The 47820-nt window shown below is 44.8% G+C and carries 37 protein-coding genes and 2 tRNA genes; 27 read left to right on the forward strand and 12 right to left on the reverse strand.

Annotated elements, in window-relative coordinates:
- The 8 genes from ACTQ16_RS13335 to ACTQ16_RS13370 all read left to right on the forward strand — a co-directional run.
- Positions 1 to 484 (forward strand): group II intron maturase-specific domain-containing protein (locus tag ACTQ16_RS13335; protein WP_441937832.1); only part of this gene is annotated, 484 nt, incomplete at its 5' end.
- Between the two features lie 113 nt (positions 485 to 597).
- Positions 598 to 1764, forward strand: coding sequence for a sensor histidine kinase (locus ACTQ16_RS13340; protein ID WP_294971565.1), 1167 nt, complete (start codon positions 598 to 600; stop codon positions 1762 to 1764).
- Positions 1765 to 1915: 151 nt separating this feature from the next.
- Positions 1916 to 2434, forward strand: a complete 519-nt coding sequence (locus ACTQ16_RS13345; protein ID WP_218417416.1) for a YceD family protein — start codon at positions 1916 to 1918, stop codon at positions 2432 to 2434.
- 29 nt (positions 2435 to 2463) lie between these two features.
- A complete protein-coding gene (rpmF, locus tag ACTQ16_RS13350) occupies positions 2464 to 2649 on the forward strand; it encodes a 50S ribosomal protein L32 (protein ID WP_006848356.1) in 186 nt (61 codons plus the stop codon).
- Positions 2649 to 3662 (forward strand): beta-ketoacyl-ACP synthase III, encoded by a 1014-nt coding sequence (locus ACTQ16_RS13355; RefSeq protein ID WP_295346822.1) that lies wholly within the window; start codon positions 2649 to 2651, stop codon positions 3660 to 3662. Before rpmF ends, ACTQ16_RS13355 begins: the two co-directional genes overlap by 1 nt.
- 160 nt (positions 3663 to 3822) lie before the next feature.
- A complete protein-coding gene (era, locus tag ACTQ16_RS13360) occupies positions 3823 to 4704 on the forward strand; it encodes a GTPase Era (RefSeq protein WP_153123606.1) in 882 nt (293 codons plus the stop codon).
- Between the two features lie 206 nt (positions 4705 to 4910).
- Positions 4911 to 6224: a ribosome biogenesis GTPase Der gene (gene der / locus ACTQ16_RS13365; RefSeq protein WP_295346823.1), complete on the forward strand. Its 1314-nt coding sequence runs from the start codon at positions 4911 to 4913 to the stop codon at positions 6222 to 6224.
- A 67-nt stretch (positions 6225 to 6291) separates the two neighbouring features.
- Positions 6292 to 6657: a hypothetical protein gene (locus ACTQ16_RS13370; protein WP_441937833.1), complete on the forward strand. Its 366-nt coding sequence runs from the start codon at positions 6292 to 6294 to the stop codon at positions 6655 to 6657.
- Positions 6658 to 6931: 274 nt separating this feature from the next.
- Here ACTQ16_RS13370 and ACTQ16_RS13375 read toward each other — a convergent pair whose 3' ends face one another.
- Together ACTQ16_RS13375 and ACTQ16_RS13380 are read right to left on the reverse strand one after the other, a co-directional pair.
- Positions 6932 to 7699: an ABC transporter ATP-binding protein gene (locus ACTQ16_RS13375; protein ID WP_441937834.1), complete on the reverse strand. Its 768-nt coding sequence runs from the start codon at positions 7697 to 7699 to the stop codon at positions 6932 to 6934.
- A gap of 2 nt (positions 7700 to 7701) precedes the next feature.
- Positions 7702 to 8448 (reverse strand): MlaE family ABC transporter permease, encoded by a 747-nt coding sequence (locus tag ACTQ16_RS13380; RefSeq protein WP_153123598.1) that lies wholly within the window; start codon positions 8446 to 8448, stop codon positions 7702 to 7704.
- A 176-nt stretch (positions 8449 to 8624) separates the two neighbouring features.
- On the opposite strand from ACTQ16_RS13380, the gene lptB reads away from it, so the two are divergent.
- From lptB to asnS, 16 genes are all read left to right on the forward strand, one after another.
- Positions 8625 to 9446, forward strand: a complete 822-nt coding sequence (lptB, locus tag ACTQ16_RS13385; RefSeq protein ID WP_153123596.1) for an LPS export ABC transporter ATP-binding protein — start codon at positions 8625 to 8627, stop codon at positions 9444 to 9446.
- 161 nt (positions 9447 to 9607) lie between these two features.
- Positions 9608 to 10966 (forward strand): trigger factor, encoded by a 1359-nt coding sequence (tig, locus tag ACTQ16_RS13390; protein WP_294971388.1) that lies wholly within the window; start codon positions 9608 to 9610, stop codon positions 10964 to 10966.
- A gap of 135 nt (positions 10967 to 11101) precedes the next feature.
- Complete coding sequence (gene clpP, locus ACTQ16_RS13395) at positions 11102 to 11764, forward strand: ATP-dependent Clp endopeptidase proteolytic subunit ClpP (protein WP_153123592.1); 663 nt, start codon at positions 11102 to 11104, stop codon at positions 11762 to 11764.
- An 8-nt stretch (positions 11765 to 11772) separates the two neighbouring features.
- On the forward strand, positions 11773 to 13005 hold the full coding sequence (clpX, locus tag ACTQ16_RS13400) for an ATP-dependent Clp protease ATP-binding subunit ClpX (RefSeq protein WP_294971384.1): 1233 nt from the start codon (positions 11773 to 11775) through the stop codon (positions 13003 to 13005).
- A 77-nt stretch (positions 13006 to 13082) separates the two neighbouring features.
- Complete coding sequence (gene recQ / locus ACTQ16_RS13405) at positions 13083 to 15260, forward strand: DNA helicase RecQ (RefSeq protein ID WP_441937836.1); 2178 nt, start codon at positions 13083 to 13085, stop codon at positions 15258 to 15260.
- 103 nt (positions 15261 to 15363) lie between these two features.
- Positions 15364 to 16848, forward strand: coding sequence for an IMP dehydrogenase (guaB, locus tag ACTQ16_RS13410; protein WP_217761741.1), 1485 nt, complete (start codon positions 15364 to 15366; stop codon positions 16846 to 16848).
- Between the two features lie 19 nt (positions 16849 to 16867).
- Positions 16868 to 18295, forward strand: coding sequence for a peptidylprolyl isomerase (locus tag ACTQ16_RS13415; protein ID WP_441937838.1), 1428 nt, complete (start codon positions 16868 to 16870; stop codon positions 18293 to 18295).
- A gap of 17 nt (positions 18296 to 18312) precedes the next feature.
- Positions 18313 to 19767 (forward strand): peptidylprolyl isomerase, encoded by a 1455-nt coding sequence (locus ACTQ16_RS13420; RefSeq protein ID WP_153123582.1) that lies wholly within the window; start codon positions 18313 to 18315, stop codon positions 19765 to 19767.
- Positions 19764 to 21488 (forward strand): OstA-like protein, encoded by a 1725-nt coding sequence (locus ACTQ16_RS13425; protein WP_294971374.1) that lies wholly within the window; start codon positions 19764 to 19766, stop codon positions 21486 to 21488. The genes ACTQ16_RS13420 and ACTQ16_RS13425 overlap by 4 nt, the downstream gene beginning before the upstream one ends.
- 43 nt (positions 21489 to 21531) lie before the next feature.
- A complete protein-coding gene (gene mutL / locus ACTQ16_RS13430; protein ID WP_441937839.1) occupies positions 21532 to 23451 on the forward strand; it encodes a DNA mismatch repair endonuclease MutL in 1920 nt (639 codons plus the stop codon).
- Positions 23452 to 23533: 82 nt separating this feature from the next.
- Positions 23534 to 24685 carry an OmpA family protein gene (locus tag ACTQ16_RS13435; RefSeq protein WP_441937841.1) on the forward strand — a complete coding sequence of 384 codons (1152 nt, stop codon included), beginning with the start codon at positions 23534 to 23536 and terminating at the stop codon, positions 24683 to 24685.
- 237 nt (positions 24686 to 24922) lie between these two features.
- Positions 24923 to 24997, forward strand: a tRNA-Val gene (locus ACTQ16_RS13440).
- A 54-nt stretch (positions 24998 to 25051) separates the two neighbouring features.
- Positions 25052 to 25126: transfer RNA gene (locus ACTQ16_RS13445), tRNA-Val, on the forward strand.
- A gap of 127 nt (positions 25127 to 25253) precedes the next feature.
- Positions 25254 to 26600, forward strand: coding sequence for an adenylosuccinate lyase (gene purB / locus ACTQ16_RS13450; protein ID WP_295346830.1), 1347 nt, complete (start codon positions 25254 to 25256; stop codon positions 26598 to 26600).
- 112 nt (positions 26601 to 26712) lie between these two features.
- Positions 26713 to 28143 carry a pseudouridine synthase gene (locus ACTQ16_RS13455; protein ID WP_441937843.1) on the forward strand — a complete coding sequence of 477 codons (1431 nt, stop codon included), beginning with the start codon at positions 26713 to 26715 and terminating at the stop codon, positions 28141 to 28143.
- 16 nt (positions 28144 to 28159) lie between these two features.
- The gene (asnS, locus tag ACTQ16_RS13460; RefSeq protein WP_295346832.1) at positions 28160 to 29587 is read left to right on the forward strand and encodes an asparagine--tRNA ligase; all 1428 of its coding nucleotides are present in this window, start codon (positions 28160 to 28162) and stop codon (positions 29585 to 29587) included.
- A gap of 708 nt (positions 29588 to 30295) precedes the next feature.
- On the opposite strand, the gene ACTQ16_RS13465 is transcribed toward asnS, so the two are convergent.
- The 5 genes from ACTQ16_RS13465 to ACTQ16_RS13485 form a co-directional block, all read right to left on the reverse strand.
- Positions 30296 to 31159, reverse strand: a complete 864-nt coding sequence (locus ACTQ16_RS13465) for an Rpn family recombination-promoting nuclease/putative transposase (RefSeq protein ID WP_153123567.1) — start codon at positions 31157 to 31159, stop codon at positions 30296 to 30298.
- Between the two features lie 289 nt (positions 31160 to 31448).
- Positions 31449 to 32015: a GNAT family N-acetyltransferase gene (locus tag ACTQ16_RS13470; RefSeq protein WP_441937845.1), complete on the reverse strand. Its 567-nt coding sequence runs from the start codon at positions 32013 to 32015 to the stop codon at positions 31449 to 31451.
- A 2-nt stretch (positions 32016 to 32017) separates the two neighbouring features.
- Complete coding sequence (locus ACTQ16_RS13475; RefSeq protein ID WP_264951540.1) at positions 32018 to 32218, reverse strand: hypothetical protein; 201 nt, start codon at positions 32216 to 32218, stop codon at positions 32018 to 32020.
- 635 nt (positions 32219 to 32853) lie between these two features.
- Entirely contained in the window at positions 32854 to 33357 is a 504-nt protein-coding gene (locus ACTQ16_RS13480) for a hypothetical protein (RefSeq protein WP_441937846.1), read from the reverse strand.
- Positions 33357 to 34445, reverse strand: a complete 1089-nt coding sequence (locus tag ACTQ16_RS13485) for an AAA family ATPase (RefSeq protein WP_441937847.1) — start codon at positions 34443 to 34445, stop codon at positions 33357 to 33359. Before ACTQ16_RS13485 ends, ACTQ16_RS13480 begins: the two co-directional genes overlap by 1 nt.
- A gap of 1559 nt (positions 34446 to 36004) precedes the next feature.
- On the opposite strand from ACTQ16_RS13485, the gene ACTQ16_RS13490 reads away from it, so the two are divergent.
- The 3 genes from ACTQ16_RS13490 (at position 36005) to ACTQ16_RS13500 (ending at position 40947) form a co-directional block, all read left to right on the forward strand.
- Complete coding sequence (locus ACTQ16_RS13490; RefSeq protein WP_441937848.1) at positions 36005 to 36856, forward strand: Rpn family recombination-promoting nuclease/putative transposase; 852 nt, start codon at positions 36005 to 36007, stop codon at positions 36854 to 36856.
- A gap of 84 nt (positions 36857 to 36940) precedes the next feature.
- Positions 36941 to 38506, forward strand: a complete 1566-nt coding sequence (locus tag ACTQ16_RS13495) for an AAA family ATPase (protein WP_441937849.1) — start codon at positions 36941 to 36943, stop codon at positions 38504 to 38506.
- 1064 nt (positions 38507 to 39570) lie between these two features.
- Entirely contained in the window at positions 39571 to 40947 is a 1377-nt protein-coding gene (locus tag ACTQ16_RS13500; RefSeq protein ID WP_441937850.1) for an ATP-binding protein, read from the forward strand.
- Between the two features lie 432 nt (positions 40948 to 41379).
- Here the strand turns inward: ACTQ16_RS13500 and ACTQ16_RS13505 are convergent, their stop codons facing one another.
- From ACTQ16_RS13505 to ACTQ16_RS13525, 5 genes are all read right to left on the reverse strand, one after another.
- A complete protein-coding gene (locus ACTQ16_RS13505; RefSeq protein ID WP_441937851.1) occupies positions 41380 to 41655 on the reverse strand; it encodes a type II toxin-antitoxin system YafQ family toxin in 276 nt (91 codons plus the stop codon).
- On the reverse strand, positions 41652 to 41852 hold the full coding sequence (locus ACTQ16_RS13510; protein ID WP_441934514.1) for a hypothetical protein: 201 nt from the start codon (positions 41850 to 41852) through the stop codon (positions 41652 to 41654). The genes ACTQ16_RS13505 and ACTQ16_RS13510 overlap by 4 nt, the downstream gene beginning before the upstream one ends.
- Before the next feature lie 857 nt (positions 41853 to 42709).
- A complete protein-coding gene (locus ACTQ16_RS13515; protein WP_441937853.1) occupies positions 42710 to 43849 on the reverse strand; it encodes an OmpA family protein in 1140 nt (379 codons plus the stop codon).
- Positions 43850 to 43883: 34 nt separating this feature from the next.
- Positions 43884 to 44234, reverse strand: a complete 351-nt coding sequence (locus ACTQ16_RS13520) for a hypothetical protein (protein ID WP_441937855.1) — start codon at positions 44232 to 44234, stop codon at positions 43884 to 43886.
- A gap of 102 nt (positions 44235 to 44336) precedes the next feature.
- Positions 44337 to 47774 (reverse strand): FlxA-like family protein, encoded by a 3438-nt coding sequence (locus ACTQ16_RS13525; RefSeq protein WP_441937856.1) that lies wholly within the window; start codon positions 47772 to 47774, stop codon positions 44337 to 44339.
- Between the last annotated feature and the right edge of the window lie 46 nt (positions 47775 to 47820).

Consider the following 47820-nt stretch of genomic DNA (forward strand, 5'->3'; position numbering starts at 1 on the left):
GTCCTATGTGCAAGGTGTGAAATACCTTGGTTACTCCTTTTATGTAATGAAAGGCAAATGCCAACTCACGGTACACCCAAAAGCTAAAGCCAAGATGAAAGCCCGACTCAAGGAGTTGACTTCCCGAAGCAATGGCTGGGGATATGCCAAGAGGAAGCAAAAACTAGAAGAGTACATAAGGGGGTGGGTAGGTTACTATCACCTCGCCAACATGAAACGTTTCCTCATGAAAACGGACGAGTGGCTAAGGCGACGGCTACGTATGTATATATGGAAGTCGTGGAAGAGGGTAAAAACGAGAATTGCCAACTTGATAAAGTGCGGTATTGACAAATACCAAGCTTACATGTGGGGCAATAGTCGTTTGGGGGATTGGCGCATAGCTGGCAGTTACATACTAAGTCGTGCGATAACCAATGAAAAGTTGAGCATGGCAGGCTATGCTACATTGACGGGTTCATACCTCGAATGGTATCCAAAATAGGAACCGCCGTATGCGGAACCGCATGTACGGTGGTGTGAGAGGTCGGAAAACGAAAGTAGGAGAAAAACTACTTCGTTTTCCTCCTACTCGATTTTTTTTTGTATCTTTGCAGCATGATTTGGACGGATAGGATAAGACAGGTGAAGATTTATCTGGTGATAGCAGCGGTATTGATTGCTGTCGCCTCGCTCGTTGTATCCCATTTCCTAGTCCGTGACCTGGCTCTGGAGGAGCGAAACCGGATGGAGGTTTGGGCGGAAGCCATGCGCTCCCTCAATACGGCAGATGATAATACCGACTTGAATCTCGTCCTTAAAGTTATCAATGAGAACAATTCGATTCCTGTCATCGTTATGGATTCTCAAAATCGGGCACAGACCTTCCGTAATATCAAGGTCACAGGCAAGGATTATGAGGATAGTTTAAGAAATGCTGCCATACTGGGGAAATCACTCTTGTCAAAAGGGAAGAATATAAAGATAGAATTGGATGACTCTACTCATGACTATATTCAAGTATGCTACGATGAATCATTGATGATTCGTCGCCTTTCTGCTTATCCTTATATTCAGCTTGGAGTGGTGATGATATTTGTGGTCATCGCCATCTTTGCGTTGCTTACTTCCAAGAAAGCAGAACAGAATAAGGTATGGGTGGGGTTATCGAAGGAAACGGCTCATCAGTTAGGTACGCCTATTTCCAGTCTGATGGCTTGGCTAGAAATCCTGAAAATGAATCATCCTGACGATAATCTGATACCCGAGATGGATAAGGATATCAGGAGACTCCAATTGATTGCTGATAGATTCTCAAAGATAGGTTCCCTTCCAGAACCGGTTCCGGCTAGTCTGAATGAGGTGATGGATCATGTCATCGATTATATGGACCGCCGTACTTCCAAGAAGGTGAAGATGGTGAAAATCTTTCCTGAACATGACATTATCGTCAAGATGAATGCTTCGCTCTTTGAATGGGTCATAGAGAACCTTTCCAAGAACGCAGTGGATGCCATGGGCGTTGATGGTGGTATGATTATCCTGAGAGTGGACGAGATGCTGGATAAAGCGATTATTGAAGTGGAAGATACAGGTAAGGGAATTCTGAAAAAAAATCTGAAGAATATATTTCGCCCGGGATTCACCACCAAGAAGCGAGGATGGGGCCTTGGACTTTCGCTTGCCAAGAGGATTGTAGAAGAATATCATCATGGAAAAATATGGGTGAAAAGTAGCGAGGTTGGTAAGGGAACTACCTTCAGAATAGAACTGAAGAAGGAATAATAGGGCGATATTTTACCTCAAAAAGGGTAATTATCGGACAATAATCGGTTAATAATGAGAGATTTTAGTGATTTTTACATAAAAAATTATTTTATCTCAAAAAATATTTGTAACTTTGCAGCCCGAAACCAATATGGTATATATTGAATTTATGTGTAATATAGAGTCTTATAAGATTGATTTGAAAGCTTTGCCCCAGGGAGTAACAAATCTGGAGTTCAAGCTAGACGATGAATACTTTCAGGCAATAGATGCTCCTGACATTCAGAGAGGCGAGCTGAAGAGTAGTCTGTCCATTAACAGGACGGACGATTTCTATGAGCTCAATTTTCATACAGAGGGAGTGGTACACATACCATGCGACATCTGTCTGGACGATATGGATCAAGATATTGAAACCGATGATAGACTCGTCGTTAAGTTCGGAGAAGAATACTCAGAAGAAGATGACCTCGTGATTGTGGCCGAGAACGAAGGAATACTCGATATCTCGTGGTTCATCTATGAATTTATAGACCTCAACATTCCCATCAAGCATGTGCATGCACCTGGAAAATGCAACCCTGCTATGATTGAAATGCTTCAACAGCATTCTGCCGCCCGAAGCGGTGAGGAAGAAGAGGAAACTGTAGATCCACGCTGGGCAGCTCTATTAAAATTAAAAAAGTAAAATTCAAAAATTAAAACATTTAAAAAATTATGGCACATCCTAAAAGAAGACAGTCAAAGACACGTACACTTAAGAGAAGAACTCATGATAAGGCAGTAGCTCCTACATTGGCAGTTTGCCCTAACTGTGGTGCATACTATGTATACCACACTGTTTGCCCTACTTGCGGTTACTATCGTGGTAAGGTTGCAATCGTTAAGGAAGCAGCTGAATAATGGGTAAAATCAATGCTGTAATCACTGGTGTTGGTGGATACGTTCCTGACTATATCCTCAATAACGAGGAGTTGTCACGCATGGTTGATACTACAGATGAGTGGATTACCACACGTGTAGGTATCAAGGAACGTCGCATTCTCACAGAAGAAGGTCTCGGAACCAGCTACTTGGCTCGTAAAGCTGCAAAGCAGTTGATTCAGAAGACTGGCGTAGATCCAGACACAATCGATGCACTGATTGTGACAACCACCACACCAGACTACAAGTTCCCTTCTACAGCATCTATCGTCCTCGGTAAGCTCGGACTGAAGAACGCTTTTGCATTCGACTTCTCTGCAGCTTGCTGTGGATTCTTGTACACCCTGGATGTTGCAGCTAGCATGATTCAGAGTGGTAGATACAAGAAAATCATCGTTATCGGTGCTGATAAGATGTCTTCACTTGTTGACTACACAGACCGCGCTACTTGCGTACTCTTCGGAGATGGTGCTGGTGCAGTTCTTGTAGAGGCAACAGAGGAAGAGAACATAGGTGTACAGAACTCATACCTTCGTACCGACGGACAAGGCTTGCCTTTCCTCCACATGAAGGCTGGTGGTTCTGTCTGCCCTCCTTCACACTTCACTGTAGATCATCGTTTGCATTATCTTTATCAGGAAGGTCGTACCGTGTTCCGTTACGCAGTAACCGACATGAGCAACGACGTGATGAAGATCATGGAGATGAACAATCTCAAGGCTGAAGATGTGAACTGGGTGATTCCACACGAGGCCAACCTCCGTATCATCGAGGCTGTGACCAAGCGTGCGGGAATTCCACTTGACAAGGTGGTAGTTAACATCGACCATTATGGAAATACCAGTGCGGCAACAATCCCATTGGCACTCTGGGATGCAGAGAGTCAGTTGAAGAAGGGCGACAACGTCATCTTCACAGCATTCGGTGCAGGATTCGTACACGGTGCATCATTCTATAAGTGGGCATACGATGGTGCTGCTTATGGCAAGTAAGACATATTAAAATAGGATAGAATAATTATCTATATAAGGAAACGCATCTTTCTTATTTCATCTCAACAAAAGTGAACTAAGCAAGGATGCGTTTCTTTAGCTTCATGCCAGGTTCTGGCAAACTCATTTAAACATTTCGTTTCAATCAATTTTTTATCGTATGCATAAAGCAGGTTTCGTTAATATCGTGGGTAATCCTAATGTGGGTAAGAGTACGCTGATGAATCAGTTGGTGGGCGAGCGTATCAGCATCGCTACCTTCAAGGCGCAGACCACTCGTCATCGTATCATGGGTATCGTGAATACCGATGATATGCAAATCGTGTTTTCGGATACCCCTGGCGTCTTGAAGCCAAACTACAAGATGCAGGAGATGATGCTCGCCTTCTCGGAGAGTGCGCTGGCTGATGCCGATGTTTTGCTTTATGTTACTGATGTGATAGAGAATCCTGAGAAGAACATCGACTTCCTGGAAAAGGTCAAGAAGATGAAGATTCCGGTGCTCCTGCTCATCAACAAAATTGACCAGAGCGACCCAAAGAAGCTGGGTGACATTGTAGAGAAGTGGCATTCGCTCTTGCCGAATGCTGAGATTCTTCCTATCTCTGCGAAAAACAAGTTTGGCGTGGATATGCTCTTGAAGCGCATCAAGGAGTTGTTACCTGAGTCACCTGCGTTCTTCGACAAGGACCAGTTGACCGATAAGCCAGCCCGCTTCTTCGTTTCGGAAATTATTCGAGAAAAGATACTTCTCTATTATGATAAGGAGATTCCTTATGCTGTAGAGGTTAGAGTGGAGCGGTTCAAGGAAGATGATACCCGTATCCACATCAATGCCGTCATCTACGTGGAGCGTGATTCCCAGAAGGGCATCATCATTGGTCACCAGGGAGTGGCGCTCAAGAAGGTGAATACTGAAAGCCGCAAGGCTTTGGAAAAATTCTTCGGCAAGAAGATTTTCCTGGAAACCTTTGTAAAGGTTGATAAAGACTGGCGCAGTTCGCAGCGAGAACTCGACGCCTTCGGATATAATCCGGAATAATAGATAGTGATTAGTGATTAATGATTAGCACAGTTCTAATAACTAATCACTAATATCGACTTCCCCTCCCTGAATGTAATCGAGGGAGTGACTCTCGCCAGAGGGGCGAGGGCCGGAGCAAGGTCAGCTTCGGCAAATTATTAACTTGGATGCAGAGACCACATCCTTGAATACCTCCTCAAAGGAAGGAGGCTGAATGACTTATTATGGCAAATTTAGTAGCAATCGTAGGTCGCCCTAACGTGGGTAAATCTACTTTATTCAATCGTTTGACTCAATCTCGCCGCGCTATCGTGAGCGATACGGCAGGTACTACACGCGACCGTCAGTATGGTAAGTGCAGCTGGAACGGCAGAGAATTCTCTGTGGTGGATACCGGTGGATGGGTCGTAAAATCAGATGACATTTTCGAGGATGCTATCCGCAAGCAGGTGTTGGTAGCTACCGAAGAGGCCGACCTGGTTCTCTTCCTGGTAGACGTGAACACCGGTTTGACCGACTGGGATGAGGACGTAGCCCTGATCTTGCGTCGTGCCAAACTGCCTGTAATCCTTGTGGCAAACAAGGTGGACAACAGTGCTGAATACTATCAGGCTGCCGAGTTCTATAAGTTGGGCTTGGGCGACCCTCAGTGTATCAGTGCCGCAACAGGTGGCGGTACGGGTGACTTGCTCGACATCATATTAGACAAGCTTCAGGATAATCCTGAGGAAGCCATCGAGGAAGACATCCCTCGTTTTGCTGTGGTAGGCCGTCCTAATGCCGGAAAGAGCAGTATTATCAATGCCTTCATCGGTGAAGATAGAAACATCGTTACCGAGATTGCAGGTACTACCCGTGACAGTATCTATACCCGTTACGACAAGTTCGGCTTCGATTTCTACCTGGTAGATACAGCTGGTATCCGCCGTAAGAACAAGGTGAGTGAGGACTTGGAGTTCTATTCTGTGATGCGTTCCATCCGTGCCATTGAGAACAGTGATGTCTGCATCCTTATGCTTGATGCAACCCGTGGTATCGAGACCCAGGATATGAATATCTTCCAGTTGATCCAGAAGAATAACAAGAGTCTGGTGGTAGTAGTGAACAAGTGGGACCTGGTAGAGGAGAAGAACCAGAAGGTGATTGATACCTTCGAGAATGCCATCCGCAATCGTATGGCTCCATTCGTGGATTTCCCTATCATCTTTGCTTCTGCATTGACCAAGCAGCGCATCTTCCGTGTATTGGAAACAGCCAAGGAGGTTTACCTGAACCGCAAGATTCATATCGGTACTTCCAAGCTTAATGAGGTGATGTTGCCTATCATCGAGGCTTATCCTCCTCAGAGCGTGAAGGGTAAGTACATCAAGATTAAGTACTGCACCCAGTTGCCTAACACCACGATTCCATCGTTCGTGTTCTATGCCAACTTGCCACAGTATGTAAAGGAAAACTATCGCCGCTTCCTGGAGAACAAGATTCGTGACAACTGGTCATTGCATGGTTGTCCAATCAATGTTTTCATTCGTCAGAAGTAGAATTGAAGTGAAGAATGAAGTGTGAAGAATCAAGATGAAGAAACTTTTGATTTTTATGATAATAAGTATGGGGTTAGGAATTTCTTCCTGCAAGGAGGAGCGTCCTGACCCTTCTTACTTTGCCGGCATCGCCGCAAAGGGGTATTATGACTTACTTTTAGAGGGTAAATATGAGGAGTATGTTGCAGGTTTCAATCAACCTTATCGTATTCCTAAAGGTTATCATGACCAGTTGTTACTGAATGCCCAAATGTATGTAGAGCAACAGCAGGATGAACACAAGGGCATGAGTAAGGTGGATATTCTGAGTGCCAAGGCTGATACCGCCCGTCATGTAGCCGATGTCTTTCTGCGGATATCTTACGGTGACAGTACCAAGGAACAGATTATTGTTCCGATGATTGAAGTAAAGGGCGAATGGAAAATGAGATAATTTGATTTTTAAATAAGCTCATAAAAAAAGAGGGTGTGTCATAAGTTTATGATTCACCCTCTTCTTGTTGTTGGAAAAGCTAGGATATATTGTTGGAAAAGCTAGGATATGTTGTTGAGATAGTCAGTATCTCCGGTCGCACAACAGCTGTTGTGCGCTTGCATAACAACTGATATGCGCATGCACACCAGCTGTTGTGCATGCGGTGGTCAACTGTTATGCGCCAACTATTATCCAGACTTATGCCACACCCCTTTTTTTATAAGGAATCTGCTTATTTGTTATTTTTCATTTCCACTTCCTTGACCTTGCGGAACAGATCAGAAGCAAAGACGAGATCATTTAGTTTTTCGTTGGTTGAGCTCATCACCTGGGTTTTGTTTCCTTGCCATTCTTTCTGACCTTGGTAGATGAAACAGATATTTTCACCAATGCCCATCACGGAATTCATGTCGTGTGTATTGATGATGGTAGTCATGTTAAACTCCTTGGTGATGCCAGAGAGTAACTCATCGATAACAAGCGAAGTCTTAGGGTCCAGACCAGAGTTCGGCTCATCACAGAAAAGATATTTAGGATTCATGACGATAGCACGTGCAATGGCCACACGTTTCTGCATACCGCCAGAAATTTCTCCAGGATATTTCTGTTGAGCTTCTATCAGGTTTACTCTGTCAAGACATTCCTGTGCTCGTTTAATGCGTTCTCTATAGGTCTTGTTTGAAAACATATCCAATGGAAACATCACGTTCTCTAATACGTTGAGCGAATCAAAGAGGGCTGCACTTTGGAAAATCATTCCCATCTCTCTGCGCATCAACACCTTTTCTTTCTTACTCATGTTTACAAAGTCACGACCATCGTAGAGCACCTGACCGCTGGTAGGTTCCAGGAGTCCGACGAGATTCTTCATCAAAACCGTCTTTCCCGAACCACTCTGACCGATGATCAGATTGGTCTTGCCGGTTTCGAATTGCACGCTGATATTATCGAGTACGGTCTTGTCGCCGAATGATTTCGTTAGATTTTTTACTTCTATCATGATTATGAAAGGATTTGAGTGAGAAATACGTCAGAGAACAGAATCAGTACGCTGGAACTGACAACGGCATCGGTTGAGGATTTACCTACTTCTACCGAACCACCCTCTACGGTGTATCCGAAGTAGGAGGAAACACTCGCTATGATGAATGCGAAGAAGAGACTCTTGATGATACTCATCCACACAAACCATTGGTTGAAGGAATGCTGGAGACCCAGCGTGAGGTCATCCGGTGGCAGGATATGCCCGATATACGCAGTTCCATACGCTCCGATGATACCCATTCCCGAGCTGAAGATAACCAGGAACGGCATGATGGTAACCAGACCGAGAATCTTTGGCAGAATCAGATAGCATGCCGAGTTGACACCCATGATGTCGAGTGCGTCAATCTGCTGGGTTACTCGCATGGTGCCCAACTCAGAAGCGATGTTGGACCCCACCTTTCCGGCGAGAATCAGACACATGATGCTGGAAGAGAACTCGAGGAGCATAATCTCGCGGGTGGTGTAGCCCGATACCCATCGGGGCATCCATGGACTCTGGATGTTGAGCTTCATCTGGATACAGATTACCGCACCGATGAAGAACGAGATGAGGAGGACGATACCGATGGAATCGACACCCAGTTGCTGCATTTCCTTGATATACTGTTTGAGGAACATGCGCATTCGCTCAGGTCGAGAGAATGAGCGTCCCATCAGTATCAGATATTTACCGAAGGTGGTAAGCCATTTTTCTATTATCATGTCAATCAATTATGCTTTTGATGGCTCAATTATCCAAGAAATGAGCCGTTTCTTATTAAATTATGGTGCAAAATTAACCAAAATCCTCTAAAAAACTGCAATATTGTGAATAGTTTTTGAATTTATAACCGTTATTTCCATGTTTTTTAGTATTTTTGCAACCAAATTAGCTAATTATGGACGAAAATATGAATATAGATCAGCCTGCAAACCAAGAAGGTTTGGTGCTGAGAACCGAAGGCTTGGTGAAACGTTATGGCAAGCGAACAGTTGCCAATGGAGTTTCCATCAATGTAAAGCAAGGTGAAATTGTGGGTTTGCTGGGACCGAATGGTGCTGGTAAGACCACGTCTTTCTATATGACAACCGGACTGGTGGTACCTAATGAGGGACATGTATATTTGGGTGATCAGGAGATAACCAGTTATCCTGTTTATAAGAGAGCCCGTGCGGGTATCGGCTATCTGCCTCAGGAAGCCAGCGTATTCCGTAAGATGAGTGTTGAAGACAATATTATGTCTGTACTCGAGATGACCGGCAAGCCACGCGATTACCAGAAGGCTAAGTTGGAGAGTCTCATCAAGGATTTTGACTTGCAGAAGGTGCGTAAGAACTTGGGTGACCAACTCTCTGGAGGTGAGCGCCGTCGTGTAGAGATAGCCCGCTGTCTGGCAAACGATCCTAAGTTTATCATGCTCGATGAGCCGTTTGCCGGTGTCGACCCTATTCAGGTAGAAGAGATCCAGCATATTGTGTGGAAATTGAAGTATCGCAATATCGGTATTCTCATTACCGACCACAATGTGGATGAGACGCTTACCATTACCGATCGCGCCTATCTTCTCTTTGAAGGTCGCATTCTTTTTCAGGGTACTCCAGAGGAGTTGGCAGAGAATAAAACGGTGAAGGAGAAGTATCTTACCACCAGCTTTGTACTCCGCAAGAAGGACTTCCAACTGCTTGATGAGCAGAAAAAAGTGCGTGAAGAGAGTGAATAAGGTTAAAAAAACAAATTTTTTCTATTATATATTAGGTATATCCATTAAAAATGCGTAATTTTGCAAGCCGATTGTGTGGAGGACTCACCCCAACAACTGCTTGGAATGCCTAAACCAATTGAAAGAGAAATAATTAATAATAATAAAAATAAAAAATCAAGATGAAAGTTTCATTTGAAAATCCTGACAAGATTAATGGTCTTTTGACTCTCGTAGTAGAGGAAGAGGACTACAAGAATGAGGTTGAGAAGACCTTGAAAGACTACCGTAAAAAGGCTAATGTTCCAGGTTTCCGTCCTGGTCAGGCTCCTATGGGTATGATTAAGCGCCAGTTTGGTCCTTCTGTAAAGATGGAGGCTATCAACAAGATCGTAGGCCAGGAGATTTACAAGTACGTACAGGAAAACAAGATTCAGATGCTCGGTGAGCCTCTCCCATCAGAGAAGCAGGAGCCAGCTGACTTGGAGAATGGTACTACATTCACATTTATGTTTGATATCGCTGTTGCACCTGAGTTCAAGGTAACTCTCAACGGTCGCGACAAGGTAGATTACTATAACATCAAGGTTGACGATAAGATCCTCGACCAGCAGGTAGAGATGTACGCTCAGCGTGCAGGTAGCTACGAGAAGGGTGAGAAGTATGAGGAGAACGACCTGTTGAAGGGTGATATCCGTGAGCTCGATGAGAATGGTAACACCAAGGAAGGTGGTATCACTGTAGAAGGCGCTATCCTGATGCCTAGCTACATCAAGGTAGAGGAGCAGAAGAATCTCTTCAATGATGCTAAGCTTGGTGATGTAATCACATTCAACCCTAAGAAGGCTTACCCAGAGAACGATACTGAGGTTTCTTCACTCTTGAAGATTGAGCGTGAGGCTGTAGCTGACTTGGAGTCTGAGTTCAGCTTCCAGATCACAGAGATCCAGCGTTTCAAGAAGCACGAGGTTAACGAGGAGCTCTTCAAGCAGGTTCTCGGTGAGGATACTGACGTGAAGGACGAGGCTGCTTTCCGTGCTAAGATTGCTGAGGGCTTGCAGGAGCAGTTGGTTAACGACTCTGACTACAAGTTCATCCTTGACGTTCGTGAGCACTGCGAGAAGAAGGTTGGTGAGTTGACATACCCAGACGCACTCTTGAAGCGTATCATGTTGGCTAACAACAAGGATAAGGGCGAGGAGTTTGTAGAGAAGAACTACGAGCAGAGCATCAAGGAGTTGACATGGCACCTCATCAAGGAGCAGCTCATCCAGGCTCAGGAGATTAAGGTGAACGACGAGGACATCAAGGAGACAGCTAAGGAAGCTGCTCGTGCTCAGTTCGCTCAGTATGGTATGACCAACATTCCTGAGGAGTATATCGAGAACTATGCAAACGAGATTCTCAAGAAGGGTGAGTCTGTTGAAGCATTGGTAGACCGTTCTATCGATCGCAAGTTGGCTGAGGCTCTTAAGAAGGCTGTAAAACTCAACGAAAAAGAGATTTCTGTAGAGGATTTCAACAAGATGATGCAGGAATAACATTTTTTAGAAAAAAAACTTCAAATAATTACGAGGTTATCGACTTTTTTTATTATCTTTGTTCCACCGAACGGGATAATGAGGTCGATAACCTCGTTTTTTGTTCTTAATTTTGAAGAAAAAAAGTAATTAGATATGAACGATTTTAGAAAATATGCTACCAAGCATCTTGGTATGAACGGTATGGTGCTTGATGACGTAATGAATGCTCAGGCAAAGTATTTGAATCCTTACATCCTGGAGGAGCGCCAGTTGAACGTTACCCAGATGGATGTGTTCTCACGTTTGATGATGGACCGTATCATCTTCCTTGGTACTGAGATTGATGATTATACAGCCAATACGCTTCAGGCACAGTTGCTTTATCTGGACTCTGTAGATAGTACTCAGGATATTTCTATCTATCTCAACAGTCCTGGAGGTAGTGTCACTGCAGGTCTGGGTATTTATGATACCATGCAGTTTATCACCAGCGATGTAGCTACCATCTGTACCGGTATGGCTGCATCTATGGCTGCTGTGCTGTTGGTGTCTGGTCAGGAGGGAAAGCGTTCTGCCTTGCCTCATAGCCGTGTGATGATTCATCAGCCATTGGGTGGTGTTCAGGGTCAGGCATCTGATATCGAAATCGAGGCTCGCGAAATTCTGAAGATGAAGAAAGAACTCTATACCATTATTTCTGAGCACTCTCATACTCCATACGACAAGGTTTATGCTGACAGCGACCGTAACTACTGGATGACTGCCGAGGAGGCTAAGGAGTATGGTATGATTGATAACGTGTTGATACGTAAGTAATAAATAATATGCCAAAGAAGAAAGTTTGTAGCTTCTGTGGAAGAGGCGAAAATGAAGTAAAATTGCTCATCACGGGTGTAGATGGCTACATTTGTGAGAATTGTGCTCAGCAGGCTTATGAAATTGTTGAGTCTACTGGAGTCATGCACCAGCAGAATGCGGGTGAAAAGTTCGCATTGAAAAAGGTTCCAAAGCCAATGGAAATCAAGGAGTATCTGGATGAATACATCATTGGTCAGGATCAGGCTAAGCGCAGTATGGCTGTGGCTGTTTACAATCATTATAAGAGATTGCAGCAGCCTGTCAGCGATGATGGTGTTGAGATTGAAAAGAGCAATATTATTATGGTGGGAAGTACAGGTACTGGTAAAACCCTGTTGGCTCGTACTATAGCCAAGTTGCTGGATGTGCCTTTTACCATCGTTGATGCTACTGTTTTTACAGAGGCTGGTTATGTTGGTGAGGATGTGGAAAGTATCTTGTCCCGCTTGCTCCAGGTTTCTGATTATAATGTAGAGGCTGCCCAGAGAGGCATCGTCTTTATTGATGAGATTGATAAGATTGCCCGTAAGAGCGATAACCCTTCCATCACCCGTGATGTAAGTGGCGAGGGTGTGCAGCAGGGCCTTCTTAAACTTTTGGAAGGTACCATGGTTAATGTGCCGCCAAAGGGTGGAAGAAAGCATCCTGACCAGGATTATATCCATGTAGATACCAAGAACATCCTGTTTATCTGCGGTGGTGCCTTCGATGGTATCGAGCGCAAGATAGCACAGCGTCTCAATACCCATGTGGTGGGATATAATTCTGTACAGAATGTGGCTAAGATTGACAAGGCTGACTTGATGAAGTATATCTTGCCTCAAGACTTGAAGTCTTTTGGCTTGATACCGGAAATTATCGGTCGTCTGCCTGTACTTACCTATCTCAATCCTCTGGATAGAGAGGCTTTGCGTAAGATATTGGTTGAGCCTAAGAATTCCATTGTCAAGCAGTATATCAAACTCTTCGAGATGGATGGCATCAAGCTGTCTTTCACGGAAGAGACTTTTGACTACTTGGTTGATAAGGCCGTAGAATATAAATTGGGTGCCAGAGGACTTCGCTCCATCGTGGAGGCAGTGATGATGGACGCCATGTTTGAGATTCCTTCTAAGAAAGTGAAGTCTTTCGAGGTTACCTTGGAGTATGCCAAGGCTCAGCTCGACAAGGCTCATCTCGGACAGATGGAATCTGCATAAGTTGGTTGGGGGATACTTCCCCCAGCTGATTTCTAATTACCATAAGACATAAAATGAGAAAATAATATTAGGTGGATATGACAGAACAGGTTAGTCTAACAGGACAGTTGAAGCACTACTTTGGTTTCGATTCGTTTAAAGGTGATCAGGAGGCAATCATCAGGAATCTGATGGAGGGCCATGACATTTTTGTATTGATGCCTACTGGTGGTGGCAAAAGCTTGTGTTACCAATTACCTTCCTTGATTATGGAAGGTACAGCTATCGTGATTTCTCCATTGATAGCCCTGATGAAGAATCAGGTGGATGTTATCAATGGCTTGAGCGAGAGTGATGGTGTGGCACATTATCTTAACTCTTCATTGAATAAGTCTGCAATAGAGAAGGTCAAGAGTGATATCTTGTCAGGTAAAACGAAATTGCTTTATGTGGCTCCGGAGTCCTTGACAAAGGAGGATAACGTGGAGTTCCTGAAGACCATCAAGATTTCTTTCTATGCTGTAGATGAGGCTCATTGTATTTCTGAGTGGGGACATGATTTCCGCCCTGAGTATCGTCGTATCCGTCCTATTGTTAACGAGATTGGGCAGGCTCCGGTCATTGCTCTTACTGCTACGGCTACCGACAAGGTGCGCACGGATATCAAGAAGAATCTGGGTATTCTGGATGCATTGGAGTATAAAAGCTCGTTCAACAGACCTAATCTGTATTATGAAGTGCGCCAGAAAACCAATGATGTTGACCGCCAGATCATCAAGTTTATCCGTCAGCATCCTGGTAAGAGCGGCATCATCTATTGTCTTTCCCGTAAGAAGGTTGAGGAGTTGGCAGAAGTTTTGAAGGCCAATGAAATCAAGGCTGCGCCTTATCATGCGGGCCTTGATTCTGCTACCCGTTCCCAGACTCAGGATGACTTCCTGATGGAGAAGATTGATGTCATCGTTGCCACCATTGCCTTCGGTATGGGTATTGACAAGCCGGATGTGCGTTTTGTCATCCACTATGATATACCTAAGAGTCTCGAGGGATATTATCAGGAGACTGGACGTGCCGGACGTGATGGCGGTGAAGGCATCTGTATTGCTTTCTATTGTAGAAAGGACTTGAGAAAGCTGGAGAAGTTTATGGAGAATAAGCCGGTGGCAGAACAGGATATCGGTAGACAGCTGTTACAGGAGACTGCTGCCTATGCCGAATCATCCGTTTGTCGCCGTAAGATGCTGCTCCATTATTTTGGTGAGGAATACGGTGAGGTAAATTGCCATAACTGCGACAACTGTCTCCATCCTACTGAAAAGGTGGAGGCTAAGGATAACCTGCTTGTTGTCCTGAAGGCTGTCAAGGCAGTGAAGGAGAATTTCCGACAGGAATATATTATTGATTTCGTGAAAGGTAGGGGTACTGACGATATCGTATCCCATAAGCATGACGAACTGGATGAGTTTGGCTCCGGCGAGGATATGGATGCCAAGTTGTGGAATCCGGTCATCCGCCAGGCTTTGATTGCAGGTTTTCTCAAGAAAGATGTCGAGAATTACGGACTTCTTAAATTGACAGCTGCCGGTAAGCGCTATATCAGCAATCCTCAGTCTTTCATGATCGTTGCCGACAAGGAGTTTAAGGATGATTATGTAGAGACCACTCATGAGGGTGGAACAGGTGCGCTTGATCCTGCATTGTACAACATGCTGAAGGATTTGCGCAAGACTGTTGCCAAGAAGCATCATCTGCCTCCATACGTCATCTTCCAGGATATTTCCCTGGAACAGATGGCTACCATGTATCCGGTAGATATTCAGGAATTGCAGAATATCCAGGGTGTGGGTGCCGGAAAGGCTAAGAGATACGGCAAGGAGTTCTATACCTTGATAAAGAAATATTGTGAGGAGCACGATATCGAACGGGCCGAGGAGCTGCGGGTGAGAACCGTTGCCAAGAAGTCCATGCTCAAGGTGTTTATCATCCAGTCCATTGACCGTCAGATAGCTCTTGACGACCTGGCTGAGGCTAAGGGTTTGGATTTCTCTGTACTCTTGGATGAGATAGAGGCTATCGTGTATAGCGGAACCAAGTTGAATATCGATTATTTCATAGAAGAAGTGATAGATGACGATCATGTAGACGACATTTACGACTACTTCATGGAGAGTGAAACAGACGACTTGGACACAGCTCAGGACGAGTTGGGTGAAGATTACACAGAAGATGAAATTCGACTCGTTAGAATCAAGTTTTTGTCCGAACAAGCCAATTAAACACGTTAAATAGCATTAATAAGGTAAGATTTTCGTAAAAAGCGATGTCTATCTGAGAAATTATTGCTAAATTTGCACGCAATAAATTTTTAAAGGTTACAATATGTCATCATTTGTTGCAGATAAAATTGTAATGGACGGTCTCACTTACGACGACGTCCTTCTTATCCCTGCTTATTCAGAGGTACTGCCTAAAGAGGTAGAGTTGAAAACCAAGTTCTCTCGTAATATCGAGTTGAACATTCCATTCGTTACCGCAGCGATGGATACCGTTACCGAGGCTTCTATGGCGATTGCCATCGCTCGTGAAGGAGGTATTGGTGTTATTCACAAGAACATGACCATTGAGGAGCAAGCTCGTCAGGTCGCTATTGTGAAGCGTGCTGAGAATGGTATGATTTATGACCCTGTCACCATCCGTCGTGGCAGTACAGTGAAGGATGCTCTTGATATGATGCACGATTATCATATCGGTGGTATTCCTGTGGTAGATGATGAAAATCATCTCGTGGGTATCGTGACCAACCGTGACCTTCGTTTCGAGCGTCACATGGACAAGAAGATTGATGAGGTAATGACCAGCGAGAACTTGGTTACTACTCATATCCAGACCGACTTGATCGCTGCTGCTGCTATCCTGCAGGAGAACAAGATCGAGAAGCTTCCTGTAGTTGACAATGAGAATCACCTGGTAGGTTTGATTACTTACAAGGACATCACCAAGGCTAAGGATAAACCAATGGCTTGCAAGGATGCCAAGGGTCGTCTTCGCGTGGCTGCCGGTGTAGGTGTTACCGTTGATACTTTGGATCGTGCAAAGGCTTTGGTTGAGGCTGGTGCTGATGCCATCGTCATTGATACTGCTCATGGTCATTCTAAGGGTGTGGTAGAAAAACTTCATCAGGTGAAGGCTGCCTTCCCTAACGTTGACGTAGTGGTAGGTAATGTGGCTACTGGTGCTGCTGCCAAGTATTTGGTAGAGAATGGCGCTGATGGTGTCAAGGTTGGTATCGGTCCAGGTTCTATCTGTACTACTCGTGTCGTTGCCGGTGTGGGTGTTCCTCAGTTGAGCGCTGTCTATGATGTATATTCTGCATTGCAGGGTACTGGTGTGCCTTTGATTGCTGATGGTGGTCTCCGCTATTCTGGTGATGTCGTGAAGGCTTTGGCTGCTGGTGGTAGCTGCGTGATGATCGGTTCTTTGGTTGCTGGTACTGAGGAGAGTCCTGGTGATACCATCATCTTCAACGGTCGTAAGTTCAAGAGCTATCGTGGTATGGGTTCTTTGGAGGCTATGGAGCAGAAAAACGGTTCTAAGGACCGTTACTTCCAGGGTGATACCAAGGATGCCAAGAAGTTGGTACCAGAGGGTATTGCTGGTCGTGTTCCTTACAAGGGAACCGTTCAGGAGGTTATCTATCAGCTGATGGGTGGCTTGCGTTCTGGTATGGGATACTGTGGTGCAGCTAATATCGAGAAGTTGCACGGTGCTAAGTTCACCCGCATTACCAATGCTGGTGTGTTGGAGAGTCACCCACATGATATTACTATCACCAGTGAGGCTCCAAACTATAGCCGTCCGGTATAAATTAATGTAAAATATTAATATGAAATTTTATGCGCTTTCTCTAGCTATGCTCCTTCAGGGGAGCATAGCTTTTGCTCAAAACGATCCTACTGTCATGACCATCAATGGTCAGCCCGTCAGCCGCTCTGAATTTGAGTATTCTTATAATAAGAACAATTCCGAAGGTGTCATTGACAAGAAATCTGTCAATGAGTATGTCGACTTGTTCGTCAATTATAAGTTAAAGGTGCAGGCTGCCCTGGATGCTCGTCTGGATACCTTGTCTTCTTTCAAGGCTGAGTTCCTGCAGTATCGTGACCAGCAGATTCGTCCTTTCGTCATTTCTGATAAGGACGTAGAAGCGGAAGCGCATAGGATTTATAATGATACGAAGCAGAGAGTGCTTGCTGCCGGCGGGATGGTAAGACCTGCCCATATCCTGATAAGATTGGGTCAGAAAGCTTCCGCTGCCGAACAGGACAAGGCTAAATATAGAGCCGATTCTTTGTATCAGGTGTTGAGAAAAGGGGGTAACTTTGCTGAATTGGCAAGGAAATATTCAGATGATAAAGGCTCTGCCGTCAAAGGCGGAGATATTTCATGGATTACCAGAGGACAGACGGTAAAGGCTTTCGAGGATGCCTGCTTCTCCATGAAGGTGGGAGAGATGTCCAAGCCGGTCTTGTCTGAATTTGGATATCATATCATCAAGTTGATGGGTAAGCAGGATTTCTTCCCATACGACTCGGTGAGGAATGATATCTGTCACTTCATTGATGCACGTGGCATCAGGGAGCATATCATTGATGTGAAGTTGGATTCCATCAGTAAGTCGTCAGCTCAGTTGAAGGATAAGGAAGCTGTGCTTGATGATATGACTGCGAAAATGACCGCAAAAGATGACCAGTTGAAGTATCTGGTTCAGGAATATCACGATGGACTGTTGCTGTATGAAATCAGCAACCGTCTGGTTTGGGAGAAGGCTGCCAGGGATGAAGAGGCTCTGGCTGCTTATTTCGCCAAGCACAAGAAGAATTATGCATGGGATGAGCCTCGGTTCAAGGGCATTGCTTACCATGTGAAGAATCAGGCGGATGTGAAGGCGGTGAAGAAGGCGCTCAAGGGGAAGCCTTTTGATGAATGGGCTGAGGTGCTGAGAAGTTCCTTCAATGCCGATTCCGTTATGCGCATTCGTGTTGAAAAGGGTATCTTCAAGATGGGGGATAACGCTTTGGTTGACAACAAGGTGTTCCGCAGGGACGTAAAGGTTGAACCTCTCAAGGAGTATCCGATAGATGCAACTTATGGAAAGGTCTTGAAAAAGGGACCTAAGGAGTATACGGATGTCAAGGCGCTGGTGATTGCCGACTATCAGGATGTGCTCGAAAAGGAATGGGTTGCTGAATTGAGAAAGAAATATAAGGTTGTAGTCAATCAGGAAGTATTGGCTACGGTGAATAAACATTAATATATATTGAAACATAGATGAAATTGGGATATAAGACAAGTTGGGCTCTCGTGGCTCTCTTGATGATTGTTGGAATCAGTGCCAATGCTACGAGAAGTGGCAAGAGTGCTTGGGCAAAGACTGCCGATTCTGACTCGGTGGCAGAGAAGACTGCTGCTGTTTCACAGCCTGTCAATGAGGGTAGCGTCGTAGATGAGGTTATCTGGGTTGTGGGAGATGAGGCTATTTTGAAGTCTGATGTTGAGGTAACTCGTTTGCAGGCTGAGGCTGAGGGTATCAGATATTCCGGCGATCCAGACTGTTCTATTCCTGAGCAGATTGCTGTTCAGAAGCTCTTCCTCCATCAGGCTGCCATTGATAGTATCGAGGTCTCTGAATCTGAAGTGATGCAGGGTATTGATGCGCAGATCAATGCCTGGGTTTCCATGATTGGCTCCCGCGAGAAGTTGGAGGAATATCGTAAGCAGACCATCACCCAGATGCGTGAGCAGATGCATGATGACTTCAAGAACCAGCAGCTCATCCAGAAGATGAAGCAGGAACTGGTCAAGAATATCAAGGTCTCGCCTGCTCAGGTACGCAAGTATTTCAACAACTTGCCTGCCGACAGTATTCCTTTCGTACCGACAGAGGTGGAAGTGGAAATCCTGACCATGCAGCCTCGTATTCCGATGGAGGAAATCAACCGTGTGAAGAACCAGCTGCGAGAATTCACTGACCGTGTGAACAAGGGCGAGACTACTTTCGCTACTTTGGCACGTATGTATTCTGAAGACCCTGGTTCTGCCCGCATGGGTGGTGAGATGGACTATGTAGGAAGAGGTATGTTGGATCCTGCCTTTGCCAATGTTGCATTCAACCTGACCGACCCAAAGAAGATTTCCAAGATTGTGGAGTCTGAGTTCGGCTTCCATATCATCCAGTTGATTGACAAGCGTGGTGATAAGCTGAAGTGCCGCCATATTCTGTTGAAGCCACGGGTTTCTCAGGAAGCTATCGATAAGTCTATCGGCCGTCTGGATTCCATTGCCAATGATATCCGTGCCGATAAGTTTACCTTCGAGGCTGCTGTTGGTGCTCTTTCTGACGATAAGGATACCCGCAACAACAAGGGTATGATGGTGAACGTGGTCGATGGTGATGTACGTACTTCTAAGTTCAAGATGAAGGACCTGCCTACTGAGGTGGCACGTATGGTGGATACCATGAAGGTGGGACAGATTTCAGCACCGTTTACCATGGTCAATACCAAGGGAAAAACTACCTGCGCCTTGGTGAAGCTGGTTAGTAGAGTAGAGGGTCACCGCGCTACCATTACCGAAGATTTCCAGGTGATGCAGGATGTGGTGCTGGCCAAGGAACGCCAGAAAACCATTCACGACTGGGTAGTGGATAAAATCAAGAAGACATACGTTCGAATGAACGATCGATACAAGGATTGTAAGTTTGAATATCAAGGTTGGATTAAATGATAAACAAGCATTCTGATAATATTAAGAACGGGCATAGAATCTCTATTATATTGATTCTATGCCTATTTGGGTTTTGTTTGGTACAGGCCATGCAAGCCCCTAAAAAGCGTAGTAAGAAGCGTCCTGACGGAGACCGCGTCTATTTGTTGCATGCTGATGAACTCCGTTATGATATGTTTGGTAGCAATCCTGATGCACAGATTGTGAAGGGCAAGGTGTCCTTCGCCCATCAGGGGGGCCACCTCACCTGTGATAGTGCCTATTTCTATCAGGCTTCCAATTCCGTCAAGGCCTTCGGGCATGTCCATTACCGTCAGGGTGATACCTTGTCGCTCACTTGTGAAAGGGCTGATTATGACGGACAGATGCAGATGATGCATGCCCGAAAGAACGTGGTCCTGCATCACCGCCGACAGACTTTGCGTACTGACAGTCTGGATTTCGACCGTTTGTATAATATGGCAAACTTCTTTGATGGTGGTACGCTCATCGACGGCAAGGACCGTCTGGTTTCCGACTGGGGTGAGTATCATACCCGGACCCGTGAGGCTAAGTTCGTCTACAATGTCAAGTTGCGTAGTGGCAAGGATGTGGTTACTACCGATACCTTGTATTATGATGTGCCAACGTCTACAGCCCACATGGTGGGGCCATCCAAGATTGTTTCCGGTAGTGGCGGTATCGTCCATACCGAGGATGGCTATTATGATACCAGGACAGATAAGGCAAAGCTCTTTGGCCGTTCTACCATCATCGATAAGGAGAAGAGTATCACCGGCGACAGTCTCTATTACAAGAAGGATGGCGAGAGTACCGGATATGGCAATGTCGTTTTTGTGGATAAGAAGAACAAAAATTCGCTTACCTGCAATTATCTGCGATATAATCAGAAGACCGGTACCGGATTTGCTACCCGCAATCCTGTTGCCATGGATTTCTCCAAGAAGGATACCTTGTGGATGCATTCAGATACCATGCGCATCTATACCTTCCATATCAATACCGACTCCGTTTACCGTAAGGTGCATGCCTATCCTAAGGTAAGGGCTTACCGTGCAGATGTGCAGGCAGTATGCGATTCCCTGGTCTTCAACTCCAAGGATTCCTGCATGACGATGTATAAGGATCCTATCACCTGGAACGGCAACCGTCAGCTGCTGGGTGAGGAAATCAGGGTATACATGAACGATTCTACCATTCGCATGGCACATGTCATCGGACAGGCTCTTTCCATCGAACAGATGCCGGATTCCGTCCATTACAATCAGATCACTTCCAAGGAGATGAAGTCATTCTTCGAAGCGGGAGAGGTCAAGATGACTGAGGCTATAGCCAATGTGCAGACCATTTATTATATGACCAATGACAGGGACAGCTCTCTGGTGGGCTTGAACTATCTGGAGACGGATACCATGAGAATGTATATGGGTGCCCAGCGGAAGCTGGACAAGATATGGACCAATAAGTTCACCAGCACCCTGTATCCTATCACGCAGATACCGCCGGCACAGTATAAGTTGCCTAACTTTGCCTGGTTCGAGGATATCCGTCCAAAGGACAAGAATGATATCTTTGTATGGAAAGGCAAGGGCAAGGGCTCGGAACTCAAGGCTATCAAGCGTCATGAGGCGCCGCTGCAGACCTTGAAGAAGTCTGATGCCGTAACGCAGCAACCTAAGGAACCGGCTGGTGGCGACAAGGAAAAACCTAAAGAGAAATAAAGAAAGGAATATATTTAAAGAGTATATATATTAAGGTGTAATCATGAGTGATGTAATTCAACTTTTACCCGATTCGGTAGCCAATCAGATTGCGGCAGGTGAGGTGATACAGCGCCCTGCCTCTGTTATCAAGGAGTTGGTTGAGAATGCCGTTGATGCCGGAGCGATGAACATTCAAGTCGTGGTGGTGGATGCTGGACGTACCTCTATTCAGGTGATAGATGATGGTAAGGGAATGTCGGAGACGGATGCCCGCTTGGCTTTCGAGCGCCATTCCACTTCCAAGATTCGCAAGGCTGATGATTTGTTCAATCTTCATACGATGGGTTTCCGTGGTGAGGCTTTGGCTTCCATCGCTGCCGTAGCTCAGGTAGAACTCAAGTCCCGTCAGGCTTCTGATGAAATAGGAACCCTGATTCGGATTTCCGGCTCACGTTTCGAGAAGCAGGAGCCATGCTCCTGTCCGGTGGGAAGTATCTTCGCCATCAATAATATATTCTATAATGTACCCGCACGAAGGAAGTTCCTGAAGTCGAATTCTACCGAGCTGAATAATATCCTTACAGCTTTCGAGCGTATCGCCTTGGTGAATCCGCAGATCAACTTCTCGCTGCGCAGCAATGAGACCGAGGTTTTCAATCTCCGTGCTGCCAATCTGCGCCAGCGCATCCTGGATGTCTTCGGCAAGCGATTCAATCATGAGTTGCTGCCGGTGAATGTCGAGACTACCATGTGCAAGATTTCCGGTTTCGTCGGTAAACCGGAGGCTGCCCGCAAGAAGGGTGTTCACCAGTTCTTCTTCGTCAATGGCAGATATATGAAGCATCCTTACTTCAATAAGGCGGTGATGTCTGCCTTCGACCGTTTGATTCCGCAGGGAGAACAGGTTCCTTATTTCCTCTACTTCGAAGTAGACCCTAAGGATATTGATGTCAACATCCATCCTACGAAGACCGAAATCAAGTTTGAGAACGAACAGGCCATCTGGCAGATCATCCTTGCCTCGGTCAAGGAGTCGATAGGTATGTTCAACGAGGTTCCTACCATCGATTTTGATACGGAGGACAAACCGGATATTCCGGTATATAATCCCGAAAAGGCGCCAACGGCTGCCGCTCCGAAGATTAGTCTGAATCCTGGTTACAATCCTTTTAAGACCAACTCTTCTTCCAGCCATTCATCATCAGCAGGCGACAGCTTCACTTCAGCCATCTCTTCGTCGGCAGTATCATCGGCTTCCTCTTACGGAACAATCCCTTCAAAGATCAAGCCTCAGGTAGATGAGAACTGGGAACAGCTCTATGAGGGGTTGAAAGACGAGTCGGAAGTTGAGGAGCATACGATGGAACTCTTTGATGAGCCGTTGGAGGAATGCACTTCTTCCAATATCCTTGCCGAGAAGTCGCCGGCTCATTATCAGTATAAGGGCAAGTATATCATGACAGCCGTCAAGTCGGGACTGATGATCATCGATCAGCATCGGGCTCATGTCCGCATTCTCTACGAGCGCTATCTGCAGCAGCTTAAGGACCGCACTTTCCATTCCCAGAAGGTACTCTTCCCGGAGGTCGTACAGTTTCCGGTTTCCGAAAAGGTCATCTTCGAGAAGATTCTTCCGGAGATGCAGAGCATGGGATTTGAACTGGAAGATCTGGGCGGTGGCAGTTACGCTGTGAACTGTGTGCCGGCAGGTCTGGAAGGCTTGAATCCCGTCCGCTTGGTACAGGACATGGTGACGAGTGCCATCGAAAAGGGAGTAGGAGCGATGGATGAAATCAACCGTACTCTGGCTTTGTCCCTTTCCCGTCAGGCTGCCATCCCATACGGTCAGGTGTTGAGCAATGTGGAAATGGAAAACCTGGTGAATGGTCTGTTCGCCTGCGAGAATGTCAACTACACCCCCGATGGCAAGTCGGTGCTGTGCATCCTTCAGCAGGATGAGATAGAACATCTCTTAGGGTAATGAATAATTAATAATGAATAATGTATAATGTATAATTAATAATTGTACATTATACATTAATAGTGGTTTAAAATAGAAAGTTATGAAGAAATTTTTCTCAATGCTAGCTTTGGCTAGTCTGTCTTTGAGCTCATTCGCTCAGGACGCAACTACTCAGGAGAAATACAGTGTTGCTACCAATTCTTTTTGGAGCAACTGGTTTTATGAGGTTGGCGCAGATTGGAATTCCTGGTATTCTGCCCAGGAAAAGGGCGCAGGATATTCCAAGAGCCCTTTCAAGAAGTTCCGTTCCAATCCTGGTGTTTCTCTGGCATTTGGCAAGTGGTATACTCCTGGTGTCGGTTTCCGTACCAAGATTCAGGGCATCTGGGGTAAGTTTGTTGATGCTGATGGCAATGATGCTACCAACGAGGGCAACGGTAATAAGTACTGGGTTGCCAATGAGCAGGTGATGTTCAATCTCAGCAATCTGCTTTATGGCTACAACGAGAACCGTGTATGGAATCTCATCCCGTTTGCCGGTGCCGGTATTGGACGTTCCATGACTCATAATGCCTATGCTTTGGTTTATAGTGCCGGCATCCAGTCTTCCTGGAAGATTGGAAAGAAGACCAACCTCTTTGCTGAGGTCGGTGTGAATTCCTTCGATGCTGATATTGATGGTTGCGCAGGCAACAGCCGCAATACCTTTACCCGCCGTTGCAATAATTTCTATGCTGAGGTAGGTCTTACCTTTAAGTTGGGTAGAGGTACATGGGATAAGACACCGGATGTCGATGCCATCACAGCCCTTCATCAGTCAGAACTCGATGCACTCAATGCCACATTGGAGGATGCCAATGCAGAAAACGAGCGTTTGAGAAACGAGTTGGAGAACCAGAAGACTGCCGAGACCCAGGTTGTCAAGCAGTTTGTAGGTACTCCGGTATCTGTTTTCTTCAATTTGGGTAAGTCAAAGATTGCTTCCAGGAAGGATCTGGTCAATGTGGAGACTCTTGCGAAGTATGCCAAGGAGAACAATTTGAAGTTGGTTGTGAATGGTTATGCTGATAGTGCTACCGGTTCTGCAGCCTTTAACGAGAAACTTTCTCAGGCTCGTGCCGAGCGAGTAGCCGGTTTGCTCGTCAAGATGGGAGTTGATAAGGACAATATCATCGTGAAATCAAACGGTGGTGTGAAGGATTTGGATCCAGTTTCATACAATCGTCGTGCCACTATTCAGATTTCTGAGTAATGATAAGGCACGGATTACACGGATTTTATGGTGCTAATATAAGTAAAGCGATAACCATCTCTCATAAAAAATCCGAGTAATCTGTGTAATCCGTGCCTAAAAACAGGTGAAAAGGGGGTAAAAACACCGAAAAATGGCTTTTTTTGAAGAAAAATGCAGAAAAATGAAAAAAAGTTGCTCAAAAATTTGGTGGAACCGGAAATTGTTTGTACCTTTGCAACCGCTTACGAAAAGTAAGGGCGCTTAGCTCAGCTGGTTTAGAGCATCTGCCTTACAAGCAGAGGGTCGGCGGTTCGAATCCGTCAGCGCCCACAGGGGTGTTTTTCCCTGTTAGTCATACTTATGATGAGCGGGGAAATTTTTAGAGGGCGTTTAGCTCAGCTGGTTTAGAGCATCTGCCTTACAAGCAGAGGGTCGGCGGTTCGAATCCGTCAACGCCCACTTCTAATGAAGGTCTTTCAACGAAAGTTGAGAGACCTTTTTTTAATTAAAGCTAAAAAATATCGTTTTTCGCTGTTTTCTCAGATTTATTCATTAACTTTGCACCCTATATATAATACGTATTAATATGAATTTAGATTTATTGACTGCCATATCGCCTATAGATGGTCGTTACAGGGGAAAAACAGAGCAGCTCGCTAACTATTTCTCAGAGTATGCTCTTATTCGTTATCGTGTTCGAGTAGAGATAGAGTATTTCATTACTTTATGTGAATTGCCTTTGCCACAGTTGGCTTCTTTCGACAAGTCGCTGTTTGAGCGCTTGCGTGATATCTACCGTAACTTTGACGAAAATGAGGCTCAACGTGTCAAGGACATTGAGAAGGTTACTAATCACGACGTAAAAGCCGTAGAGTATTTCATCAAGGAGGAGTTCGATAAGATTGGTGGATTGGACGACTATAAGGAGTTCATTCACTTCGGTCTCACTTCTCAGGACATCAACAACACCAGTGTACCGCTTTCTGTCAAGGAGGCTTTGGAGGAGTGCTTCTACCCACAGGTAGAGGAACTTATTGCACAGCTCCAGACTTATGCTGACGAGTGGAAGGATGTCCCTATGTTGGCTAAGACTCACGGACAGCCTGCGTCTCCTACACGTTTGGGTAAGGAAATCATGGTTTATGTTTATCGTCTTACCGAACAGCTTGAGTCTTTGAAGGCTTGCAAGTTTACTGCTAAGTTTGGTGGTGCTACTGGTAATTACAATGCCCACCATGTTGCTTATCCGGAGTATGACTGGAAGGCTTTCGGCAACAAGTTCGTCAGCGAGAAGCTCGGCTTGCAGCGTGAACAGTATACCACTCAGATCAGCAACTACGATCATCTCGGTGCTATCTTTGATGCCATCCGTCGCATCAATACCATCATCATCGACTTGGACCGTGACTTCTGGATGTATATCTCTATGGATTACTTCAAGCAGAAGATCAAGGCAGGAGAGGTTGGCTCAAGTGCTATGCCGCATAAGGTAAACCCTATCGATTACGAGAACAGTGAGGGTAACCTGGGTATTGCCAATGCCATCCTTCAGTTCCTGGCTCAGAAGCTTCCGGTAAGCCGCCTGCAGCGCGACCTTACTGACAGTACCGTGCTCCGTAACATCGGTGTGCCTCTCGGTCATAGCGTCATCGCTATCCAGAGTACCCTGAAGGGATTGCGCAAGCTCATCCTCCACGAGGAGAAGTTGCAGGAAGACCTGAATAATACCTGGGCTGTTGTAGCTGAGGCTATCCAGACCATCCTCCGTCGTGAGGCTTACCCACATCCATACGAGGCTTTGAAGGCATTGACTCGTACCAACAAGCACATGACTGAAGAGACCATCCATGAATTTATTCAGGGCTTGAACGTCAGCGAAAGCGTGAAGGCTGAACTGATGGCTATCACTCCAAGCAATTATACGGGCATCTAAATACTACCGGCTTCCTCCAGGGTAGCAATAGCATGAAGATATTCAACATAATATATTTATAATTATTTTTTCACTAACCCGGCCGTGAGGCTTAAATTAAGATTTAAAGAAAATGGATTCAGAATTCGGAAACAAACCTCAGGATCATGCATCTGAGAAAGAGAACACCCGAGAGGGCTACAACCCAGCAGGCGGTTATCAGAAGAGTTATCGCCCAGTAGGTCGCACTCAGCGTCCACGTATCAACACTCATCGCTCTTCATTCAGCAGCGATAGAAGTAGTAGTAATAGTGAAGGCGGCTTCCGTCCAGAAGGATTCGGAGCTGGCTTGCAGAGCTCTAATACCGAGCGCCCACAGCACAGCGGATACCAGAGCCGTGGCGGTTACAACAGCAACCGTGGTGGCGGTCACCGTCCTCAGCAGGGTGGTTACAACAATGGTGGCAGCTATGGCCGTCCTCAGCAGGGTGGCTACAACAGCACCCGTGGTGGCTATAATAGTAATAATGGTGGCGGTTACGGTCGTCCTCAACAGGGCGGTTACGGTCGTCCACAGCAGGGTGGTTACGGTCGTCCTCAGCAGGGTGGCTACGGTCGTCCACAGCAGGGCGGTTACGGTCGTCCACAGCAGGGTGGCTACGGTCGTCCACAGCAGGGTGGTTACGGTCGTCCACAGCAGGGTGGCTACAATAACAACCGTGGCGGTGGCTACAACAACAACCGTAGTGGTGGCGGTTTCCGTCAGCGCACACCAGGTTATGATCCTAATGCAAAATATAGTCTCAAGAAGAGAATTGAATACAAGGAGGAGAACTTCGACCCTACAGAGCCATTGCGCTTGAACAAGTTCCTCGCCAATGCTGGTGTATGCTCACGCCGTGAGGCTGATGAGTTCATCCAGGCTGGTGTTGTTACCGTTAATGGTGAGGTGGTAACTGAGTTGGGTACCAAGATTCTTCGCACCGATGAGGTGAAGTTCCACGATACTCCTGTTTCTTTGGAGAAGAAGGTTTATGTATTGCTCAACAAGCCTAAGGATTACGTTACCACTAGCGATGATCCTCAGCAGCGCAAGACCGTGATGGACCTCGTGAAGGACGTTTGCCCAGAGCGTATCTATCCTGTTGGTCGTCTCGACCGCAATACTACCGGTGTACTCCTTCTCACCAACGACGGTGACCTGGCTTCTAAGCTGACTCACCCTAAGTTCCTGAAGAAGAAGGTATATCACGTACACCTCGACAAGAACCTTACATCTCATGATATGGATCAGATTCGTGAGGGTATCACTTTGGAAGATGGTGAAATCAAGGCAGACGCTGTCGAGTATGCTGACCAGCACGACAAGTCACAGGTGGGCATCGAGATCCACAGTGGCAAGAACCGTATCGTTCGCCGTATCTTCGAGAGCCTTGGCTATCGTGTAACTAAGTTGGATCGTGTACAGTTCGCTGGATTGACCAAGAAGAACCTCCGTCGTGGCGACTGGCGCTTCCTTACAGAGAAAGAAGTAGACATGCTCCGCATGGGTGCTTTTGAATAAAACAGAGTAATAAACAATGGAAAAGATTAAAAGAACTAAGGTTGTAGACGTGCTTAAGAGCACTGCCTACAACTCAATCGTGAATGTAAAGGGATGGGTACGTACCCATCGTAGTAGCAAAGCAGTCGATTTTATCGCTCTTAACGATGGTTCTACTATTAATAATGTTCAGATAGTAGTCGACCCATCAAAGGTCGATGAAAATCAGCTTCGTCAGATCACCACTGGTGCCTGCATCAGCGTAGTGGGTACTCTGGTTGAAAGCCTGGGTGCCGGACAGAGTGTTGAAATCCAGTGTGACAGCATCGAGATCTACGGTCTCTGCGGTGGCGACTATCCTATGCAGAAGAAGGGACAGAGCTTCGAGTACATGCGTCAGTATGCTCATCTCCGTCTCCGTACCAATACCTTCGGTGCCGTGATGCGCATCCGTCACAACATGGCGATGGCTATCCACACTTACTTCCATGAGCATGGATACTTCTATTTCAACACTCCGCTCATCACAGCGAGCGATTGCGAAGGTGCTGGACAGATGTTCCAGGTAACCACCAAGAACCTCTACAACCTCAAGAAAACAGAGGATGGAAAGATTGACTACTCTGATGATTTCTTCGGAAAGCAGACTTCATTGACCGTTTCCGGTCAGTTGGAGGGTGAGCTGGGTGCTACGGCACTCGGTGCTATCTACACCTTCGGTCCAACCTTCCGTGCAGAGAACAGTAATACTCCTCGCCACCTGGCTGAGTTCTGGATGGTAGAGCCGGAGGTTGCTTTCCTGGATATGGACGGTTTGATGGAGTTGGAGGAAGATTTCATCAAGTACTGTATCCGTTGGGCACTCGAGCATTGCAAGGACGATCTTGCTTTCTTGAACAAGATGATTGATAAGGGCTTGATCGCTCGTTTGGAGGGCGTATTGAATTCCGATTTCGTTCATCTTCCATATACCGAGGGTATCCGCATCCTGCAGGAGGCTATCGCCAACGGCAAGAAGTTTGAGTTCCCATGCGAGTGGGGTGATGACCTGGCTTCAGAGCACGAGCGTTTCCTCGTAGAGGAGCATTTCAAGCGTCCAGTCATCATGACCAACTATCCAAAGGCTATCAAGGCATTCTATATGAAGATAGACGAGGAGGAGAGTGGTTTCGGTGGCAAGAGCGGTCAGACCGTTCAGGGTACCGACGTTTTGTTCCCACAGATTGGTGAAATCATCGGTGGTTCAGTCCGTGAGGAGAGTTATGACAAGTTGATGGGTGAGATTGAGGCTCGCAACATTCCTATGAAGGATATGCGTTGGTATCTTGATACCCGTAAGTACGGTTCATGTCCACATGCAGGTTTCGGTCTCGGTTTCGAGCGTCTGATTCTCTTCGTAACCGGTATGCAGAATATCCGTGACGTGATTCCATTCCCACGTACACCAAAGAACGCAGAGTTCTAAATCTCTGTCGTCATAAGATAAAGAGGGTGTGTCATAAGTTCATGACACACCCTCTTTTTTCGTCCCACAGATCTCACAGATTCCCACAGATCTTTTACCTTTTAAAGTCCCCACGGATCTCACAGATTCCTACAGATTTTTTACCTTTTAAAGTCACGCAGATTTCGCAGATGACGCAGATTTTTTACCTTTTTTACCTTTTTACCTTTTTACTTTTTTACCTTTAAATAGCTCTTTTACCTTTAAAAGTTCCCCAGGCGGTCCCATCCCGCAAAATATGGCGAGGGCTTTGATGCCCCGCCAACCTTAGAGCGAAGCGGTTCTGAGCACCGGAGGGCGGTTACATCCCCTGTCCCCTGAGGGGAAAGGGGCTTGGGGAAAGCGGTGGAGCCCTCCTTGGCTAAGGAGGGACGGGGTGGATCGAAAAGCTCCCTCTTTGGCTAAGGAGGGACGGGCTGGATCGAAAAAGACAGCACTGCAGGGCGGTTACATCCCTCTTCCTGAGGAAGAGGGGCTTGGGGAGAAAGTGGAGCCCTCCTTGGCAAAGGAGGGACGGGGTGGATCGAAAAAACAGCACCGGAGGGCGGTTACATCCTTTCCCTTCATGGTTAAGGGAAAGGCTTGGTTAGGGATTAAGGACCCTCCCGTTGGGGAGGAACAAGTGGGGCAAAAACTATTGTTTCTCTGAAAGTTCTGCTAGGTTCAGGCTTATTCCCTCATTTTCTGAATTTCCTTCAGTGGAAGCTCGGTGGCTGTTGATACTTGCTCATCAGAAAGCCCCATTGACAGAAGGCGGCGAGCTGTGGCTAGCTTTTCTTTTTCCATACCTTCCTCACGCCCCTTTTCCAAAGCCGTATCTATAGAGTTCTTGACATCACGATACGCCTTCAAACTATCCTCATATTCTTTCAACTCTGTTGGAGTGAACTTCGCAATCTCAGCCTCTTCAAAGAGTTTAGTAAACACTTTCTCTTTCAAGGCAGCAGGACGCTCATCCAATCGGGAAAGGTTTTTCAACACATACAACCACTTATCATAAAGCGTGTCAAGCTCCTCCTCTGTCTTATTGAACTTCGCTATCTCAACATACTTGAAAGAAAGTTTGTCATTAAAAACCTTAAAAGTCTTTTTGTCAAGCAAGCCCACATCATGGTTGATATCATTCTTGTCAAATGCCTCTTCTTCCAAGTCGAAGTTCAGCAGAGCAACAGTGTATACATGTTCAAGCTTGAAGTTCCATTCAGCCCCCTTTGGAGCCTGTTCACGGATAGGAAAAGTAGAATAGAACAAAGAACGATCCTTGAAGTACTTCTGATAAGCATTCTGCATCTCAACGATGAACTTTTCACCACGCTCATTTTCGCAATATACATCAAAGATGGCCTTGCGCTCGGCAAAGACATCACCAACGTGCTCACTATTCAAGTACTTCACATCCTTGATGACATGAAAACCATCAAACAGTGAATTCAAGAAATTGATGAGCAAATCCTTATTAGGCTTTGTTCCAAAGATACGCTTAAAACCGAAATCGGTAAGCAAGCTAATATATCGTTCTTCTATCCGTTTCATATCCTTCTCCTTTTAAAACGTTTAACTGAATTGTGTTGCAAAAATAAGCTATTTTCTCGAAAACACCAAAAAAACCATCAAGAATCCTTCAAGTTATCAGCAAATTACTCCAAAACTGTTTCTCCTAATCTCATTTCGCTCTGACATAATAGTCCCGCAGATTCTTTTACCTTTAAAAGTCCCACAGATTTCACAGATTCCCACAGATTTTTTACCTTTAAAAGTCACGCAGATTTCGCAGATGACGCAGATTTTTTACCTTTAAAAGTTCCCACACGGATCTCACGGATTAATACCACAAAGTTTTATACATAGGCCAAACGTCAAATTGTGGAACAGGAGTAAGCTTGGCGAAATGGTTCTTCTCATAAAAGGAAACAGCACTATAACTATTCGTATGTAAAGCATTAACTGTCAGGAATATACAGCCAGAACCTCTTTGGTTTCGTGCAATATTTGCTATAAAATCAATAAGAGTCGATCCAATTTTTAAGTTTTGATAGTTTTTGTTTACCGCTAAATATGTAATTTCCAATGCCGGGTATGTACATTTTTTCTCAAACCGCTCGCGAAAAGTGTTTTCTACAAGAGGTAATTCTGTACCCGCTGCTCCTATTCTCATATCATCAAAATCATCTTCCGATAAATCTACGGAATCATTTGATAAAGAAAATAATGCAATTACATCTCCCTTTGGTTTAAAACGTACATAATAGGTTATACAAAAATGACTACGTGAACAAGCTGATAAATAATCATGAATGAAATCATCCATCTGTTGATTGCCACTTTCGAATGATTTCAAACTGTCATATTCATCAGCTACTTCAATAATCAGTTCCGAATCTTTATCCATAACTAGCGCACAATAAATTTAACTTTCCAAGGACCTTTTGCAGCAGGTTCCTTCCAATTTTCCTTTGCAACCATCGAATCGTGAACAGCTTTGCGCACAGCCTTAGCAAATTCACCTTTAATCAATGGCTTTGGTGCATTAATACCTAACATCATAATCTCATCTCCTTTATTTAGTTTATATCTGCCGTCAAAATTACTCATTTTTCTTGAAACCACCAAGAAAAAAGCAAGAAATCTTCAAGTTATCAACCAATTATCCGATAAGCAGCCCTTCTAAAGTCCCGCAGATCTCACAGATTCCCACAGATCTTTTACCTTTTTACCTTTTAAAGTCACGCAGATTTCGCAGATGACGCAGATTTTTTACCTTTTTACCTTTTTACTTTTTTACCTTTAAATAGCTCTTTCACCTTTAAAAGTTCCCCAGGCGGTCCCATCCCGCAAAATATGGCGAGGGCTTTGATGCCCCGCCAACCTTAGAGCGAAGCGGTTCTGAGCACCGGAGGGCGGTTACATCCCCTGTCCCCTGAGGGGAAAGGGGCTTGGGGAAAGCGGTGGAGCCCTCCTTGGCTAAGGAGGGACGGGGTGGATCGAAAAGCTCCCTCTTTGGCTAAGGAGGGACGGGGTGGATCGAAAAAGACAGCACTGCAGGGCGATTACATCCCTTGCCCTTTTGGAAAGGGCGAGGGCTTGGGAGTGGGTTAAGGACCCTCCCGCAGGGGAGGGACAGGTGGGGCAAAAACACCTCTTTGGCAAAGGAGGGACGGGGAGAATCGAAAAACGCGGTTACATCCTTTCGTCCCTAACGTTTCTACCTACAGGAGCGGAAGTTTTTTTTACTTCCTTCTTCTCCTAGGGATTTCAACTGTTGGCTCGTAAGCTTTCAATCCTTCATCACCAGTAAAGATTTCAACTTCATATCCTAAATCTGTATAATATTTTACGACCTCAACTATAGAAGCGTCGCCTAAAGCTTGCCCTCCTATAACAGTAGTCTTCCACTTCTCTGCCAACTTTTTTAAGGTTTCAGGATTCCACAAACTGCTTTGTTCAGTAAATGCTGCCCATGGTGATTTCTCATCAGCTGAATCAATCATGATTTGAGCAAATTCCTCACCTAATGACTTTTTATCTCCCGAAGTATGAGCTATATGATTTCCAGTCTCAATGATTGTTGCAAGAGGCAGAATAAAGGTTGTTCTTTTCTTCTTTTCTTCCTCTATTTTCTCAGAGACCATCTCGTATGTAACCAAGGCATTGCTTGGACCACAAGTTTCCTTGCCAGGTACTTTGAGCCAAACACAAAGTACACTCGTATCAATCACCAATACCTTTCTCATTATATTTTATCATTAACCATCATTCTACCAATTGTTCCAGAAGCCATCAATTTGGCAAGATTCTCTTTTTCTTCCAAAAGATTAACATGGCTATCACCATGCTCATCACGAGTAACATAGCTGATAAACGGAATCATCTTGTTTCCTAACTCATCTAACAAGACTGGATTATGCGTCGTACAGAGCACATCAACCTGGCGCTGTCGTGACAAATCCTTCAACATATCAACCAACTCCTTAGCACGAGAAGGATGCAAGCCATTATCCACCTCTTCGATAAGCAACAAACTATAAGGTGCAACCGTCAAAAGAGCTACGACAATCGCTATAAAACGAAGCGTTCCATCACTCATACCTCTTGCATCAACAGGCTGATCAGGATTCCAGTCTTCATAACAATAAAGCATGGCATCCGACTTAATCAGACCAACAGGCTCAGATATGACCTTGTTAATATCACGCTCAGGAAGCGGTCGAACATAGCTAGACACCAGCGCTTCCACCTTCTTCTTTTCCTCTGGAGACAACGCACATAAGACACCTGCTACATTACTACCATCAGACTTCAACTCTTTTGAAATCTTGCAGTAATCACGCATCTTAGCAGGAACAGGATCAAGAATGATGATATTTCTAAAAGTAGCATATATCTTTGTCCAAAAATCCAGAAGTATTGGAACATCATACGTTTTCCATGTGATATTGCGCGCAGAATCAATAAACTTACCAGGAACGACATCACCGTCTTCTATACCCAAACGACGGACTTCACAAGGACCAAAACTGAAAACCGAATTGCGCTTAACCACCCTCAGATTAAGAAGATAGAAACTTCCATCAATTTCTATTTCAATCTCTATGCAGAAAAAATCCTCCCCCCTACGGATAATCCAGTCTTCTCCACCTCTAACAGTCTGAATAGCATCAAGAAGACTCTTACCTTCTCCCACAGCATGGAGGAAGGCAAACGCATCTAAAACATTTGACTTACCACTAGCATTGGTTCCGATAAGGATACCCAAAGAATCTATATATATAGTAGAGTCCTTAAAGCTCTTCCAGTTTAGTAACCTAATCTTTGTAATCATTGCCCATGTTTATTTAAACTAGATAATTTAATTTGCAAAGCTAATCATTTTTTCTGATATAAACAAATAATTCGCAATAATTCTGCAAGTTAACAGCAAATTATCCGAAAAGCAGCCCTTCTAAAGTCCCACACGGATCTCACAGATCTCACGGATTTTTTACCTTTTTACCCTTTTACCTTTAAAAGTCACGCAGATTTCGCAGATGACGCAGATTTTTTACCTTTTTACTTTTTTACCTTTAAACAGCTCTTTTACCTTTAAAAGTTCCCCAGGCGGTCCCATCCCGCAAAATATGGCGAGGGCTTTGATGCCCCGCCAACCTTAGAGCGAAGCGGTTCTGAGCACCGAAGGGCGGTTACATCCCTTGTCCTTTTGGAAAGGGCGAGGGCTTGGGAGTGGGTTAAGGACCCTCCCGCAGGGGAGGGACAGGTGGGGCAAAAAAACACCTCTTTGTCAAAGGAGGGACGGGGTGGATCGAAAAACCTGACGGGGTGGATCTAAGATTACATGACGACGCAGGAATCTCTGCGTCGGGACGTAGGAAAGATTACGTCGCCATGTAGTAGAGGCTACGTCGGGACATAATTTTGAGGTATCTATAAGGAATTAGATCAGATACTTTATAAATTTACCACCTTTCTTATACGCACACGGAAAAAGTTTTTTCGTGAAAAAAGTCTCAAAGTATCATCTTTTCGACTAAATTCCGATATAAACATCTGATATACAATAAGATAAAAGAATGATACTTTTTGGATTACTTTACAAAAAGTATCATAGAAGTATCATAAATTTGATAGAAGTATCATGAAAACCGTCATTGAAGCATCACAAAATCGCCATAAAGCATCATGCATAATAGCGAAGCTGCCGACCCGCAAGAAGTGCCCAAAAATCGTCCGACACTTTGGGCACTTAATGCCCGCCGTACGGGCAACGACTGCCCGTTACTTGTTCTCCCAATGCCCGACACTTGGTCCCTGAGTGCCCACTTGACGGGCAGGGACAGACCGCTTAATGGTCTCTAACAGACCACCTTATGTGCTGTTTTTCCTAATCCTGCTTGTCAATCTTTTCTCTTATTCCTATTTTGTGTTTACATTCTTTATATCTTGGAAAAATAGACACTTTCATTTTTGTAAAACTGGAATAGTAGACACTTCTTTTTTAGTCTTTTAAATCGACTCAAAGCCGAATTTCATGATATTTCTTCCGGATTTATGATACTTTAATGATACTTCTTGTAAAATAATCAGAAAAGTCTCATTCGTGTATATTACAGAATATCAGTTGTTTATAAGAATATTTCACAAAATAATGATACTTTGAGACTTTTTCACGCAAAAAACTTTTTTTGTGCAGGAAATAAATATGGAGGAAACTTTATACCACACCCTTATGCGTTTTTATGTGGAGTCACGCAGATTTTTTACTTTTTTACCTTTTTACTTTTTTACCTTTAAATAGCCTTTTTACTTTTTTACCTTTAAAAGTCCCCGAAAAGCTTGCAGGTTTGAAAATAAAGTCGTAACTTTGCGCTATAGATTTAAAAACAGATGGTTATGAAGTACTTAGATCCTAAGGCAGACCTCACGTTCAAGAAGATATTCGGCAATCATCCCACAAGACTGATCAGTCTCCTGAACGCCCTCCTGCCACTCAGCGACGAGGAGCAGATACACGAAATCAAGTATCTGCCTACAGAACTTGTGCCCCTGCTCGAAGGGGGCAAAAACACCATCGTGGATGTACTCTGCACAGATGTCAGAGGCAGGAAGTTCTGCGTGGAAATGCAGATGGAATGGTCTGACGCATTCCAGCAGCGAGTATTGTTCAATGCATCCAAACTCTATGTGAGTCAGGCTAAAAAGGGAGGAAAATACAGTGAACTCCAACCTGTATATTCCCTGAATCTTGTGAATGATATCTTTGCGCATGATACTCCAGATTTCATCCACAACTATCGCATCGTACATGATAAGGACAGCAATAAGGTCATCGAGGGCTTGCATTTCACTTTCATTGAACTCCCTAAGTTCACTCCTCATTCCATTGCGGACAAGCGCATGATGGTACTGTGGCTGCGTTTCCTCACAGAAATCAATTCCAATACAAAGGAAGTACCAGCCGACCTGCTTAATGACCCGGAGATTGGAAAAGCCGTAGAAGAACTGGAGATTTCCGGTTTCTCGGATGCCGAACTCAGAGCCTATGACAAGTTCTGGGATTCCGTAAGCGTTGAAAGAACCCTCCTGGATGACAGATACCAGAAAGGCATAGAGAAAGGTATGAACCAGCGAAGCCTTGAAATCGCCCGAAACCTTCTGTCCCTTGGGCTTCCTATCGATCAAATAACCCAAGCCACTGGCTTGACGGAAGAAGAGATTGAACTGCTGAAGGAGAGCTGATGGCACAAACTTTTTCCACTTATGCTTGGCTAATTCAGATTTTCTTCGTAATTTAGCAGCGCAAAACGTAAAGCATATAGGATTATGGCAAAAATAGTAAATTGCTATCCCGTAGGGATACAGACATTCTCGAATATCCGAGAGGGCAATTATCTCTATGTAGACAAGACCCAATATATCGTGGATTTCCGGGAGAAAGGAATGAAGTATGTCTTTCTGAGTCGTCCGAGACGATTCGGCAAGTCGCTCTTTGCCTCTACCCTCCAGGCTTATTTCGAGGGAAGAAAGGAACTTTTCGAGGGATTGGCCATTGCTGATTACGAGAAGGAATGGGTGAAGCACCCTGTGCTCCATTTCGATATGAGCGGTGCCAAGCATTTTGATGCTGACGCCCTGAACAGTTATCTGAATCTACGACTTTTGCCCTACGAAAAGCTTTACGGCAAGGGAGAAGGTGAAAACTATCCTAATGAAAGACTGGCTGGTATTGTAAAGCGTGCTTACGAGAAGATGGGCGAAAAGGTGGCTGTCATCATCGACGAATATGATGCCCCTCTGCTGGACGTGGTGCACGAGAAGGAGAACCTGCAACCCCTTCGTCGCATCATGCAGAACTTCTACAGTCCTCTGAAGATGCTAGACCCATACCTGGAGTTCACCTTCATCACCGGCATTACCAAGTTTCCTCAGTCTAGCATATTCAGCGGACTCAACAACCTCGATAATATCAGCATGTTCGACCAGTATTCCGCCATCTGCGGCATCAGCAAGACAGAGCTTACCACCCAGATGAAACCGGATGTGGCAGCGCTGGGTGAAGCCCTTGGCATGACATACGAGGAATGCCTGGCAGAACTGACAAGATTCTACGACGGCTATCATTTCAGCAAGAAATCAGAGGACATCTTCAATCCATTCAGTCTGGTAAAGGCTTTGAATGCAGGCAAGATTGCTCCATATTGGTTTGGTTCCGGCACGCCGTCTTATCTTATCAAGACGTTGCAGAAGTATCACGTCAATGTGATGGATATCGAGAAAAAGTCATGCGATGTGGATGACTTTGATGTTTCACCGGAAATGATGACTTCAGCACTTCCGCTGCTCTATCAGAGTGGTTATCTCACCATCAAGAAGTATAACCCGCTGCTGCATCGCTATACTCTTGAATATCCAAACAGGGAGGTTAAAATAGGCATGCTCAAGAGTCTTGCGCCCAACTATCTTTCGCCGATTTCTCTGGACAACAACAGTCTGGTAGGTGATTTCCTGGAGAAGCTCTATGAGGCAGATGTCGAGGGGGCGATGGTGCGACTGAAAGCATATCTTGCCAGCATCTCCAACCGGTTGAGCAACAAGAGTGAGCGGGATTTCCAGACGGTGTTCTATCTTGTCTTCAATCTGATGGGTGCCCACATGAGGGTAGAGGAGAACAGTGCGATAGGCAGGGCTGATGCCGTGGTTTATATGCCGGATGCCGTGTTTGTTTTCGAGTTGAAGTATGATGGTTCTGCAGAGGAAGCAATCAGGCAGATTGATGAAAAGGGATATCTGATTCCTTATTCTGCCGACGGCAAGCGTCTCTTTAAGATTGGCGTTAATTACGACAGCACCCAGCGCACCATCAGCGAATGGAAGATCAAGGAAGAATAATTCATCTGATGATTTATTTCATCGGATGAATTGTTCATCGAATCTCACGATTCTCACGGATTTTTTACCTTTAAAAGTCACGCAGATTTCACAGATTCTCACGGATTTTTTACCTTATAAAAGTCACGCAGATTGCGCAGATGACGCAGATTTTTTACCTTTTTACTTTTTTACCCTTTTACCTTTAAAAGTTCCCACAGATTTCACAGATTCACACAGATTTTTACCTTTTTACTTTTTTACCTTTTTACCTTTAAAAGTCACGCAGATTTCACAGATTCACACAGATTTTTACCTTTTTACCTTTAAAAGTCACGCAGATTTCGCAGATGACGCAGATTTTTTACTTTTTTACCTTTTTACTTTTTTACCTTTAAATAGCTCTTTTACCTTTAAATAGCTCTTTTACCTTTAAATAGCTCTTTTACCTTTAAAAGTTCCCCAGGCGGTCCCATCCCGCAAAATATGGCGAGGGCTTTGATGCCCCGCCAACCTTAGAGCGAAGCGGTTCTGAGCACCGGAGGGCGGTTACATCCCCTGTCCCCTGAGGGGAAAGGGGCTTGGGGAAAGCGGTGGAGCCCTCCTTGGCTAAGGAGGGACGGGGTGGATCGAAAAAAACAGCACTGCAGGGCGGTTACATCCCTTGCCCTTTTGGAAAGGGCGAGGGCTTGGGAGTGGATTAAGGACCCTCCCGCAGGGGAGGGACAGGTGGGGCAAAGACAGCACTGCAGGGCGGTTACATCCCTTGCCCTTTTGGAAAGGGCGAGGGCTTGGGAGTGGGTTAAGGATCCTCCCGCAGGGGAGGGACAGGTGGGGCAAAGACAGCACTGCAGGGCGGTTACATCCCTTGCCCTTTTGGAAAGGGCGAGGGCTTGGGAGTGGATTAAGGACCCTCCCGCAGGGGAGGGACAGGTGGGGCAAAACACCGGAATAATTCCTCTTTTTACCCCTCATTATATTGGAATAATTCCTATTTTTACCCCTAAAAATGAAAGAAAAAGTCCTGAAAACTTGCGTAATTCCCTGAAAATAAGTATCTTTGCATCGGATAAAGCGAAAGACTTATGTTAGAACGTAAATTTACAGAAAGTTTGGAGAATTTTCTCCTCCATGAAACCCGGAAGATTCTGCTTGTCAATGGAGCTAGGCAGATAGGAAAATCGTATCTGATAAGATATGTAGGAAAGAAACTTTTCAAGCATTTTGTTGAGATAAATCTCAAGGCAGACCAAGAAGGAGATGGCATTTTTAAAACAGTAAGGAGCAAGGAAGACTTTTACTTGCAGTTGGGTGCTATGGCAGGTAACAATCTTGGAAGCAAGGAAGATACGCTGGTATTTCTTGATGAAATCCAGAGTTATCCTCACTTGATGACTATGCTTAAGTTTCTCAACGAGGATGGCAAATACCGATATGTGGCAAGTGGCTCCCAGCTGGGTGTCGCCTTGTCGCAGACCCCTTCTGTGCCTATCGGAAGCATCGCTATCCAACAGATGTATCCTCTTGATTTTGAGGAATTCCTGTGGGCGATGGGTTGTGGAAAGAAGGCGATAGAGAGCATGCGTCAGAGTTTTCTGGATAAGAAAGCCTTGAATGAGTCGATGCACAACTATATGCTCCAGCAGTTTAAAATTTATCTGCTAGTGGGAGGAATGCCTGATGCCGTCAATAAGTTTCTTGAAAATAGGAATATGGCTCAAGTGCGCAGTATACAGCGGGATATTCATGCACTTTATAGGGTAGATGCATCGCAGTATGATGATGAACGCAAGCTTGTTATCAGAAAGATATATGATATGATTCCATCGAATATGGAAAACAAGAAAAAGCGTATCATCGTAAAGAACATCGAAGGCTTGAAGGCGCATAAGCAGTTTAGCGACTATGCTGAGGAGTTTGAATATCTTACGAATTCAGGGGTAGCTTTATCGGTGCAGGCTATCAGCAATCCGAGTTTCCCGCTGATTGAGTCGGAGAGCAAGAATTTGCTGAAGCTCTATATGAATGATGTGGGTTTATTGACCAATATTCTTTATGGTACGAATATCAATGCGGTGTTGAGGGACGAGCGGAGTGTGAATCTGGGAGCAGTATATGAGTCAGTCATAGCTCAGGAATTTCATGCTCATGGTTATGAGCTTCATTATTATGATAACAAGCAGAAAGGTGAGGTGGATTATCTGATAGATGATTACAGGAATCTGACAGTTTTGCCAGTGGAAATCAAGTCTGGTAAGGATTATAGGGTGCATAGTGCGCTAGATAAGTTTCTGGATACCCCTGAATATCATATTCATGAGGCTGTGGTGCTGAGTAATGAGCAGAAGGTTTATACGGAAAATAGCATCACTTATATGCCTATATATTACTGTATGTTCTTTAATAATGAGATAGAAGACTCTAATCTGGTAATTCCAGAGATTCAGATGCCAGACATGTAAACAGAGTCCCACACGGATCTCACGGATTTTTTTACCTTTAAAAGTCACGCAGATTGCGCAGATGACGCAGATTTTTTACCTTTTTTACCTTTAAATAGCTCTTTTACCTTTAAAAGTTCCCCAGGCGGTCCCATCCCGCAAAATATGGCGAGGGCTTTGATGCCCCGCCAACCTTAGAGCGAAGCGGTTCTGAGCACCGGAGGGCGGTTACATCCCCTGTCCCCTGAGGGGAAAGGGGCTTGGGGAAAGCGGTGGAGCCCTCCTTGGCTAAGGAGGGACGGGGTGGATCGAAAAGCTCCCTCTTTGGCTAAGGAGGGACGGGCTGGATCGAAAAAGACAGCACTGCAGGGCGGTTACACCCTCTCGTACCTGAGGTTTCCGATCTAAACAAGGATTACTGAAGGGGGCATAAAGACTATGTAAGGGTGATTTTTAGAAGACATCACTATGAGAACCGGTATTAGTCATTACCAATACCAAATCCTCATTATTTTGTGTCCATATCAGCAACCAATCAGACATAATATGACATTCCCAGCTTCCTGCATATTGCCCAGATAGTTTATGCGGTTTATATTCAGAAGGTAATTGTCCTGTCTCTTCGAGTAAGCGAATTACCTTCTTTAGCTTTTCCATTGGAAGATTACTTTTTTTACAACGTTTCACATCCTTCTGAAAGTGTTTGGTAGCTATGATTTTGTATTTCATATTCCCAACTTTTCAAACATATCATCAGCACTTTTATACTCAGTAACTCTACCATGGCGAATATCATCCATTGCTTCCTCTATACCGGATTTTTTCTGATGATTGGGAACAATTACGACACCTTTCATTGACTCAAGTACCTTCTTAAGTCCTGCCATAACACTTTTGTCCTCCACTTGTATAGTTAATGTTGCCATAATCTTTTATTTATAAACGTTTAACTTTAGTTGCAAAAGTACGTTTTTTTCTTGAAACCACCAAGAAAAAAGCAAGAAATCTTAAAGTTATCAACCAATTATCCAATAAGCAGCCCTTCTAAAGTCCCGCAGTTCTCACAGATTCCCGCAGATTTTTTCTTTTACTATTTTACCTTATAAAAGTCACGCAGATTTCGCAGATGACGCAGATTTTTTACCTTTTTACTTTTTTACCCTTTTACCTTTAAAAGTCCCACAGATCTCACAGATTCACACAGATTTTTTCTTTTACCCTTTTACCTTTAAAAGTTCCCACAGATTTCACAGATTCACACAGATTTTTTACCTTTTTACCTTTTTACTTTTTTACCTTTAAATAGCTCTTTTACATTTAAAAGTTCCCCAGGCGGTCCCATCCCGCAAAATATGGCGAGGGCTTTGATGCCCCGCCAACCTTAGAGCGAAGCGGTTCTGAGCACCGGAGGGCGGTTACATCCCCTGTCCCCTGAGGGGAAAGGGGCTTGGGGAAAGCGGTGGAGCCCTCCTTGGCTAAGGAGGGACGGGGTGGATCGAAAAAGACAGCACTGCAGGGCGGTTACATCCCTTGCCCTTTTGGAAAGGGCGAGGGCTTGGGAGTGGGTTAAGGACCCTCCCGCAGGGGAGGGACAGGTGGGGCTAAAAAACACCTCTTTGGCAAAGGAGGGACGGGATGGATCGAAAAACCCCACTATTTTCAAACCCAAAAAGCGAGGCTTCTTGAAAAAGAAACCTCGCTAAAAGCATGGATTCAGGTAAGCTTTACAGGCTTGCCCCAAATCCAGAATTAGTGCTAAATAATATTTGGCACAAGCCAGATATTATTTAGCAATCATGATGGATACTCTGTTCTTGTCATTCTCTGCAAATGGCTGAACACGAGCACCCTTTGATTCTTCTGTGATGCGCTCAGCAGGAATGCCATAGCGCTTCTCCAACATCCAGACAACGGCTGCAGCACGCTTGGCAGCGATGCGGTCGTTCACTCTGTCATTACCAGTACCCTTGTCAGCATAACCGGTAACAACAACCTTAGCCTCAGGATACTTCACCAGGAAGTCGATGACCTCGAGAATCTTCTGATTCTCCTTGGCAGAAATCTTGTTAGAGTTGATGGTGAAGAAGATATCACGACGGATTTCCTCTACCTTCTTCTCTACTACAGGTGCTGGAGCAGGAGCAGGCTCCTCAACCTTCTGAACGGGTGCTGGAGCTGGTTCCGGTTCTACTGGCTTCTCCTTCTTGGTAGCACTCTTGCCCAGGTTGATGCGAAGACCAGCCAAAGCATTGAAATACCAGTCAGGGTTATCTGCCTTCTTAGAGTTGTACTTGTCTGAAATGACATTGGCATTACCCTCAAGCATCAGACTGACAGACTTGCTCACCTTGAATGCCAACTCGATACCGGCACGACCGTAAGGGCGAACCTTGGTACCATCCCAGAGATACTCCAGGTTGTAAACATTCAGGTTCTTCATGGTAGCAGCCAACTCATTCACCTCGTCATTATCCCAGGCGATGTTGGCACCTGCACCAGCGAAGGCAGTAACGTTCAGCACACGGTTAGGGTTCCAACCGCAGAAGAAGTTGCTGAGATTGAACATGAAGTCAACACCAGGAGCCACATATTTATATTTATACTGAGCGTTGTAAGGAGTCTCGCCCTTCTGAGCACGGAATCCAGCCCAACCGCCCTTGCTCTGCCAACCGTTAGCCTGCAGACGCATGCCGAAGACAGGAGAGAACTGGTAGCCCAAGCCCAGCTGAAGGTTAGGAGAGAGCAAATCACCGAACTTAGCCTCGCCGAGTGTATACTGAGCACCGCCCTGCAGATCCAGGAATGCGTGCTTCTCAAACTGGTACTCATTACCTTCCTTGTCGGTGTAAGTAGCCTGTGCCATGGCAGATATTGTGCCGAGGGCCAACAACGAAGCAGCGAACAAAGATTTCATTGTATTCATAATCATATCTTTTATTGATTAATAACTCTGTAGATTATCTTGTCAAGAGAGGCTTGGTGCTATCCGGTTTCAGCTCAATCACCTTAGAAGGTCTTGGCTTGACATAAACCAGCACAGCACGCAGTGTATCGCCATTGCCACTCAGATAATGCACCTTGACATTATCATTGGCAAGCATGACCCCATTGGCATACTGAGCATCCTTAACCGTAAAGATCAAGGTATCCTCGCCATTGAAAACTTTCATAGAACGGATGGTGTCACCATCAGGATTGATATCCACACTGGTAACGACTCCCTCTACATCTTTTATCTTCTCCTTGCAGGAAGAAAGAGAGAAGATGATACTGATCAAAGCGATCCAAACAAATACGAATTTCTTCATTTTCATCAATATCTATAAAAAGAAAAAAGGAGCTCCCCAAATAAATATGGGAAGCTCCTTTGGGTATGTTTAAGCTTCTAATTTGCTTAATTAATCAAACAATTACTTTGCACGCTTTACGGTGAATTCCATAGGGTATTTCATCTCGTGACCGAATGCGTCTGTAAGAGTAATAATCAAGTGAGACTTAACGTCCTTAAGTGGGTTAGATGTATTTGCCTTAGTCTTGAATACCATCTTCTTGTGAGCAGGAACAGCATTAGTTCCAGTAGTAGCTGCTACATCCTCGAATTCAACAGTAAAGAAGTCTGGATTTCCGCTTTCATCAGAAAGCAACTCTGCCTTGATGCTTGCATACTTATTCATTGCAGAGAATGACAACATACCACCGAATACTGTACCATCAAACTTGTTTGAACCCAAAATGTAGTCTAAGAGGTTAACATTATCAACTGTTACAACGCTACCGTATGTCAAGTAGTTAACGTCCTTGTAACCTGTAACCTTACCGTCAGTCAAAACTGGCTTCTTAGTCCAAGTATAAGACTGAGCTGCCTCATCCAATGGGCAAACGAATACTGTCTGAACAGTCTCAACAGGTATTACGTAATCAACGACTGCACCAGCATTATCCTTCTTTTCAGAAGAAATCTTACCATAGTTGTAAGAGATAGTAGTCTTATGCTCTTTTGTAGGATCAATCAAAGCTAAAGGTACATTAACAGTCCAAGTACCGTTCGTAACGTCTGTAACGGTAATAGGATCTGAGTACTTCTGGGTCTTAGGATTAAGTTTCATACCCTCAATTTCAAATTGAGTACCAGTCTTCAAACCATTAATAGCCTCAGTCATGTTCTTGTAACCTGTTTGAATAACAGTTGATGATGTCCAAGCATTATTAGCAGGATATACGTATGCTGTATACTTACCGCTTTCATCCTTCTGAGCAGCCTTCCACTTATAGCCCATGTGAGCAATAGTAGACTCTACTGTAGGGAGAACCTTAGCCAAAGAAACTTCGATTTCGTTCTCTACAAGCTTCTTAGAATTAAGAGTTGTAATCTTACCCTCAGCCTTGAGATTATCCTTCCAGTACAAAATGCTAGGATCTGAAGCACCATTAGGCAAGCTTGTTTTAATCAAAGTAAACTTAATATACTTAATATCACTGTACTTTGAAGCTTTATCACCATCACCATTCTTAGCATATTCAACTTTGAATGTAAGGTCTGTACCACCAACATTTGTTTTCCAAGTTTCAGGTAATACGCCAGCACCTTCAGTCTTATCCTTCAATGTGCCTGTAAGAGGCAACCATCCTGTATCATCACCCAAAGCCTTAGTAGCTTGGAGCTTACCACCAACTGTAGCTGTATTCTGCTGATCACCAACGTAAACTACGAAGCTCTGACCACCAACACCAGGTTTTCCGTCTTTTGGTGCCTCTGTCTTTGGTGCAAGAGTACCGTCATAGTTGATAGCAAAAACACGGAATCCAATCTCATCATCAGGCTTACCATTGATATTGATTGTAAGTTCAGCTGGCTTTCTAGGGTCAACCTCAACTACCTGACCGTATGCATTACCACCATAGCTATAGCTGTTCCAAGCATTGAGTTCAGATGCATCACTCTTCTTGTCAGTGTTATTGTCGTCACGTACTACATAGAAGTACTTGATCTTACCACCATATTCAGAGAAGTCAATCTTGATAGTTTCATTGTTCTTTGCTCTAACAACCTTTTTAGGTGTTGTTGTTCCAGCAGGATCAACATAAGAAGTTGTAGGCTTAGCCTCAGACAATTTGATAGAACCCTTTTCTGTCATTGTGCTTTCAGACCAAATTTTAACATCATTAATGTTATCAACAGCCTTGAATGGTTCTGCTTTAGGAACAGTAACATCATATGTAGAAGCTACATAACGATCCTCAGCATCCTTCTGAGTCTTGGTATTCTTGATTGCCACAGCATAGAGAATATGCTGATCCTTTTTAATGCCAGAAAGAACTTTCTGTTCAATAGCAGAAGATGCAACGCCAGCCTTTACTTTAACAGGGATTGTCCAAAGACCTGTACCCTTAGAAGCTCTTGTTAACAACTCTGTATACTGCTTTGGCTCACCAATCTCAAGAACATTATCCAAGTCATTGCCCTGAGAGTCTACCAACTTAATCATATCCTTTGTGAGGACGGCATTTGTTGGGTTTACACGAACCATAAGCTGCTTCTGGTTGTTGAATGGAGTATTCTCTACGAAAGCCTGCTGGTTTGGAGCTGCAGGAACCTTTTTTCCTGTATTATCTACTTCTTCCTTACCGAATTCATAGTTATTCTTTACCTCACCACTAATGAATTTCAACTGGATTGATTTTGGATCATTCGTAGTTACTGAATTAAACTCACCATTATCTAAGAATGAGCCCATCAAGCTAACTTCAGTTACCATTGTAGTGTACTCACCAATGATGTCCTTCAACTTGTTCTCGATGTTAGTAACCTTAGTAGCGAGACCGAGCTTAGTGTCATCGTCCTTTACACCGTTCAATACGCTCTCGATAGCAGCCAAACGTGTATCAAGTGTACCGAGCTCCTTGTTAGGCGTACCAACCTGAGCCTGGATAGCCTTGATTGCAGCAGCAACAGTGTTCTCTGCGCTGTAACCCTCGCCAAGAAGTTTGAGAGCATCAGCGATAGACTGCTTGTTTTCATCAGCCAGCTTCTTAGCATCATTGGCAGTCTTTGTTGTTGTTACCAAGTCAGCGAGAGCCTTTGATGCATCAGCAGCAGCTGTGTTAGCCTTGGTCTGAGCGTTACCGATAGCTGTGTTGAGTGCAGCTACAGCATCAGACAAAGCCTTGTCTGCAGCCTTCTTTGCAGCCTCATCCTTTGCAGCCTGCTCAGCCTGTGCTTCCTTGAGAGCCTTGCCAGCAGCATCAGCTACCTCCTTAAGATCCTGAGTTGTTGCATAACCCTTCAAAGTTTCGAGGATTTCAGCCTGAGCCTTCTCCAAAGCCTCAGCGTTCTTAGACTCAACAGCAGCGATAGCTTTGTTTGCTGCATTCTGTACCTCTTCAACCTCAGCCTTTGTAGCCAATTTCGTCAAAGTCTCAACGATTTCAGCATTTGCCTTCTCAGCATCAGCAGCAGCCTTGTCAGCAGCAGCCTGAGCAGCCTTAACAGCAGCCTCTAATTCTGCAACCTTACCAGTCTCGAGAGCGTCGATGGCAGCCTTCAATGTAGCATCTGCACCGTCAACATACTCCTTAGTTGCGTAGTCTGCCAAAACAGCCTTAACCTCATCAAGAGTTGTCTTCTTACCCAACTCAGACTGAAGAGAAGTGATGTCAGACTTGTTAGAAGAGATCAGAGCCTGGAGCTCAGCAACCTTCTGTGAAAGCTGATCGGCAGTAGCAAGCTTGTCGATCTGCTCTTGCAAGTTACTGATGTCATCATCATAATCCTTACAAGAAGTAAATGTACTTACGGATGAAAGTGTCAATACACCCATAAGCAGCGCGCTTAAATACTTTCTTTTCATACGATAAAATTTAATTAAAAATATTAATTGTTAACTTTAAGTTCTA

Source organism: Prevotella sp. LCP21S3_D2, assembly GCF_052118345.1.
GTDB lineage: Bacteria > Bacteroidota > Bacteroidia > Bacteroidales > Bacteroidaceae > Prevotella.

Coding starts and splice junctions, on each gene's coding strand:
- recQ (WP_441937836.1), top strand. CDS start 13,083: ATGACAGAACAGGTTAGTCTAACAGGACAGTTGAAGCACTACTTTGGT.
- mutL (WP_441937839.1), top strand. CDS start 21,532: ATGAGTGATGTAATTCAACTTTTACCCGATTCGGTAGCCAATCAGATT.
- ACTQ16_RS13425 (WP_294971374.1), top strand. CDS start 19,764: ATGATAAACAAGCATTCTGATAATATTAAGAACGGGCATAGAATCTCT.
- ACTQ16_RS13520 (WP_441937855.1), bottom strand. CDS start 44,234: ATGAAGAAATTCGTATTTGTTTGGATCGCTTTGATCAGTATCATCTTC.
- ACTQ16_RS13465 (WP_153123567.1), bottom strand. CDS start 31,159: ATGAAACGGATAGAAGAACGATATATTAGCTTGCTTACCGATTTCGGT.
- clpX (WP_294971384.1), top strand. CDS start 11,773: ATGCCAAAGAAGAAAGTTTGTAGCTTCTGTGGAAGAGGCGAAAATGAA.
- ACTQ16_RS13370 (WP_441937833.1), top strand. CDS start 6,292: ATGGGGTTAGGAATTTCTTCCTGCAAGGAGGAGCGTCCTGACCCTTCT.
- ACTQ16_RS13455 (WP_441937843.1), top strand. CDS start 26,713: ATGGATTCAGAATTCGGAAACAAACCTCAGGATCATGCATCTGAGAAA.
- ACTQ16_RS13380 (WP_153123598.1), bottom strand. CDS start 8,448: ATGATAATAGAAAAATGGCTTACCACCTTCGGTAAATATCTGATACTG.
- ACTQ16_RS13505 (WP_441937851.1), bottom strand. CDS start 41,655: ATGAAATACAAAATCATAGCTACCAAACACTTTCAGAAGGATGTGAAA.
- asnS (WP_295346832.1), top strand. CDS start 28,160: ATGGAAAAGATTAAAAGAACTAAGGTTGTAGACGTGCTTAAGAGCACT.
- ACTQ16_RS13415 (WP_441937838.1), top strand. CDS start 16,868: ATGAAATTTTATGCGCTTTCTCTAGCTATGCTCCTTCAGGGGAGCATA.
- rpmF (WP_006848356.1), top strand. CDS start 2,464: ATGGCACATCCTAAAAGAAGACAGTCAAAGACACGTACACTTAAGAGA.
- ACTQ16_RS13525 (WP_441937856.1), bottom strand. CDS start 47,774: ATGAAAAGAAAGTATTTAAGCGCGCTGCTTATGGGTGTATTGACACTT.
- ACTQ16_RS13475 (WP_264951540.1), bottom strand. CDS start 32,218: ATGAGTAATTTTGACGGCAGATATAAACTAAATAAAGGAGATGAGATT.
- ACTQ16_RS13515 (WP_441937853.1), bottom strand. CDS start 43,849: ATGAATACAATGAAATCTTTGTTCGCTGCTTCGTTGTTGGCCCTCGGC.
- purB (WP_295346830.1), top strand. CDS start 25,254: ATGAATTTAGATTTATTGACTGCCATATCGCCTATAGATGGTCGTTAC.
- ACTQ16_RS13490 (WP_441937848.1), top strand. CDS start 36,005: ATGGTTATGAAGTACTTAGATCCTAAGGCAGACCTCACGTTCAAGAAG.
- tig (WP_294971388.1), top strand. CDS start 9,608: ATGAAAGTTTCATTTGAAAATCCTGACAAGATTAATGGTCTTTTGACT.
- ACTQ16_RS13340 (WP_294971565.1), top strand. CDS start 598: ATGATTTGGACGGATAGGATAAGACAGGTGAAGATTTATCTGGTGATA.
- ACTQ16_RS13345 (WP_218417416.1), top strand. CDS start 1,916: ATGTGTAATATAGAGTCTTATAAGATTGATTTGAAAGCTTTGCCCCAG.
- ACTQ16_RS13470 (WP_441937845.1), bottom strand. CDS start 32,015: ATGGATAAAGATTCGGAACTGATTATTGAAGTAGCTGATGAATATGAC.
- ACTQ16_RS13375 (WP_441937834.1), bottom strand. CDS start 7,699: ATGATAGAAGTAAAAAATCTAACGAAATCATTCGGCGACAAGACCGTA.
- ACTQ16_RS13355 (WP_295346822.1), top strand. CDS start 2,649: ATGGGTAAAATCAATGCTGTAATCACTGGTGTTGGTGGATACGTTCCT.
- ACTQ16_RS13500 (WP_441937850.1), top strand. CDS start 39,571: ATGTTAGAACGTAAATTTACAGAAAGTTTGGAGAATTTTCTCCTCCAT.
- era (WP_153123606.1), top strand. CDS start 3,823: ATGCATAAAGCAGGTTTCGTTAATATCGTGGGTAATCCTAATGTGGGT.
- ACTQ16_RS13510 (WP_441934514.1), bottom strand. CDS start 41,852: ATGGCAACATTAACTATACAAGTGGAGGACAAAAGTGTTATGGCAGGA.
- ACTQ16_RS13480 (WP_441937846.1), bottom strand. CDS start 33,357: ATGAGAAAGGTATTGGTGATTGATACGAGTGTACTTTGTGTTTGGCTC.
- clpP (WP_153123592.1), top strand. CDS start 11,102: ATGAACGATTTTAGAAAATATGCTACCAAGCATCTTGGTATGAACGGT.
- ACTQ16_RS13435 (WP_441937841.1), top strand. CDS start 23,534: ATGAAGAAATTTTTCTCAATGCTAGCTTTGGCTAGTCTGTCTTTGAGC.
- ACTQ16_RS13495 (WP_441937849.1), top strand. CDS start 36,941: ATGGCAAAAATAGTAAATTGCTATCCCGTAGGGATACAGACATTCTCG.
- ACTQ16_RS13485 (WP_441937847.1), bottom strand. CDS start 34,445: ATGATTACAAAGATTAGGTTACTAAACTGGAAGAGCTTTAAGGACTCT.
- der (WP_295346823.1), top strand. CDS start 4,911: ATGGCAAATTTAGTAGCAATCGTAGGTCGCCCTAACGTGGGTAAATCT.
- ACTQ16_RS13420 (WP_153123582.1), top strand. CDS start 18,313: ATGAAATTGGGATATAAGACAAGTTGGGCTCTCGTGGCTCTCTTGATG.
- guaB (WP_217761741.1), top strand. CDS start 15,364: ATGTCATCATTTGTTGCAGATAAAATTGTAATGGACGGTCTCACTTAC.
- lptB (WP_153123596.1), top strand. CDS start 8,625: ATGGACGAAAATATGAATATAGATCAGCCTGCAAACCAAGAAGGTTTG.